This is a genomic window from Allostigmatella hybrida, from assembly GCF_020103775.1.
In the GTDB taxonomy this organism is placed as follows: Bacteria; Myxococcota; Myxococcia; order Myxococcales; family Myxococcaceae; genus Hyalangium; species Hyalangium aurantiaca.
In genome coordinates this window covers 57,672-105,446 of the sequence record NZ_JAHXBH010000030.1, presented here as the reverse complement: position 1 = coordinate 105,446, position 47,775 = coordinate 57,672, and the positions used below count along the sequence as shown (strand labels likewise).

The window sequence follows — 47,775 nt, the reverse complement described above, 5'->3', positions numbered from 1 at the left end:
CAGAAAGCCAGCGTGGCGGGGGCGGGGCCGTCGGCTCCCGCCTTGGTGGCCGTCTGGTAGGCCGCGTACCCATCCACCAAGACGAGCCCCTTGTAGTCTCCGAGCACCGTGCGGGCGGTGGCCCCGGAGCGGCTGGGCAGAATGCGGTGGTACACGGTGTCCGGCGAGGCCACCGTCCAGGCGTACCACTTGGTGCCTGGACCCTTGTCCAACAGAAACCAGTGCGTCTCGTCCGCGTGGATGAGAGGCGAGGTGAACACCTCGGCCAGCAGCGCCTCGTAGGACTTCTGGAGATGGCGCGCCAGCGCCTCCAACTGGTCCCAGAGTGTCTGCGCCTCCACGGCCAGGCCTTCCCGGGCATACAGCCTCTCTTGCCGGGCCAGAGGCAAGTGGAAGCCGTACTTCATGAGCGCCACGTGGATGGCAAACTCCACCGAGTAGCGGCCGCCGGGAATCAGGCGCGGCGGGGCGGGCGCCGTCACCGGGGCGCAGCCCTGGGTGCAGCGGTACTTCTGCCGCTTGAGCTGTCGCAGGACGAAGCAGCGCTCCACGACGGTGACTTCCTCGCAGTCCTCCGTCTGGTCCTCCCACGGGTGCAGGCCGTTGCCACACAGGCCGCACACCTGGTCCGCCTCCTCCAGCGGTAGCAACACCTCCTGCACCTTCAACTCGGGCTGGGCCCGTGGGCCATGGCCCCGCTGAGGCCGCACGCGCTCAACCTTCGGTGGCTTCTCACCCCTCTTCTCGCTGGAAGCGCCGAACAGCCTCTGCTGCATCAGCACCAGCTGTTCCTTGAGGTGCGTGAGCTCCAGGTGCAGCGTGTGCTGAGCATCCTGGCCCTTGAGCCGGGCATTCTCCTACACCAGCGCCAGAAGCCTCTGGTGCAGCCGCTCATTCTCCGCTTCCAGCAGCTGGGCCACCTGCTTGGCCGTCTCCAAGTCCTTCACCTGCTCAAGCCGTCTCATCCTACCCCATAGGTGCTATAGCCCAGCCCCTACGGCAAGGGTTTTCTCCTCGAAGGGCGGCGGCGATAACTTCCACCGCCCCGCAAGCTCACACCCCTCCAGAAACAGCGACAGCTCGCTGACCGTCAGCTCCACCGAAGCCTCTCCCGCCTCCGGCCACGGCCGGGCGAAGCGGCCCTGAAACAGCCGTTTGGTCAGCAGCACCAGCCCCGTCCCATCGAAGTACAGCACCTTGGCAAGCCTTCGGCTTCGGCCCACGAACAGGAACACATCGCCCTGCAGCACCTGTCCTCCCAACTGCTGCTCCACCACGGCACTCAGCCCGTCGAACCCCTGGCGCATGTCCACCGGCCCCGCGCACGCGAACACCCTCACCGCCCTCGTCAGCGTCTGCGTCAGCACGTCACCCTCCTGAGCACTTCCACCGCCTCGGCCACGCTCAGCCCCTCCACTCTCCACCCCCCAGGCGACACCAGCGCCACCGGCTTGGCTCCTGTTTCGGACGGCCTCCCAGCGCTCTTGCCCACCACCACCGGCACAAGCTCTTGCTTGGGCCCGGGCCCCTTGGCTCGTCGATGCGCCGCGCGCTCCCCCTTCTTCCAGGCATACAACGTCGGCTCCGACACCCCCAGGCTCTTGGCCGCCTGGCTCATCCTCCCTCCTGTCCCCACCGTATGCTCCACGTAGCGCACCGCGAAGGCTCTCAGCGCCTCGGGGTACGGCAACGCTCCTTTCTTTCTCCCGGCCTTCAATCGCTCCACTTCCTGCCGGAACTGCTCCAACTCCTTCTCCATCGCCTCCTCCTTGGGGGGAGCCGATGAGGTCTCACGCCAGGGGGCTTCTCGTCATGACGGGGCACGGCGAGCTGATACAGAGGAAGGCGGCAACTCACGCGACGGGGCGAGCATGAATCGGCGAGTGATCGGGCCCACAAGCGAGCATGAGTTACCCCCCGACATGGTGACAACGGAGGACATCACCACCGAGCCGGGCGGGGCCACGTAGCCAGCCGCCGCGCTCCGTTCTCACGCTCCCCGCAGGCCCCACTTCGGCGCGGCGCCGAGGGCGGGAGCGGCTTGTGTCCGACGGCGACGGCAGACGCGCCACGTCCCGCGCTGGCTGCCGTGCGCCGCTACAACTGGCGCTGTGACCAGCGCTCCCCTCGACTCCTCAACCCGTCCGACAGGACCCCCCCGGAGGTTTCCTCATGGCCAAAGCCCCCTCGAAGACTCCCGCCGCTGCACGTTCCAGGCGCCCCACGGCGCGAGGTCGCAAGCGGCCCGCTCTGCCTCACCACATCGAGATCCGCCAGCGGGGACTGGCTGCCACCATCGGCACAGTGGCCAAGCAGGCGCGAACGCGCGCCGGACTCACCCAGGCAGACGTCGCCGCAGCCCTCGGCACTCACCCCGAGGTGTACGGGCGCATGGAACGGGGGGAGGTGATGCCGAGTGTCCCAACGCTGATGCGAATGTGTCTGACGCTGGGCTGCGGGCCGGATGAGCTGATGGGGTTCTCCCCGGTGGAGCCACCGCAGAACTCCCCCGGGGCAAGCATGCTGCCACCCGGCGTCAACGACACGCCCGAGAAGCGGCGTCTGTTGCGCGGCCTCGCTCACCTGGAGAGTCCGCAGGTCAAGACCCTCTCGCGCTTGGTGGCATTCCTCCTGCCAGCAAGGAGCGCCCGGAAATGAGCCCCGCAGGGTGCAGGCTGCCTCTACGGTCCACGGTGACGGGTGCCGCCATGTTGCACGTATGTCGCAGGAACGTGCGGAACGGGCTGGAACAGGACGGGACGAGACGGGACGCGGCGGGATACCGACTCCAAATCATTCCGGGCGGTTACGCGGTAAGGGCGCGATTCTGCTGAGGTTTTCGCACCGCCCGGCGTGGGTTCGATTCCCGCCGCCTCCACCTTCAGGTCTGTCGTCTCTTACTCGATGGACTCTTGCGCGATGGACGCTGCTCCCTCTCGATCTCCCGATCAATCTGCCGTTCGATCCTCGATTGTGCCGTTGGAGACAAGAAGGCGGGATAAACCTTGGGGAACCCAAGATCCGAATCTCCACACCACGTCAACCCGCGCCCCTCTTCCCGGAGGAGTTCTCCCGCAGCACGTATCGCAAGTTGAAGCGCCTGAAGCGAGTCGACCCCCCAGACCTTGAAACCCCGCGCCCCTCCCTCGCCGGACACCTCGAAGGAGCACCAATGGTCTCGCGTCTTCGGGTCGCGCCGAGGCTTCCTGATCCTCACTCGAACTGCCTTCGCTCGCCCCTCGGATTCAAAGAACCGCTCGGCCACGATAGGACCGGAAGCCTTGGTGCTGCGCTCCAAGCGATCCGCAAAAGACTCGCGGGCCATGCATTCACTCCCTAGAAGAAGTTGTTACAGAACCCACTCCGCCGCTGCTCGCTTTCCAAGCCAACCTCGAAGCATCTCTTGCGCACACTGGCGTCCTTGATGTCTCTACAGAATGCGGTCCACACTACACTTCCAGCAGCAGCCGAATCCAGGCAGCGTCCCTTGTTTACGGGCCGGATTCTCGGCTCAGGAGGCTTTTTTGGGTTGCCTCCCCGACGAGCTCCCCGAGAGCCCGCCTTCTCGTCGGCGGTGTCACAGCCGGTTGACGGCACGGCCCCATCCATCCTCCAAACATCACGTTCTCGCAGGCCGGAGGCTTCCGAGACACAAGCGAAGAGCAGGATGAGGAAGAGGCACTTCAGCCATGAGAGCATGTTCATAGAGGGCTCGCATTCCAGGGGGATACCCATCTACTACGGGGCCGGATGTACCCGGGATGGCGCAAGAGGGGCATTCGAGAGGGGACAGGGGCCGCATGTGCCCCAGTGTGCCCCTCCAGCGGGGAGTGGAATGGGACGAAATGAGATGGGGCGGCAGAACGAACCAACGTGAGATCAAGGCGTTAGCCGGTAACAGCGTGACCTGCTTGGGGTTTTGCTTCTGCCTTGCCGCGGGTTCGAAACCCGCCGCCTCCACAGAGCAGTAAGGGATGTCGCAAAGCCCCGGCCGTCAGCAAGGCGAGCCGGGGTTTTCTTTTTCCCTTGAGGCCACGCAGGGGCAGTTGGCCGCGCTCGTGGCGCTTCACCTGGAGCTTGGCCACCTCGGAGCAGAAGGCTTCCCATGGGAACGTGGTGTAGAGGCCGATGGTGTTGCCGCTCTTGCGTGGGGATGGGTGCAGAGTTCGAGCATGTCCTTCTGGGCGCCGTCCGTGCGGGCCAGGGAAATCATGGTGCGGCGCAGGTCGTGGCCTCCGCAGTCACGCAGGCGGCCGAGGCCGTACGTGCGAGGGTGAGCAGCGGCGGCCGGATCGTGCCGTTCACTTCCTCCGCCGGGAAGAGCCCGGTCACGCCGAACGCCTCAAGATAGGCCTGGATGTGCTGGTAGAGGATTTCTTTCTCCAGCAGCGTTCCGCTGGTGATCTGCCCGGCTTGACGCGCTCCGGTGAAGAAAGGGTTGTTGTTCAGCGAGACATAGGGGTTGCCTCTCCCATCCGGGTAGGATGCCAGCGATTGCGTCATGGTGCGCAGTGCCGCCACCACGAGCATGAAGAGCGGGTTCGTGTAGAACATGGCTTCCGTGGGGCTCTGCGTGCTCGCGGTGATCTGCGCGAGGCCAGGCGCGGTTTTCCCGGGAGCCCAGGCATTGGGCACGACGTCGTGCAGGTTGTACTGGTTGGCGTTCCACACCGCATAGGGCTCCTGACCGGCGGCCGTCGCGGGGAATGCCTTGTTGAATGCCGCCGCGAAGGTGGAGTCCGCCGTCGCCGGCCCCGCGCTGCCATAGGTGTAGACGTTCTTCCACCCGCTCGACGCGGTGCCCGTGGGATAGAGCGACGCGGCGGCCAGCGGCGCGAGCCCGCCGCCCAGGCTGTGCCCGCAGAAGACGAGGGTTGCATCGGCCGAAGCCACCCCCTTCAAGAAAGGACCCAGCGGCTGACCCGCGCTCATCATCTGCGTGAGGATCGCCTGGAGCGCCACCCAGTTGCCCGCGGTCGTGCTGCCGCCCGGCGGGTTGGCGAGCGGCTGCATGTGGAGAGGGGAGGCCGCGAGATCCTCGAAGCCATCGAAGAGTGAGTTGGGATTGGTCGCCGCGATCGCCACGACATAGAATTTCTGCGTCTCATTGAAACAGACGGCCACCGCTTGGTCGGCGACGTTGCTGAACGGCGCCTGCCACACCACCGGGCCCCAGGAGGTGCTCCAGCGGTCGCCGTTGGCGAAGTCCGCATTGGCATAGAGGGTCTCCAGGTTGCTCTTGAGCGTCGCCGCGAGCGATTCTGCCGAGCCCCTGCCCTTGGCGGCGGAACAAATTTTCGTTGAGAGGCAGAAAACCTGCTGAAAGATGTTCTGGCAAATCGACATGTTTACTTCTCCTGATGGAAGGCCGTCGATGCGCGGGACGCGCTCACCAAGAGTTTCCTGTTGTGGCACTTGGTGGAAACCAAGGTGCCACCCGAACCTTCTCCGCGCTGTGACGCTCCTCATGCGTCATGGGTGAACTGGCTCACAGCGCAGCCGATGTGGAGAGAGGGGGGGAACGGAGCATCACATGCCGCGAAGCGCCCGGGCGGTGGCACTCGTGGCGGCTATCGGCGGTGACAGGTGGCGCCCCATGAGCGAGGCCTCCTGGTACAGGGTTGGACGCGCGCCACCAGATGATCCGAAATCCTGCAGTCGATGCGCAGGTCCATGGACACTTGCTGCAGCGCCTCCATGTGGGCGCGGGAGAGGCGATGACGGGGCTGCTCCGGCGCACCCTCGGGACGGTGCAGTTGCCGCATGTGTGTCTGCTGGGCTGGGCGGTGGGGGTGAATCGGGGGGGCACAAGGTGGGAGCATCAAAGGTGCCGGCGCAGGAAGAGGTCCACGCATCGCTCAAGGTGTCCCCGTCGTTGGCGGTGGCGGCCACGGCGGTGGGCGAGGCAGCACGTTGGTCACCTGCTGCTCCTCCTCATGTACACCCCTTAGAACACACGCCACGGCACGCCTCCCACGGGCCCCCGTGGAGTCCTTGCGACAGGCTTTCCTACACTTGCTCCTCGTTGGAGAGACCTCAACGCGGCTCGGCATGGAGCAAGGGTCGTGTAAGGTTTCGAAATTACTAAGAAAAGTGCCCTCGAACGCGCTGGGATGCGCTCGCGGTATGCCTCCGGCGGCGGGGGCGGCTCCCGCCGCCGCCACACCAGGTTTTCTTTTGGGGTCAAGCCAGCCCCCCTTCTCCCCCCCCGCCCCCGCCCTCCACCCGGCCTCCCATTCCTGGGGGGCGATCAGAGAAGGCTCCCAGCTTGCGCTGAAATCCCGTATAGGCCCTCCGTACAAATTTTCGCGGTACGCGGGTGGCCCAGAGGGGGAAGTCAGGCTCCTGGGTCTGCTCTGGAGGAACGGATGGAGTGGTCGAGCCTTGAGTCAAATTTTTGGGCAGTCGCACCGGGCGCCATCGGCGCCGTAGGGCTGCTCTTCGCTGCGTTCTTCTACTTCCGCGTGAAGTCGCTCCCGGACGGTGACGCGACGATGAACCGCATCGCGGGCTACATCCGCGAAGGCGCGATGGCGTTCCTCGTCCGCGAGTACAAGGTGCTCGCGGTCTACTGCGTGGTCATCGCGGTGCTCATCGGCCTGGCGCTGGGGTGGCTGGCGAGCGCGTGCTTCGTGCTGGGCGCGTTCCTCTCGCTGCTCGCGGGCTACATCGGCATGAAGGCCGCGACCTTCGCGAACGTGCGCACCGCGCAGGCCGCGCGCACCGGCTCGAAGCCAAACGCGCTCCTGGTTGCCCTCGACGGCGGCGCCGTGATGGGGCTCGCCGTCGCCGGTCTGGGCCTGGTCGGGATGGGCGGCGTCTACTTCGTGTTCCGGGGGAGCGAGCAGCTCTCTCCCATCCTTCACTCCTTTGCCGTGGGGGCGAGCTCCATCGCGCTCTTCGCGCGCGTGGGCGGCGGCATCTACACCAAGGCGGCCGACGTCGGCTCCGACATCGCCGGCAAGGTCATCGAGAACATCCCCGAGGACGACCCGCGCAACCCCGGCGTCATCGCCGACAACGTGGGTGACAACGTGGGCGACGTGGCCGGAATGGGCGCCGACATCTACGAGTCCATGGTGGCCGCCATCGTCGCCGCCATGGCGATGGCGCTGACCGCCAACTCCACGGAGCTTGCTCGCCTCGTGGTGGATCCCTCGGCGACGGGGAGCGCGAAGGTGGCGGGCGTGGTGCTCCCGCTGGTGCTGTCCGCGGTGGGTCTGGTGGTCAGCGTGCTGAGCATCTTCATCGCGCGCGCCCTCAAGCACCTGAACCCCGCGCAGGTGCTGCGCAGCGCCCTCATCATGCCCCCCGTCATCCTGGTGGGGCTGTCGTTCGTGATGATGAACGTGTTCGGCCTCTCCCAGGCGATCACGGTGGCGCTGGCCGCGGGCGCCTTCGGCGGTGCCATCATCGGCCTCGTCACGGACTACTACACCTCGTCCACGCCGGTGCAGCGCATCGCGGAGGCGTCCATCACGGGCGCGGGCACCAACCTCATCCGAGGCCTCGCCGTCGGTATGGAGAGCGTGGGCATCTCGATGGCTACCATCGCCCTGGTGGCCTACATCGCGGACCAGGCGCTCGGCCTGTACGGCATCGCGCTGTCGGCGGTGGGCATGCTGGGCGGCACGGCCGTCGTGATGACGGTGGACGCCTACGGCCCCATTTCGGACAACGCGGGCGGCATCTCCGAGATGTCGGGACTCGGCCCCGAAGTGCGCGCCATCACCGACGAGCTGGACGCGGTGGGCAACACCACGGCGGCCATCGGCAAGGGCTTCGCCATCGGCTCGGCGACGCTCACCGTCATCGCGCTCTTCTCGGCGTTCAACCTCGAGGTCAACCACACGCGCCTCGCGGCCGGTCTGCAGGAGATGAGCCTGATGCTGACCGACCCGCAGGTCATCGTCGGCATGCTGCTGGGCTCCATCCTCCCGTTCCTGGTGGGCGCCTCGACGATGCTCGCCGTGGGCCGCGCCGCGGGCGCCATCGTCGAGGAGATTGGCCGCCAGTTCCGCGAGATTCCGGGGCTGATGGAGCTCAAGGCTGATCCGGATCCCAAGAAGATCGTCGACATCGCGACCAAGAGCGCCCTGCGCGAGATGATCTTCCCGGGCGTCATCGCCGTCGCCGCCCCGCCGCTGGTGGGCTACCTGCTGGGGCCCGAGGCGCTGGCAGGCCTTCTGGCCGGCGCGCTCGTCGTCGGCGCCACGATGGCCCTCTACATGGCCAACGCGGGCGGTGCGTGGGACAACGCCAAGAAGTACATCGAGAAGGGCAAGCTGCCGGGCCACGCGAAGGGCTCGCCCGTCCACAAGGCCGCCGTCGTCGGCGACATGGTGGGTGATCCGTTCAAGGACACCTCGGGCCCTGGCGTTGCCATCCTCATCAAGGTCATGAGCGTCGTGTCGCTGCTCGTGGCCTCGCTCATCGCGCTCCGGTAGTCAGCGCTTGTGGGTGCGGCGCCTGGAGTCCGGGGCGCCGCACCGCAAGTCCTCCGGCCCTCTGCTCCATCAGAGGGCTTGCTTCATTTCAGGTCTGTCTGAGCCGTGCGCGCTTCCGGAAACAGGCGGACCCACAAGGCGGCCATCGCCGAGGCGGTTGCCAGCAGCGTCACCGCCACCCATCCCCACCGGGCCAGCACGAGGCTGCCGCTCGCCGCGCCGATGGACATGCCGATGAACACGCAGACGAACAGCACTGCGTTGAGCCGGCTGCGTGCAGCGGGATCGATGCCGAAGACAATCGTCTGGTGCGCCACGAGCGTGATCTGAACGCCGAGGTCGAAGCCGATCGCACTGGCGGCAATCAGCCACAGCCGGGTGTTCGGCTCAAGCCACGGCGACACAAGCATCGTGGCGAACGAGAGGGCCGCCAGTCCGGCACCCAGGCGCGTCACCACCTTGGGGCCGAAGCGATCCGCGATGCGGCCCGCCATCGGCGCGCCCAACGCCCCCGCCGCACCGGCCAGGCCAAAGGCTCCGGCGGCCGCGCTGCCCAAGTGAAACGGTGCGCCATGCAGCATCACGGCGAGGGTGGACCAGAACGCGCTGAAGCCGATGGAGAGCAGGCCCTGCGCCAGCGCCGCCCGGCGCAGCGCGCCGTGCTTGCGCCACAGGCTGGCGAGCGAACGGAGCAGGGCGCCATAGGAGAGCGCACTGGCCGGCTGGAAGCGGGGGAGGCCGCGCCAGGCCGCCACGCCCAGCAGGGCCACGCTGGCGGCGGCGAGCAGGTACATGGCGCGCCAGCCGAGGTGCTCGGCGACCACGCCGCTGATGACGCGGGACAGCAGGATGCCGAGCAGCAGGCCGGTCATCACCGAGCCGACCCCCTTTCCTCGCTCGTGCTCGGAGGCCAGGGCCGCGGCGGCCGGCACGATGTCCTGCGCCAGGGTCGCCGTCAGGCCCACCGCGAAGCTCACCGCCAACAGCAGGCCAATATCCGGGGCAATGCTGCCCAGCAGCAGCGCCACGCTCAACAGGGTGGCTTTGATGAGGATGATGCGGCGCCGGTCGAAGCGATCGCCGAGCGGCGTCAGCAGCAGGATGCCCAGCGCGTACCCCAGGAGGGTGAGCGTGGGCACGAGGCCCACCGCGGCATCCGAGGCGCCGAGGGTCGCCTTCATCACCCCCAGCATCGGCTGGCTGTAATAGAGCGATGCCACCGACAGCCCGGCGCCTGCGGCCAGCAGCCAGCGGAGGCCGCGCGACAAGGACTCGCTGCCGCCGTGGCTGGTGGTCACGGGCTGAGCCGGACGGACGGGGGCGGTGGGGACCGCCGCGGCCATGGTGCCGTTTCCTGCGGTTCCATGTACGATGCGAATGAAGGACATGTGTTCTCCCTGGGCGCTGCGAGTCGAAGAGAGAATGCGCCGGAGGGAGAGGGCTCGGTAGTAGCGTGCTCCGCACAGCGGATATACGCTTCACGTATAAAGCGACGGAAAGTGTGCCCTCATGCCCAACCCCTCCAAGCCGGTGCGAACACGGGCTCCCCCAATGCGGAGTTCCCCAGCCTCCGTACCGGCCACCGCCGACCGGTTGGAGCTGATGCAGACCTTCATCCGCATCGTCGAGGCCGGGAGCCTGTCCTCCGCTGCCGCGCAGATGGGCACCACGCAGCCGACGGTGAGCCGCCGGCTCCAGTCGCTGGAGCGCTCGCTGGGGCTGAGGCTGCTTCAGCGCTCCACCCATGCGATGAAGCTCACCGAAGACGGCGCGCGCTGCTACGAGCGCGCGAAGGAGCTCCTGGCCAACTGGGACATGTTCGAGGCCGACCTGCGGGGCGCGAGCGACGAACCGGAGGGCACGCTGCGCGTCGTGGTGCCCCATGCCTTCGGGCAACAGTTGCTGGTGGATCCGTTGACGGACTACCTGAACCGCCACGCGCGGGTGTCAGTCGAGTGGCTCCTGCATGACCGGGCGGTGGATTTCGTCGCGGACGGTATCGATTGCGCGATCCACGTCGGTGAGGTGCATGACCCCAGCGTGGTGGCGCTCCGCGTGGCCGAGGTGCCGCGCATCGTCGTGGCCGCGCCGCAGGTGCTAGCGGGCCTGCCCGTGCCGGCCCATCCCGATGAGCTCGCGCGGCTGCCCTGGCTGTCGCTGCGCACGTTCTATCGCAACGAGATCTCGCTGACCCACGTGGGCACCGGCGAGGTCCAGCCCATCGTCTTTCATCCGCGCTTGAGCACGGACAGCCTCTACGCCCTCCGGAGCGCTGCGGTGAAAGGCCTCGGCGTCTGTGTGGCCTCGGCCTGGGTGCTCCGCGAAGAGCTCGAGCAGGGCCGGCTGCTGCACTTGGTGCCGGGCTGGCGGGCCGCGCCCTTGCCGATGTACCTGCTCTATCCGTATGCGCGGTTCCATCCGGCGAGGCTGCGCAGGTTCGTGGAGTGGATGCGGGAGACGATTCCGGCCGCCTTGGCGGTGGCAAGGCACGGGGATGATGCTGCTTCCTGAACTCGAACTCAGTGATTTCATGCGGCGGTTTCGCCGGGACTTCTCCGCATGGAGGCCCGCGCTCGAGGCCATTTGCCGGGAACACGCGATGGGGACAGATGAGCTCCATCCGTTCATCGAGGGCTCGAATCTGATCGCAAGGGTGGCGAATGACCGGGTCGTGAAGATTTTCCCGGAGTTCCATCGGCATCAATGGGAGAGCGAATGGCGAACGCTTCATCACCTGCAATCCGCCGCGTTGTCCATCCGCATTCCAAAGCTGATCGCCCACGGGCAGCGTCCCGATGGTTGGACGTACGTCATCGTGGAGTGTCTGCCGGGCGTTCTCCTGGAAGAAATATGGGGGGGATTGACCGATCCGGAGAAGTCCTCGCTCTTTTACCAGATTGGACAGGCCATGGCGTCGGTTCACCGCATCGGGATTGGCGCGTTGAAGGCGCTTCCGCCCGAGTGGACTTCATTCCTTGAAAAACAAGCCGGTGGCGCGTTTCAACGGCATCAAGCCAAGGCGATGCCAGATTGGTTCTTGCGAGGCCTGAATGATTTCGTCTCCGGCCATCGCGCCTGGTTTCAAGCTCCCCGCTCCGTCATCCTGACCGGTGAGTACACCCCGTTCAATCTTCTTGCGGAAAAGAGGATGAACCAATGGGAACTCACCGGAATGATTGATTTCGGCGACGCCATGATCGGAGCGCCGGAGTATGACTTTTTAGGTCCGCTCCTGTTTCTCGCCGAAGGAAAGCCTGCGCTGAGCGAGCGGTTTTTCGAGGGCTACGGAGAGCGCGCCCCTGCGGCATCCTGGCTGATGTGTCTCGCGATCCTTCACCGGTACAGTGACCTGAAACAACAAGTGCGAATTCCCGCTTGGGAGACGCGTGTCCAAAGCGTGCAAGCGCTGATGGACTTGATCTTTCCAAGCGGGAGACATGTGCATGGGTTCAGGGCTCGAAGCGAGCGAGGAAGACCTTGAACTGCAGCGAGATGAAGATCGGACGTGGCGTCACCAGTCCAGCCCGGGCGAGCATCGCGAACAGGGCGGCATCGGACTCGATGGGCTGGATCTTCGCGAAGAGCTGACGCCGGTGCTCCAGCGCGTCCGGGGGAACGCCATACGCCCGCAGCCGCCGCAGCTCCACGTTCATCAGCTCGGGGTCCTTGCCGACGCGGCAGCCCAGGACGAGGGGGGCCCCGGGCTTGAGCCGCCGGGTCACCTCTCGCAGCAGCCCAAGGCGGGCCTCCTCGCCCTCCACATGGTGAAGGACTCCCATCATCTGCGCGCCATCGAACGGGGGGCCAGGAGGCAGGGTGTGCAGCTCGCCGGTATGCAGGTGCGTGCGCGAGAGCATTCCCTCGGCCTCCAGGCGCTCGCGGGCGACGGCGAGCATGGCGCCGGAGGGATCCACGCCCGTGAAGCGCCAGCCCGGCACGTCGAAGCGGAGGTAGGGCATCAACTCCATGCCCGTGCCCAGTCCGACGAAGAGCAGGGACGCCGAGTCCTGGCCATCGAGCTGAGCCGTCAGCGCGCTGACGCCGAGCTCGTACATCGCTTGGGTGCCAGCGAGGTTGATGGAGGCTTGGGCGTCGTAGTGGGCGGCGCGGTCGGCGCCAAATCCCGGAACGATGTGGTGGACGGAGGCGTGGGGGTGTTCGTGGGTCATGACATGTCCTCGGGAGGCCTGCGGGAGGCGGGCGATGGAATCCAAGGATGCGTCATGCCCCCCACGCAGGGGAGGGCGGGGATTCAGGGAGGATCGGCGGAAATTCCGGTGCCTCGGCTCAGGCGGGGTGTCCTGCTTCCTCGTTCCGCAAGGCCTCCACCATGGCCCGGACTTCTGTCTCATCCGCGAGGTACACGTTGCCGTAATCGCTCACCGCGGGATTGATGTAGGTCACCGGATTGGGCGCAACAATTCTCGCCGAGGAATGGAACTCCCTGGCGCCCGACTCCCTCTTCAGCTTCGCGATATTGGATGACTTCACGCCTGCCCCTGGCATGACGGTGATGCGGCTACCGGCCTGCTCGACCAGCCTGCCCAGGAGTTCTCCCGCATCAGGCGCAGCGCGCTTCTGTCCGGAGGTGAGGATGCGCTCACAGCCACAGAGGATGACATCCTCCAGGGCCTTGAACGGATCCGGCGCACAGTCAAAGACACGGTTGCAGGTGACGCCCATGGGGCCCGCCCACTCCACGATGCGTTTCAGCCGCTCCGTGTCGATTTCCGAGTGGCGTGTCTGAACGCCCACGGAAATGCCATCGCAGCCGAGCTGTTGACACATCTCGATGTCGGCTTTGAGGATGGCGAACTCCTCGTCGCTGTAGAAGTAGTTCCCAGAGCGGGGGCGGAGAATCGGGTAGAGCGGGATGGAGATCCTCTCCCGGGCCCGCTTGAGGGTGCCATAGCTGGGGGTGGTGCCGCCTTCGATGGGGTTGTCGCAGAGCTCCACCCGGGCCGCGCCGGCCCTCTCCGCGATGATGCAGGAGTCGATGTGGAAGGCGCAGACCTCGAGGATTGATTTCGCGGGCATGGCAGGCAGGGGCTGTTTCAGAGCAGGCTCTTGCGGTATCAATTTATTTTTTCAAGAACAACGGCGCCGAGGCGTGAGATCCTCGGGGTAGGTATGGACGCTCAGCCATGTTGAACATCCCAGGATACAGGCTTCTTGGAACCATTCGAGCCACGGGCTCGAACGTCTTGTTCCAGGCGGTTCGCGAGGCCGATGGCCTGCCCGTCATCATCAAGACGCCCATGGCGGCCTCCCCCAGTCCCAGCGAGCTCGAACGGTACCGGCGGGAGTTTGCCATCCTGCAGCGGCTGCGAGACGTGCGGGGGGTCGCTCGGCCCTATGCCTTCGAGCGGCTCCACGAGCGGCCCCTGCTGCTGCTGGAGCGGGTGCAGGGCCAGGCCCTGTCCGAGTCCACCGGCCATCCCCTGGGGCTCTCCCGGTTCTTGAGCCTGGCCCTCTCGCTGGCGTCCACCCTGGGCGAGGTCCACTGCCGCAACGTCATCCACAAGGACATCAAGCCCTCCAACATCATCGTGGAGCCCTCGGGGGAAGCACGGCTCATCGACTTCGGGGTGGCCACGCTCCAGCAGGTCGAGCACCTGGACGCGGCCCCCGCACACCTGATTGAGGGGACGCTGGCGTACATGTCGCCCGAGCAGACGGGGCGGATGAACCGGGTGGTGGACTACCGCACGGACTTCTACTCGCTGGGGGTGACCTTCTACGAGCTGCTCACGGGGCGCCGCCCCTTCCAGGGCAAGGATGCACTCGAGTGGTTCCACGCTCACATGGCGCAGAGGCCGAGGCCTCCGCATGAGCTGAACCCGCTGGTGCCCCCGGCGGTGTCCGCCATCGTCCTCAAGCTGCTGGCGAAGGTGGCCGAGGAGCGCTACCAGAGCGCCGAGGGCCTCCAGGCCGACCTGGAGCGCTGCCGCCTGGCGCAGGGCCAGGGCGCGCAGGAGGTCTTCCCCCTGGGGACGCAGGACACGCCCACCCGGTTCCAGCTGCCGCAGCGGCTCTACGGGCGCGAGGCGCAGGTGGCCACCCTGCTCGAGGGCTTCGAGCAGGTGGCCCGCACAGGCAAGCCGGAGCTGTACCTCATCAGCGGGTACTCGGGCATTGGCAAGTCCTCGTTGGTGAACGAGCTGCACAAGCCCGTGGTGCAGCGCCGCGGCTTCTTCCTGAGCAGCAAGTTCGACCAGTTCCAGCGGGACATTCCGTACGCCACCCTGGCCCAGTTCCTCCGCCGGCTGGTGCAGCAGTTGCTCGCGGGGAGCGATGAGGAGATTGCTGGCTGGCGCCAGCAGGTGAACCAGGCCTGGGAGGGCCAGGGCCAGCTGCTCCTGGAGCTGGTGCCTCAGCTGGAGGTGCTGGTGGGGCCGCAGCCTCCGCTCCCGGAGGCGCCCTCGGGCGAGGCCCAGCGCCGCTTCTACCGGGTGGTCCGCCAGTTCCTCGCGGTGTTCGCCACCCCGGAGCACCCCATGGTGGTGTTCCTGGATGACCTGCAGTGGGCGGACCTCGCCAGCCTCCAGCTGCTCGCCCAATTGCTATCCCCGCAGGAGAGCCTGCCGGTGCTGTGGATCAGCGCCTACCGGGACAACGAGGTGGGGGCCTCACACCCGCTCGTGCACGTGCTGGAGGAGGTGCGCAAGACAGGGGCCCGGGTGACGGACATCCGCTTGGGGCCGCTGAGCGTGAATCAGGTGGAGCACCTGGTGGCCGAGGCGCTGCCGGGGGCGGGGAGGGAGCTCATTGCTCCCTTCTCGGCGCTCGTCCACCAGAAGACGGGAGGCAACCCCTTCTTCCTGCTGCAGTTGCTGGTGGCACTCCACCAGGATGGCCTGCTGGTGCGTGCGCCCGGAGGCGGCTGGCAATGGGAGGCCGAAGGGGTTCAGGCCCGGGGATACTCAGAGAACATTGTCGGCTTCATGGTGGGCAAGCTGCGCCAGTTCCCCCCTGGCACCCAGCACCTGCTGCGGCTGGCCGCGTGCGTGGGCAACGTCTTCTCCCTCCCGTTGTTGGGGACCCTCTCCGGTCTGAGCGCCGAGGGGGAGGTCGAGCAGGGCATCGAGCCCGCGCTCCAGGAGGGCATGCTGGTGCGCGCGGGGCCGGAGCAGTACCGCTTCCTGCATGACCGCATCCAACAGGCCGCCCATTCCCTCCTCTCCGAGGAGGAGCGCAAGGCCATCCACCTGCGCATTGGCCGGATGATGCTCAAGCGCCTCACCCAGGAGGAAGTGCGCGAGTCGCTCTTCGACGTGGTCAGCCAGCTCAACGCGGGCGTGGACCTGATCGAGCACCCTGAGGAGCGCCACCATCTCGCGCGGCTGAACGCCGAGGCGGGCTACAAGGCCAAGGCCTCGGTCGCGCTCCGCCCCGCCATCACCTACCTGGAGAACGCCTTCTCACTCATTCCGGGGGACCCCTGGGAGACGGACCCCACGCTGGCCTTCACGCTGAGACTCGAACAGGCGCGCTGCGAGCTCATGAACGGCAACAGCTCCGGGGCGCTCCGCCTGGCCGGTGAGCTCCGCCTCCGGGCGCGCACCCGCTCGGAGGCCGTCGCCGTCTACATGTTGAGGCAGGATGCCCACTTCAGCGTGAGCGAGTACCAGCAGGGCCAGGCCTGTATCTTGGAGTGCCTGGCGCTGCTGGGCATGCCGCTGCCGGAGAACCCCACCTGGGAGGAGGCGGTGGCCGCCCATGAGGAGGCCTGGACCTTGTTGGGGACAAGGCCCATCGAGAGCCTCATCGAGCTGCCCCTCATGACCAGCCCGGACATGAAGCTGGTCGTCAACGCCCTGTTCAAGCTCAGCAGCACCGCGTACCCCACCCATCACCCCCTGCTCATCGTCCTCCTGAGCCGGGTGGTCTCCCTCACCCTCCGCCACGGTTTCGTGGATGCCTCCGCGCCCGGGTTTGCCTGGTTTGGCATCGTCACCGGCTCGTACTTCAAACGGTACTGGGAAGGCCTTGCCTTCGCGAGGCTCGCCCTCGCGCTCGTCGAGCGGCACAACCTGCCCGGCCACCGGGGCGCCGTGGTGATGGGCCTGGAGTTCGTCAGCTATTGGACCCAGCCCCTGCCCAAGGTGCACGAACTCGCCCTCGACGGCTTCCAGCAGGCGCTTCAAGTGGGGGACGTCGTGGCGCCTCCCTTCTTGAGCGTCTACTTCGTGACCAATCGCCTTGGCATGGGGCACAACCTGGACGAGGTCTACCAGGAGTCGCTCGTGCGCGGCGAGTTCTTGAGCAAGACAGGGTTCCTGGAGCCCCAGGAATTGCTCTTCGTGGCGCAGCGCTACATCCAGCAGATGCGCGGGCACTCCCTCTCGTTCGGCACGCTGAACGGGGAGGGCTTCGAGGAGCAGTCCTTCGAGGCAGGGCTGCCCGGGCGCATCACGGGCTCGCGCAGCGCCTATTGGATCATCAAACTCCAGTCGAGGTTCATGTGCGGCGCCTACGCGGAGGCGCGGCATGCGGCGGACAAGGCCCGCGAGTTCCTGTGGACCACCGCCGGCAGCCTCCCCCTCCGCGAATACCATGTCTACCGCGCCCTGACCCTGGCCGCGTGCTTCGAGGACGCCCCGCCGGAGGAGCAGCGCCAGTTCCTGGAGGACATCCAGCGGCACCAGGAGCAGCTCGCGGAGTGGGCGCACCATTGCCCCGAGAACTTCCTTGCCCTCGAGCGGATGGTGTCCGCGGAGCGGGCCCGCATCGAGGGCCGGCCGGATGCCGCGGCACGCGGCTTTGAAGAGGCCATCCGCTCGGCGAGAGAGAATGGAGCCACCCAGTACGTGGGACTGGCCAGCGAGCTCGCCGCGAACTTCTGGCGGACGCGGCAGGCGCCCGTCGCCGCCCAGTCCTTCGCACTGGAAGCCCGGGCGGCCTACCGACAGTGGGGCGCGGTGGGCAAGGTCCAGCACCTGGAGTCCTTGTGGCCCGCTCCCCCCGCCTTGGCGGAGACCCAGACGGCGCTGTCCACCCACAGCACGGACTCGGCCCGCATTGACGCGCTCACGGTCGTCAAAGCGCAGCAGGCCGTCTCCAGTGAAATCGTCCTGGAGCGTCTGGTGACGACGCTGCTGCACGCGGCCATCGAGAACGCTGGAGCCCAGAAGGGCGCCCTGCTGCTTCTCAACGGAGACACGCTCACGGTGGCGGCCCTCTCCGATGCCTCGCCCGAGGGCGAAAACCCCGGGCTTCCCTGGTCGCTGCTCTCCTACGTGCGGCGCACGCGCGAGCATGTGCTCATTGGCGATGCCTCCAAGCCCCATTCCTTCTCGTCCGATACCTACCTGGCCCAGAGCGGGGCGCGGTCGGTGTTGTGCCTGCCCCTGTTGCGGCAGGAGCAGTTCTCCGGGGCGCTCTACCTGGAGAACAACCTGGCCACCAACGCCTTCAGCCCGGCCCGCCTGACGCTCCTGGGCCATCTGGCCTCCCAGGCCGCCATCTCCATCGAGAACGCCCGGCTTTACGAGGACGTCCAGCGCGCCAAGGCGGAGCTCCGCCAGGCCAATGAAGCGCTGGAGCAGCGCGTGGAGGAGCGCACGCGCGAGCTCAAGCAGGCCCAGGTCCGGCTGGTGGACACCGCGCGCGAGGTGGGCATGTCCGAGGTGGCCTCCAACGTGCTGCACAACGTGGGCAATGTGCTCACCAGTGCCGTCGTCAACCTGGAGATGATGCGCCGGGCCCTGGGCGCCTCGCGCGTGGGCCGGTTGAAGCGGGCCACGGCCCTGCTGCGGGAGAACCGGGCGGGCCTGGCCCAATTCCTCGCCGTGGGCGCTCGCGGCGGCCGGCTGCCGGAATATTTGTCGGCGCTGGCGGACGAGCTGGTGCACGAGCAGACGCGCCTCATGGAGGACATGGATGCCATGGGCCGTCACATCGAGCACATCCGCGCCATCGTCCAGGTTCAGCAGACGTATGCCAGGACCACGTTGATCACGGAGGAGTGCGACCTGGCCCAGCTCATCGAGGACGCCCTGCGGATCCAACTGCCCGCGCTCCAGCGGCACGGGGTGTCCGTCCAGCGGGAGCTGTCCTCCGTGCCCAAGGTGAAGGTGGACAAGCACAAGGTGTTGCAGGTCCTCATCAACCTGCTCAACAACGCCAAGTATGCGGTGGACTCCATCCCCGAGGGGGCGCGCACCCTGGGGGTGAAGTTGTGGGCGGAGGGACAGGCCGTGTTCATCCAGGTGGTGGACAACGGGGTGGGAATCACCGCCGAAGTGAAAGACAAGCTGTTCTCTCACGGCTTCACCACCCGCAAGGACGGCCACGGCTTCGGGTTGCACTCCAGCGCCTTGGCGGCCCAGCTCCTCAATGGCCGGCTCACGCTCGAGAGCGAGGGCCCCGGCCTGGGCGCCGTGGCCACCCTGGAGCTTCCACTCAGCGGGACCGCCAAGACCGGAGCCGGGGCACCCTTTGCGTAAGGGCGTGAAAATCGGGCGATTTTTCCAATCGCTGGATTGACGGCGAAAACTTGGATGGCAGATATTCCAGGGATGCGGAAGCGATTGCGCTTCCGCATCCTGAGGAGTCATGCATGACCAAGCGTTGCATTCTGTCGCTGGCGATCGCCGGCGTATCGCTCGCCGCGGCCTCGACCGAGGCTCAGACCGTTGGGAATTCGCGCAACCCGATCTTCCGCAACATCTACACCGCGGATCCCTCGGCGCACGTCTGGGCCGACGGGCGGCTTTACGTCTATCCGTCGCACGACATCGCCCCGCCGCGCGGTGCGGACCTCATGGACCAGTACCACGTCTATTCGACCCACGACATGGTCAACTGGGTGGACCACGGAGAGATCCTGCGTGCGTCCAATGTGCCCTGGGGCCGGCCCGAGGGGGGCTTCATGTGGGCGCCCGACGTGGCCTACAAGAACGGCGTGTATTACTTCTACTTTCCGCACCCGAGTGGGACGGAGTGGAACACCACCTGGAAGATCGGCGTGGCGACGAGCACGCAGCCGGCCGCGAACTTCACCGTGCAGGGTTACATTCCAGGACTGGAATCCCTGATCGACCCCGCGGTGTTCGTCGATGACGATGGCCAGGCGTATCTGTATTACGGCGGTGGTGGCATCGCCAAGGGTGGCAAGCTCAAGGCCAACATGGTGGAGATCGACGGCCCGATGCAAACCATGCAGGGCCTGGTCGATTTTCATGAGGCCTCGTGGGTGCACAAGCGCAACGGGCTCTATTACCTGTCGTACTCGGACAACCACGACCAGAACGGTGAGCACAACCGCATGCGCTATGCCACGAGCACGAGCCCGCTCGGTCCCTGGACGCATCGAGGCATCTACATCGACTCCACCGACAGCTCGACGAACCACGGCTCGATCGTGCAATACAAGGGGCAGTGGTATGCCTTTTATCATACGAGCATGCTGTCCGGGAACGACTGGCTCCGCTCGGTCAGCGTTGACAAGCTGTACTACAACGCCGACGGCACGATTCAGCTGGTCAAGCAGACGAAGCAGCACGGCACGCCGTATTTTGGTTCACCCCGCGCGATTCCCGGCGTCATTCAAGCCGAGGACTACGACCAAGGCGGGCAGGGCGTCGCGTACAGCGACGGCAGTACCCAGAACGAAGGCGGCGCGTACCGGTTTGGCGAAGGAGTGGATGTCGGCGCGATTCCGGGGGGCGGCTACCACGTCGGGTGGGTGAGCTCCTCGGAGTGGCTGGAGTACACCGTGAATGTGGCGTCGAGTGGGACGTACACCGTGTCCGCGAGGGTCGCCACGCAGACGGCCAATGGCAGCTCACTGCGCCTCGCGGTGGATGGACAGAAGGTGGGGACCCTCGCCGTGCCGAACACCGGAGAATGGCAGACGTATACGACGGTGAGCACGCAGGTGCGTCTGGAAGCCGGGACGCACGTCCTGCAGGTGCGGTTGGGGGATGCCTTCAATCTCGACCACTTGACGTTCACGAAGCAGGGCTGAGGCGGGGGGCTGGGATTTCATGGGGCCCTGAGGCGTGCTCAGGCTGCCTGGTGCGAGTCCTTGGGGCGCTCCTGGTGCGGCTGGGCGCGGTGCGCTTCCATGGCCCTGTGGCGTCCCAGGTAGTGCCCAAAGGCCTGGAGCAGTCCGTCCCCGTCCTGCAGCTTGCTCAAGCAGATGGAGCGCTTGCCCTTGAACAGGCCGCCCTCCTTGAGCTGCAGGTGCAGGTATTTCTTGAACATGCTTCCCTGGGTGCTGGCGGATTTCACCTGCTCGAGGCGGACAGGCCCGGCCCACTCCGAGCAGCTCACCTGCGCGAAGTCCAAGCGGACCTCCAGCCCTGCCTTCTTGCCCTCGAAGGTGAGGGGCGGGAAGTGCTTCTCCACGTGCTGCCGCTCCGTCCCGGTGGCGGGCTCGTAACGGTAGGCCAGTGACAGGTCATGCGCCTGAGAGAAGCGTGCCTCGTACACGCCCCACAGCCGCGCCTCGACGGTGTCCGCCTCCAGAATGGCGCTCGCCCACGAGGCGTCCGTGGGCTCCAGCAGCACCTTCGCCACATCGGCCGGCTCGAGCCGCTGTCCCACGTTCTCCAGGCGCACGGCGAGGGGCGGGTGAGAGTCGAACGGATGCGGCGTGACGACGCCATGCAGGTCGCGGTGCACGTCCTCGGAGAGCGCGTACTCGGTGAAACCGAGCGCGACCCGCTGCGCGATGGCCACGGTCTGCTGTTGCTCGCTGAGCGCGAACAGCTGGGCCTCCGTGTGGTCGCGGAAGCTCGAGTACGCACCGACCTTCACGAGCGAGTGGGCGATGTCCTGGCCCGACGTGACGCTCGCCGCGAGCCGGTCCGCGGCGAGCTCGCTTTCCCGCCGGCTGCGGCCGAGCGAAAGCTCGAACAGTCCCCGGTAGGCCATCATGAAGTGGAAGATGGGCAGCGTGAGCCCACCGGCCCGGAGCGCCTGAAGGTAGTCGCCGAAGTGCGCGAGCATGGGCGCGAGCCGCTTGCCGTGGCCCGTATCCCCGCCCAGCAGGTGCCCCATCTCGTGGGCAAGCACGGCCTCCGCCTCGGACCGCTTGAGCAGGCGCAGCAGGGGCAGGCTGACGTAGAGCGTCCGGCCGGTGAGCGTCTGCCCGTGGACGTGCACATCGCTCTCGGTGACGAAGAAGTTGGCGTCAATGCCGACGAGGATGTGGTCCGGCGGCGGGGTCTGGAGCGACGCGCACAGCCGGCGGACATGGGCCCACAGCTCCGGCGCGTGCGCCTCTTCCAGCCGTTCCGCCTCCACGTCGAAGTCCATGGCGGGGCGGCGGAAGATGGCGGTCACCACGTGGAAGAGCGCAAAGGCCGCCAGGATGCCGGCCATGACGATGAGCTTCGGGTAGTAGCGCTCGAACCACACCGCGGTGATCCAGTAGGACAGCCAGACGGCCAGCCCTCCCTGGGCGAGCGTCTGCAGGGCCCCGGTGATTCGGAGCACGTTCCAGCCCACGGCGAAGCTGCCGTACTGGAAGGGCCGGGACACAAACGCCATCAGGGCACACAGGAGGGCCACCACGGCGGAGAGCAGCCCCAGCGCCACCGAGGCGAGCGCCAGGCGGTGCATCCACTGGTACTGCCGCACGTCCGAGCACGCCTCGCCCAGGGTTCCGCGGAACCCCTCCAGTTCCTCCCCCGGGGAGAGGCACGCCACCGACGCCGGGGTGGCGCGCAAGAAGCCCAGCAGTTCCTGCCGCCGCGCCTCCTCCAGCTCCGCATCCTGGGAAATCTGGCGCTCGAGGGTGTCGAGCACGTCCCGGTCGAAGCGGGACGTGGCGTGGCCGGTGAACCACAGGCCGAAGAGCGGAAGCGCGAACAGCCAGAGGGCGGGCAGCGCGTAGACGCGGAAGAAGCTGGAGACGGTCAGGGAATGGCGCATGGGAGGCAGAGGGCCGTTGATCAGAGGACGTTATCACGTCCGGCCCTCGGGGCCTCTCACGCGGGTTGCAGGAAGCGCCCGTCCACGAGGTGGTCGATGACTTCGCGCGCCGAGCCCGGATCGAGCCTTGCCTTCGCGCTCAGTTGCGCCACCGCGCTGGCGACCGTCGTCGGTTGCTCGAAGGCCGCCAGGGTGGTCAGGAGGATCTTCCCCTCCTCGCCTTGATCCAGCGTCGGGTCCGTGAACTTTCGTGGGCTGACGGAGGGGGCGCAGGCCATGCCTGTCCCGTCGATCGACCGCACGACGGTCACCTGTTCCTGCGCGACCTTCGCGGGAACCCGGTGAAACCCCAGCCAATCCCCGAGCTTGAACTGAAGCGTCGAGGGCGCGGTATTCCGCAGGCGCGTGCGGCCGTTGATTGGAACCTTTCGCTTCGCGTCCCGGTGCTTCCAGGCGAGCGCATCCACATGCTCCGAGGTGCGCTGCACCGCCTCTTCGAGCGCCGTGTCGCGGAAGCGCAGCATGGGCACCGTCACCTCGCCGGGCTCGCGCTGCTCGAAGTACTCGAGGAACTCCGCGAAGGTCCGCGCTTCCGTCTCCATGTCGAACCGCGCGGGGTGCTCGGTGACGAGTGCCCCCGGCTGCGCCTCGAGCCGTTGGTAGCCCACCACGCAGTCGAGGCTGATGACGCGCTCCACCAGCCGGACTTCCTCCTTGAGCGTGGCCTCGCTGGCGAACGGGAGGCCCGCGATTCCAGAGATCTCGACGTCCAGGTTCGGGTGGCGGCGGCAGTTGTCGATGAGCTCGAGGAGCTCCCGGTCCGAGGCACAGGGCTTGAGCAGGCCGCGGCGCATCTGCTCGTGCCGTTGCTGTTCCGAGAAGCACCCGATGTCGAGCACCATGTGGACACGCTCGAAGGTCCGGGCCAGCGCGTCGATGAGCTCCATCCGGGCCACCCCCCACAGGAAGTAGGTGCAGGCGTGGCGGGAGAGATCGACGCCCGCCCAGGTGTTTTGCAGGAACTCCGCCGAGCTTCCCGAGAAGTCGTAGCGGAACTGCCAGGTCTTCTGGGAGATCTCCTGGTGGTCGCGGCGCACGCTGTCCTCGGACCGCAGGAACGGCTTCGCGCGGCCGAAAGCGGCTTTCTGGTTGCCGCGGGCCCCACCGCAATAGAGGCAGTTCTCGCCGCAGCCCTTGCCGGGCGCGACCCATCCCGAGAAGGCGTGAAGGTCCTGGCGGCTCAGGAAGATGTCGCTGAAATGCGAGTAGTAGACGTCCTCGCTGTTGGTGGCCCCTTGCACGTACTCCAGGGGCCGCCGCTGCGCGGTTCCCTCCGGAGTCTGGGTCACGCAATTGGGAGGAGCGGGGTCCCCCTCGCAGAGCGCGAGCAGGGGCCGTTCGCCGTCGCCCAGGACGATGTGATCGATGCAATCGAACGCGTGCAGCTCCCGCCACCAGTACGACGCGGTGTTCCCGCCCACGACGACCCGGATTCCAGGGTCGATCTGGCGCAGCGTCCGGGCCAGGAGCAACGCGCGGTGGACGTGGTGGAACCACTTGAGGCTGATCCCGACGAGCCGGGGCCGTACGCGGGCCACCAGGGCTTCGAGCGAGCGCACGACTTCTTCCTCGGTCTCGTCCGCGTCGTAGAGCCGGACGAAGGCCTCGATGCCGTTCCGGCGCAGGTAGCCCGCCAGGTAGAGGATTCCGCAGGTGGCCTCGCCGGTTCCTGCGCCAAGAAGGAGGACTGGAGAGAGGACGCGACGGCCATGCATGAGGGGAAAACCGGCCTTCCAAAGCGGTGAGCCTGGATGATCCCGCGTCAGCAGGCGTTCGGCAACCCACAAGCCATGGCTCGATGGTAAGGAGGGCGCGCATGCGTGAGGCCCCCCCGGTCCGCCCTTCCTGGCACCTTCCCCCCATCCCCGCGGTGCTCCTGTCCATCGTGAGCGTGCAGGGGGGCGCCGCCTTCGCCAAGGAACTGTTCCCGGCCCTGGGGGCGGCGGGCACGGCCGGGATGCGCATTGGCTTGTCCGCCCTCCTGCTGTTCGCGGCGTTCCGGCCGCCGCTCACGCGGCTGACGCGCGCGCAGTGGGGCGTGGTCATCCCGTACGGGGTGGTGCTCGGCGTGATGAACCTGAGCTTCTACATGGCGCTCGAGCGCATTCCGCTGGGACTGGCCGTCACCCTGGAGTTCGCGGGCCCCCTGGCGGTCGCGGTGTCGGGTTCACGGCGCGCCTCGGACTTCCTGTGGGTGGTGCTCGCCGCGGCGGGCATCGTCCTCATCGCCCCGTGGCCGGGGGGCTCCGGTGCGGTGGATCCCCTGGGGGTTCTGCTGGCGCTCTTCGCGGGTGGATGCTGGGCTGCCTACATCGTGCTCGGTGGGCGCGTGTCCCGGGTCCTCCCGGGAGGGCAGGGCGTGGCGGCCGGCATGCTGTTCGCGGCCCTGACGGTCCTGCCCTTCTCGCTCTCTCAGGGGCTCACGGCACAGCTGACGCCTCCGCTGTTCGCGGCCTCCCTGGCCGTGGCGCTCCTCTCCAGTGCGGTGCCCTATACCTTGGAGATGACGGCGCTGAGGGTGCTCTCAAGCCGCACCTTTGGCATTCTGATGAGCCTGGAGCCCGCGGTGGCGGCCCTGGCGGGCCTGGTCTTCCTGAGAGAGCAGCTCACCGGGATGCAGTGGCTTGCACTGGGTTTCGTGAGTGCTGCGTCCGCGGGGGCTGCCCTCACCGCGCGCCGGGTGCCTCCGCCCGTGGAGGCCTGAGGAGCCCATCGATGTATGTCCAACGCCCTCTGAGCCGCGGCTACGCCAGCCAGTTCATCTCGTGCAGCTTGTCGAAGATGAGCTGGCTGACGGCGGAGACACGGGCCCGGTCGGCATAGGTCAGCCAGACCAGCTCGGCGATTTCGGAGGCGGGGCTCAACTCGCCTTCGAAATCCGCCAGGTAACACGTCATCTTGACCTGCACGCCCTCTGACTTGCCGTGGGCCTGGGCTTCGAAGGTTCCGAAGTGCGAGACCGTGTCGCGCTTGATGCGAACCGAGAGCTCCTCTTCGACTTCCCGTGCCAGCGTGTCGATATCCGTTTCACCGGGATCTCTTTTGCCCCCGGGCAGATAGTAGATGTCCTTGCCTTGGGAGCGGGCACTCAAGACGCGGCCGTCGACAACGTGCAGCCAGGCGATCTTGTCAATCGTTGGGGTCATTCACTCTTTCTCCTCAGGCCCATCTCCCGCAGCGTCCGGCGGATTCCCTCATCGTAGGGGGTCTTGTGCACCGTGCCGAGCAGTTCCCGCAGCGCCGAGTCGTCCATGAGCACCGGGTTCGTGAGCAGGTAGTGCATCTCCACGAGCTCCCGCATGAACGGATTGCCCAGGCCGATCAACCGCAGCATCAGCTTGGAGGCTACCCGGAAGCGGGGAGGGCGGCCGGCTTCCTGGAAGATCTGCTCCACCAGGGCACGCTGGGTGGCCGCCCCCGCGCCGGCCAGGTTCCAGAAGCGCCCGTAGGCCCTGGGCTCGTTCGCGAGGGCAAGCACCACCGGCCCGACGTCGGGGACGAAGACGAACTCGTGGGGCACATCCACGGGGCCCACCAGGTTCGCGGTCCCTCCCTGGAGGGCTGCCTGGAAGGCCGAGTGGAGGAAGCTCTTGTCCACCCCGGGGCCGTAGAAGTCCGGTAGGCGCAAAATGGTGCCCCGGATGCGGCCCGCGGCATCCGCGGCCAGCACCAGGTCCTCCTGCTCCTTGCGCATCCGGCCTTTGAAGGTGTGCGGCTCGCGGGGATGGTCTTCCCGGAGGGGCGTCGTCCGGGGCTGGCCGTAGGGGTACACCGTGCCGACGAGCACCAACCGTTCCACTCCCTCCGCGATGGCCGCTTCGAGCGTGCGCTGCATCAGAAGGGGGTGGAGGCGGAAGTCCGGATACGGCACCCCGACGAGGTAGACGAGCGTGTCGACGCCCCGGGCCGCGGCGCGAATGGAGGCGGGGTCCTCCGGGTTCCAGGCCGCGGCCTCCGCCAGGGGATCCCCCCCGAAGGTGGCCTTCAGCCCTTCCAGCGAGCGGCCCACCACCCGGTAGGGCTTTCCCTGGGCACGCAAGGCGTCCGCGATGCTCCGGCCCACCGCTCCCGCGGCTCCCCACAGCGCCAACTTTCCCATGGTCGCTCTCCTGTATTCCGGCCGTTCAGGTTGTGAACGGTGTTTAATGAACGCCGTTCAGATATTGTGGGCCGTTCATTAAGTCAAGAGAGGAGCCTGGCTCATGGGGACCGTGGAGCGCCGGGAGCGGCAGAAGGCGGAGGTTCGCACCACCATCCTGCGGGTAGCGCGCGAGCTGGTCGTGCGCGAGGGCTTCGAGGGCCTGACGATGCGCAAGCTCGCCGAGGCCATCGAATACTCGCCGGCGGCCATCTACCTGCACTTCAAGAACCGGGACGACATTGCCCGGGCGCTCTGTCTGCAGGGCTTCGAGGAGCTCCTCGCGCGGCTGGAGCCCGCGGCCCGCGAGCCCGTGGCGGTGCGCCGGCTCCGGGCGCTGGCCGAGGCATATGTCGGCTTTGGCCTCGAGCACCCGGAGACCTACCGGCTGCTCTTCATGACGGACCCGGAGTACACCACCGACATCTTTCGCAGCCCCGGGGACTCGGGGGGCCGTGCCTTTCAGGTGTTGACCGGGCTCGTGGAGGCCTTGAAGCACCAGGGGGAGGTGGCGGACACGGTGGGCACCGTCCCGTTGGCGGAGGTCTTGTGGGGGGCGCTTCATGGGCTGGTGAGCCTCAAGCTCACGTGTCCCATCTTTCCCACGTCCTCCGTGGAGCAGTTGCTGGAGACCCTCACGGGCCTGTGCACGCTGGGAAGCGCGAAGCGGGCCTCTTGAGCCCACAGGAGCAGCACATGCGCCTGGAGCCCCTCCCACCGCCTATGCTTGAGTTGGCCCCCTATGCCAGAGCACGTGAGCAAGATTGCCATCATCGGGGCGGGAGCGGTCGGGGCCACCGTTGCCTACGCGGCCATGATCCGGGGGGTGGCCAAGCACATCGCCATCTACGACATCAACCGGGCCAAGGTGGACGCCGAGGTGCTCGACCTCAACCACGGGCTCCAGTTCGTGCCCATGGCCACCCTGGAGGGCTCTGACGACATCCAGGTGTGCGCCGGGGCCGATGTGGTCGTCATCACGGCGGGGGCCAAGCAGAAGCCGGGACAGACCCGCATGGAGCTGGCGGGCTCCAACGTGGCGCTGTGCCGCACGCTCGTCCCTCAGCTGTTGAAGGTGGCGCCAGACGCCCTGCTGCTCCTGGTGACGAACCCCGTGGATGTGCTGACGTACGTGGTTCAGCAGCTCAGCGGGCTTCCTGCCCGGCGGGTGCTGGGCAGCGGGACGGTGCTGGACTCGTCGCGCTTCCGCTTCCTGCTGGCGCGCCACCTGAACGTGGCGGTGCAGAACGTGCACGCCGTCATCGCCGGTGAGCACGGGGACTCGGAGATTCCCCTGTGGAGCTCCGCCTCGGTGGGCGGCTTGCCGCTGATGCAGTGGTCGGTGCCCGGACGCGCGCAGCTGTCCGAGGCGGACCGCACGCACATCTTCGACAACGTGCGCAACGCCGCCTACCACGTCATTCGCGGCAAGGGCGCCACCAACTACGCCATCGGCCTGGCCACGGCGCAGATCCTCGAGGCGCTGCTTCACAACGAGCAGCGGGTGCTGCCGGTGAGCTCACGCCTGGAGGGCTACCTGGGCATCCGCGATGTGTGCATGAGCGTGCCGAGCATCGTCAACCGGGGCGGCGTGGAGGCCGTGCTGGAGCTGCCCTTGAGTGAGTCCGAGCGCGAGGGGTTGAAGCGCAGCGCGGACACGATCCGCCAGGCCATCCGCACCCTGGGCTTCTGAGGGGGGGGCCCGGTCAAGGGCCCTGGGGCTCCATGTTGAGGGCGTGGTTCATCATGTACCCCGCCATGGCGCCCGCGGCCGCGGCGATGAGGGCGCCCTGAAGGGGCGTCGTGAGGTCTCCCGCGGCGTGGATTCCCTGGACCGAGGTGGCTTTGTGGTCGTCCACCTTCACGAACCCCTGCTCATCCAGGGCCAGCCCGAGCTGCTGCACGAGCGGGGTCTGGTGCTGCGGCGGCCGGGCGAAGAGCACCTGCCGGGGGACCTGGGTTCCGTCCTCCAGCTCCACCGCGGCGAGGGCTCCCTCCCGTGCGAGGAGCCTTTGGATGCGGCGCTCCTCCAGACGTACCCCCGCGTGCTGGAGGTTGCGCCGCTGTTCGCTGGGCACCTCGAAGCCGCCATTCGTGAAGGCCACCAGGTCCTTCGACCAGCCCCTCAGGAACAGGGCGAAGTCCAGAAAGGGCGCTGCCGGGACGAGGAACCCGAACGCCTGATCCTTCACCTCCCAGCCGTGGCAATAGGGGCACTGGAAGATGCTCTTGCCCCACAGCTCCCGGTAGCCCGGCAGCTCCGGCACCTCGTCCACCATTCCCGTGGCCAGCAGCACCCGCCGGGTCTCCAGCGTGCGGCCTCCCTCCAGGCTGACCCGGAAGCCCGAGGCGAGGCGGTCCACGGCGAGGAGCTTCACGTTCTGGTACTCGACGTCATAAGGCTGGAGCTGCTCGCGGCCGATTTGGAATCCATCGTTCTCCTCCTGTCCTCCAGGAGTACGCAGGGGCGTGGCCCTGACGTAGAGCGGGGGCTTCGCCGCAATCGGCGGATCCGAGGAGGGGCCGGTTTTCCTTCCCGGCTCCCCGGCAGGCGGGCAGGTTGCTCCCAGGAGGCTCAGAAGGGCCCTTCTTGTCCGGGCGGCGCGGTTAGAGTCGGTGCCCCATGTCGTTACCCGTGTTGCTCACCTCCGAGAACCTCCGTACGGCCGCAGGAGGCGCCTTCGCGCGTGGCGAGGCCTACTGGCGGGAGGGACGCGTTCTGTCCTGTGTCCTCGACAAGGACGCCCTCGATGGCCTCGTGAGGGGGACGGAGGAGTACCGCGTCCGGGTCACGGCCCTCAGCGGGACGCTCGTCGCCCACTGTACGTGCCCCGTGCGCGAGGCGGTGTGCAAGCACGCCGTCGCGCTGAGCCTCTCCTTCCTCGCCCAGCGTGGGGCTGTGCTCGCGCCCTTGCGCGAGGAGGGGGTGTCCAGCGCCTCCGAAGGGATGTTCGCGACGCGGGCAGAGCTCGACCGGTGGGCAGAAGCCCACCACGTCCAACATGCGCTCGCGGTCTCTGCGGGAGGGCTCCTGCAGGACCTGGCCATCCATGAAGCGCAGCGCAATGGGCTCCGCCATGTCCTGGGGGGACTGGCGCTCCGGGACGTCGGCTCGAGAGAAGGGGCGTTCCGTCATGTCGGGGCGCGTGGCCGGGGGCTGGAGACGGCGCTGGCCGAGGCGGCGGCGGCCTACCTGCGGCAGGAGGCGGACGCGGTGCGGCTGGCGCTCACCGAGGAGGCCGTGCGCCGGGAGCACCATGGGGATGCGTTGCTGGCTCCGCTGTGGGGCCGCTTGCTCGAGGCCCGCCGGGCGCTGCGGCTTCATGCGGTTCCCCGCTCCCGCGAGCGGCGTGCGCTGGAGTCCTGGAGCTTCGAGGCGGCGGCCTGCGCGCTCACCTGGAAGGAGCGGGACCGTGTCGTCCGGGGGGGACCGGATTACGGCACCGTGTCCGTGTCGGCCCGGATGACCTTCCCAGGCGGGGGCGAGGGCCGGTGGGAGTGCAACTGCGCGGTCCGGCAACGGGGCTGTGTCCACGTGCTCGCGCTCGTCGACACGGTCCTGGATCTGCTCTCCGACACCGCCCGGCTCGCCGATGCGCGGCGGCTCGCCGAGGAGCTGCTGCGTCCAGGCTGGGCGCGTGCCTTGAAGGAGCTGGAGCTGTTCGAGGAGGAGGCGGCGAAGCCCCGCGCCACCGTCGAGGTGTGGTGGTACATCGAGCATGAGCTCGGAACCCTGACGGTGTCGCCGCTCGTGAAGAAGCAGACCCGCCGGGGCACGTTGAGCGCGGGCGCGCGGATGACCGCGGCCCGGCTCCTCGAAGAGCATCGCGAGTCGCTCTCCGACGCGGACCTCCGGATTGCCGAGCACCTCGTGTCGTGGGCGCCGACGTCGTCCCGTGCGGCGGGGACGTACCCCTCGCGGGCGTTCCTCTCGCTCGCGGGGCATCCCCGCGTGGCGCTCGAGCTTCGCCCGGAGGTGCCGCTCGAGATGAAGCGCGTGCAACTGGGCTTCACGGCGCTCGCGGCAGATGGCCACATCCGCCTGGAGCCTTCTATCGAAGGCGAGCGCTTCAACCCCAAGCTGCTGAGCGCGCTGCTGCGCACCTTCTCCCTGGGGGAGCCGCTGTTCACCGTCGAGGACCAGCGGGGCCGGTGTCTGCTCATCGACGTGAGCGAGGAGGCCCGGCGGATCTGGACCGTGCTCGAGAAGCACGGCGACCAGTTTCCTCCCGAGAGCCACGGGCAACTGCTCGAACGGCTGTCGCGCCTGGAGGCACGTCTTCCGCTCGTCGTCCCCCAGGCGCTGAAGGGGCGTGAGCTCCAGAGCGAGCTGTCCACCGTGGTCCGGTTGCGCCTGCTGCCCGATGTGTCCCTGGAGCTGGAGTTGCTCGTGCGGCCAGGGCCGGGCGCGCCGCTGTATCACCCGGGGGTGGGCCCTCGCGACGTCCTGCTCTCCCGGGGCGGGGAGCGGGGCTACGTGCGCCGCCAGCTCCTGCGGGAGGAAGAGCACGCCCGCGCGGCCATCGCCCCGCTGCCGCTCTCGGCCGCCGAGGAGGGGCCTCCCTTCTGTTTCCGCATGGGCGAGACGGAGGCCGCGCTGGAGCTCGTGGCCGCGTTGCAGTCACCCCCGGCGGGAGTCGATGTGGAGTGGGTGGACGAGAAGCCGGTCATTGCCGCGTCCGCCGGTCCGGAAGCCCTGCGGGTGCAGGTCGAGCGCAAGCGGGACTGGTTCGGCCTCTCGGGTGAGCTGAAAGTCGAGGCCGGTAGGCTCGAGCTGGCGGTCCTCCTGGACGCGGCCCGGCGGCAGAAGCGCTTCGTGCGCGTCGATGCCCACCGGTGGGTCGAGCTCAGCGAGACGCTGCGGCAGCGGTTGCTGGCGGTGGCTGACCACGCCTTCGTGGGAAAGAACCGGATCGAACTCTCCCCAGGCGCGGTTCCCGCGATCAGCGCATTGCGCGAGGCGGGGGCTGAGGTTGATGCCGCACCCTCCTGGCAGCTCTTGACGGAGCGCCTCGCCGCGTCGCTCTCGCTCAAGCCCAAGCCTCCCGCCTCGCTGGGAACCACGCTGCGCGATTATCAGGTGGAAGGCCACGCGTGGCTCAGCCGGGTCGCGGCCTGGGGGGCGGGGGCGTGCCTCGCGGATGACATGGGGCTTGGGAAGACCGTGCAGGCGCTCGCGGTGCTTCTCGACCGTGCACGTCTTGGCCCCGCGCTGGTGCTCGCGCCTACCTCCGTTGCCTTCAACTGGGTCCAGGAACTCCAACGCTTCGCTCCGGGCCTCCGGCCGGTGCTTTACGCCGAGCAGGCGGAGCGGATGGCGTGCCTCACGAAGCTCAAGAAGAATGATGTGCTCATCGTGAGCTACGGCCTGCTGGTGCGCGACGCGGCGAGCCTTGGCGAGGTGCAGTTCGCCACCCTGGTCGTGGATGAAGCCCAGGCGCTGAAGAACCCCAGCACCCGGAGGGCCCGGGCCGCCCGCCAGTTGAAGGCGGGCTTCCGCATCGCGCTGTCGGGCACCCCCCTCGAAAACCACCTGGGCGAGCTGTGGAGCCTCTTCGCCATTGTCTTCCCCGGGCTGCTCGGGAGCTGGGAGCAGTTCCGGGAGCGCTTCGCCGCGCCCATCGAGCGAGGCAAGGAGCCGGAGGCCAACGCCGCCCTGGCCCGGGTGCTCCGTCCTTTCCTGCTCCGGCGTACGAAGCAGGAAGTCGCTCGCGAGCTGCCCTCGCGGACGGAGATCCAGGTGCCCGTGGCGCTCTCCGAAGAGGAGTGGACGCTGTACGAAGATGCGCGGCTGGCGGCCGTCGCGGAGGTCAGCTCGCAGGGCAAGGGGCTCCGTGACGAGCAGCAGCGCTTCCAGGTGCTGGCGGCGCTCACGCGGCTGCGGCTGCTGGCGTCCCACCCACGGCTCTACGACGCCCAGTCCTCGGTCTCGTCGTCCAAGATGAGGCGGCTCCTCGAACTGCTGGAGGAGCTCAAGAGCGAGGGCCACCGCGCCCTGGTGTTCAGCCAGTTCACGTCGCACCTCGGGCTTGTCCGGGAAGAGCTGGAGCGCGCCGGCTTCACCTACCAGTACCTCGATGGTGCGACGCCTGCCCCGGTGCGCGCGAAGCGAATCCAGGCGTTCCAGGAGGGGCAGGGGGACGTGTTTCTCATCTCGCTCAAGGCGGGTGGGACGGGCATCAACCTCACCGCCGCCGACTATGTCATCCACCTGGATCCGTGGTGGAACCCCGCCGTCGAGGACCAGGCGACGGACCGTGCCCACCGCATTGGCCAGACGCGGCCGGTGACGGTGTACCGGCTGATTGCCCGTGGAACCATCGAGGAGCAGATCCTCTCGCTGCATTCAGACAAGCGTGCCCTCGTGGCCGGAGTGCTCGAAGGGACGAACGCCGCGGCGCGGCTCACCACGAAGGATCTGCTGACCCTGCTGGCGGGAGGAGACTCCGTTCGAGACATGCGGGGCGATGAGGAGGAGCCGGGCCCCCGGACCGTTCACTGACGTGAGCGCCGGCAGGAGCGAGGGCATGTGGCAACCCGCTCCTGGGGCCTCGGCGCGCATGACGCGCTCGACACTCGCGCCTTCGAAGCCATGCTGGCGGAACAGGGACTCCGCTGCGGCGAGGATGCGCCAGTGTGAAAGGACGTTCATCCTCATCAACGCAGGGACAGCACCGCGAGGGCCTGGGTGACAAGGCCATCATGGTCGAAGGCCAGGGGCGGCCGGCGGGTGACGGAAACGAACAGCGCCGCCGCGGCGTCCGAGCCGCCCAGGACGAGGTTGCTGGAGGTGCCTTGGGGCGGGGTGTCTTCGTCGTCAACGAGGGCCGCGAAGACGTGGCTGCGCACCCACCGCTCGGCGGTGTCGCGCGGGTCGCGGCCTCCGCCTGCCACCGTGGTGACGGGGACCAGGGACTCGGGGGGAATCCGGAAGCCTGTCTCCTCCAGGAGTTCGCGGACGGCGGCATCGCGTGGCGATTCGCCGGGACGAACGAAGCCTCCGGGCAGGGACATGCGTCCCGCGGCGGCGCCGCTGTCGTCGTGCCGCTGAATCAGGAGCAGCTCGGCATCGTCCAGGGCCCCCCGCCGGATGAGGACGACGTCCGCGGCGTCATTGGGCCCCAGGTAGCGGAGCTGGCCCCACGGACGTGGGTCATCGAGCGCGGCCAGGATGCTCGCCGCGCCGTCGACGAAGCGGGCGTGTTGGCTGGCGCGCGCGGCGTCCACGGCGGCCCCCCGCAGTCCTGACAACAGCACGTGCCGGGCACGGACGTTGAGGGCGGCTTGCTGCTCGTCCGCGACGATGAGGCCGCCGCCCAGGAAGAGCCCGAGCCCATGCGCGTCGCGCACCAGGCGGACCACGGGCGAGGCCTTCTCGTACAAGGAGCGTGCGCAGCGCCAGAAGGTCCGCACCCGGGCATCGAGATCATCCGCGAGCGTCTCCTCCACGATGGCGCCCAGGACATCGACGCCCGCCTCGGCGGCGAGGCCGTGGCTCAGTCCTTCCATTCCGTGGCACGTCCCTCCCGTCAACAGGAGCCCCCCTCGGGCGGCGAGGCCTCGCAGCACCTCGGCGAGGACGGTGGAGGCATGCTGGACCTCCTCCGGTGTCCAGTCCGCGAACGCGTGACGCCACGCCCCCGCGAGCCACAGCAGCGGGCGGCCCGCCAGCACGGGCACCTCCTGGCTCACCGTGGCTCCCAACTGGTGCAGCCGCTGCTCCTGGGCCGCACGCACCGCGCCGCGCCGCGCCGTGAGTTCCGCCGCGCGGGCTGGGGTGAAGTGTCTTCGCGGGGCGGGGGGAGGCGGGCTCCAGTCCCGCAAGGGGGGCCTGTCCCGCTCGTTCTCCTGGCGCCGCTTCAGGAGCGCGTCTTCCGTGTCGCGGATCCGTGCGAGCCTCGGCTCGTCGAGACCGCAGGCCAGGGCCGCGCGTGCCTCGTCGGGGGCGGAGGTGCCGTAAAGGCCGGCGCCATCGGTGCCGAGGACGGCCGAGACGCCCGCATCCACGTACCGCCGCAAGGGGACTTGCATCGTGGTCTGGATGTTGTTGAGCGCGAGGTTGGAGGTGAGGTTGAACTCCACGAGGACCCGGTCCGCGTGGCGGGCCATGGAGGCCAGCGTCTCGCCGTCGACGCCATAGAGCCCATGGCCAATGCGGATCTCCACCCCGGGGAAGGGCAACAGCACGCGAATGGCCTCGCGGACGTTCTCGGGAAAGGCCGGGTTCTCGCCCGCGTGGACGCGGACCACGAAGCCTGGCCGGGCCTCACCGAGCGCGGCGGCGCGCTCGAGCACGGGCACGAAGGCCCGGGTGGAGCACGTCTCATGTCCCATGATGTCCACGCCCGCGATGGCCCGGCTGGGCAGGCACTGCTCCACGCGGTCAAGAACGTCGAGATCCCACTCGAGATCATCGTGGCGGGACAGGGCCACGAGGAACCGGAGGCGAACCCCGCTCTCGTCTTCGATGGAATCGAGCGATGCGTGGAGCGCCGCGAGCACTTCTGGCTCCACGGCGGTGGACAGGGACAGCTCGGCATAGCGCACGCCCGTGGCGGCGAACTGCCGTGCGATGGCCCGAAGCTGGGGAACGAAGAGGAGGGGATGCTTGGTGAGGGGGCTGCGCCGCGCGTAGAGGCGCTCCATGTCCTGGAATGTGATTTGCCGGTCCAGGGGAACATCGAGGCTGCGCGCGAGCCGCTCGCGGGCCAGGGGGGTGAGGGCCGGGGCGGGCACATCCTGACGGGCGTCGATGCCTATCTCGGAGAGCAGGCCGCGCGGCACGAGGACGCCTTCGGTGGAGGTGGCCAGCTCCACGAGCGTCTTGCCGGGCAAGGCCCCCGCGAAGTGGGTGTGGAGGTCCGTGCGCGGCGAGAGCGCGGGCGTGCCCGTGGGGAGCGACAGCGGCACGTTGTTGTCGGCCAGGAAGCGCGCCTCGACCGCCGAGAGGGGGTGGACCTGGAGGTGGGTATGGAGCGAGGCGCGGATCTGACTGCCGAGGATGAGCGTGTGGCCCTCGTCACCCACCATGAGGTGGCGCTCCAGCGCGGCGCGGAGGCGGCTGCGGTCTTCGTCGGCCTCGATGGCGAGCCGCCCATCGAGCCACTTCACGCGGTGGCCGGGAGCAATCACCAGGCCGGGCGGTATCGTCATGCCCGCGCAGTGTAGCGCCGCTGCCCTCCGGTCCGCGACCGCTGCCCAGGCGTGCGCCTCCCGTGCGCTTGCCCCGCCGCCTGCACGCACACTGGGTGCAGGCGGGACAGGGCTTCCGGGGCAGCCTGTTACTCGCCCACGTAGATGCCGATGCCGCCTTCGTGGCCGTACTCGTCGCGCCCGAAGGCCACGAGCAACCGGCGCTGGCCGTCGCGGACCGGAGACTGAAGGTCCCAGATGGGGCGGGAGGTGAGGGAGCCGAGCGCCGAGGCATAGCGCGTCACCTGGGGGCCGTGAACCCGGAGGAGGCCTCCGCCCCAGCGCAGCCCCACCCAGAGGCTGTTGTCGGTGGGGTCCCTCACCAGCGAGGTGATGAAGCGATCCGGCCCCGTGTTGAGGGCATACCGGTTCACCGTGCCCGTGGGGTTCAACAGGGCCAGGCCCCAGGCGTAGGAGCTCACCCACACCGAGCCATCCGGCATCAGCGCCATGCCGGACACATTGTCATCCACGCGGTCCGTGGGCCCGGGGATGCCCACCTCGTCCACCCGGTCTGGCCAGATGTCGATGCGGTTGGCGATGGCGGAGGCATTCTCGGACTTCTTGCGCGCGCTCTCGAAGTCGCGGGGGGGCTTCACGGTCATGAACTTGAAGCGCGTGGTGCGGTTGGCGCCGCCGAACCACACGTCCCCGCCGGGCAGCACCGCGATGCCATGGTACGCGTCGGTGAGGCGGAAGACATGGCCCGAGGTGTCCTTGGCGTTGATGTGCGGGTGCGTGTGCTCCAGCACCCCGGAGCATTGGCGATGGCCATTGCAGGTGGGGGCATTCTGGTGGTCCGGGTCCCCCCAGGCGAAGGCATGGTTGGCGCCAAACCAGAGGTGCCCATGCTTCCGGTCCCACACGATGCGCCGCACGGAGCAGATCTTCTCCCGGTCTCCGCCCTCTCCGTGCTCTCCGCCTTCTCCCCCCGGCCCGGAGGAGATGTCGTAGTGGACGGTCTGGATGCCCGAGTCCGTCAAGGTGACCTTGTCCGCGTCACCGCTCTTGTAGATGTTCGGATCCCGCTCCCGGCCGGGCCCGTAGAAATTGCTCTCACACGGGCCCTGGCCCTCGTAGCCCACGAACACCGTTCCGGGCGGGCCGCCCGCCACGGAGATGACCTTGAGGTATTTCGGGCCCACGGGGGCACTGCCGTCCTCGAGAAAGCCATAAGGGCGCAGGCCATCGTCCATCGTGAACCGCTCGAACTGGCGGGCCCCCTTGCGCAGCAGGAAGAGGCCTTCTTCTCCCCCGGCGACCCAGACGTTCCCGCCCTCGTCCTCCGTGATTCCCCAGGCATCCTGGGGGGCTCCCTGCGAGGGCGCGTAGAACGTCCACTCCGCCCAGCAAACCTCCCCGTACGTCAGTCCCATGGCGAGGACTCCCGCCATCCCCGTGCGCCACCAGCTTCCGTTCATTCGCAGGCATGCCTCCTCTTGCGTTTTCCACGCAGTTCCCAGAATGCATGGAAAGGCGAGGGCTGCCGGCTCGCCTGCCCCAGGTGCCATTCTGCAGGAGACGCGGACCTGCCCCCCGGTCCGTGAAACGCGGGGAGAAACGTCCGTGAGCGGCAGTCACCCGTGGCGGCTGTTCACCCGCTGGAGTTTCAGGCGGTGGAGAAGTGCTGCGCGTAGACCTCGGGCTTGAAGCCGACGAGCACCGTGTTGCCCCGGACGAGCACGGGCCGCTTGACGAGCTTCCCGTCCGCCGCGAGCCATTGGCGCAGCTGCGCATCGCTGGCGGCGTCCACCTTCTCCTTGCCGAGGGCGCGGTAGCTCTGCCCGCTGGTGTTGAGCCACTTGCGCACGGAGACGCCGCTCTGGGGCACCCACCGCGCCAGCTCCTCGGGCGTGGGGGGCGCCTCCACGATGGCGCGGAGGCGGTAGGCCACCCCGTGCTGGTTCAACCACTGGAGGGCCTTCTTGCAGGTTCCACACCCTGCGTACGAGAGCACCAGGATTTCATCCGTCATGAGGCTCCGGGGGGTTCAGCGCGCGCGGTTGGACAGGGAGTAGGGCCGGTGTTCCGCCCGGGTGGCCCAGGTCTTGTTCGGCCGGGCCTGCATCACGAAGCGAAGCTCACCGCCCGCGAGCAACTCCTCGTGGCGCACGAAGCCGCGCTCCAGCGGCTTTCCATTGAGTGTGACTTTGCCGACGTACGGACGGTCATCGCTCAGGTTCTCGGCCATCACGGTGAAGCGCTTGCCGTTGGGCAGGGTCAACGCGGCGCGCTCGACGAAAGGACGGCCGAGCACGTACTCGTTGCTGCCCGGCGTCACCGGGTAGAACCCGAGCGCGGTGAACACCAGCCAGGCCGACATCTGGCCGCAGTCGTCATTGCCGGCCAGTCCGTCCACCGCCGCCTTGTACTGGGTGTCGATGATCTGCTTCAGCCGCTCCTGCGTGCGCCAGGGTTGTCCCGCGTAGCCATAGAGGTACGCGACGTGGTGGCTCGGTTCGTTGCCGTGCGCGTAGTGGCCGATCAGCCCCGAGATGTCCTCGACGTGTGCGAACGACTCGGCGGAGACCTTGGCGTCGAAGACGGCGTCCAGCTTCGCGATCAGCTTCGCATCGCCGCCGAGCAGGGAAATCAATCCGGCGGTGTCCTGCGGTACGTACCACGAATACTGCCAGGCATTGCCTTCCGTGTAGTCGCTGCCATAGCCCACCGCGGCCGGATCAAAGGGCTCGCGGAAGCGGCCATCGGAGTGGCGCGCCCGGACGAAGCCGGTCTTGGCATCGAACACGTTGCGGTAGTTCTTCGCGCGCGCCTCGAACTGCGCGGCCACGGACTCGCGCCCCATGGCGCGCGCCATCCGCGACAGGGCCCAGTCGTCGTAGGCGTACTCCAGCGTCTTGGAGGCCGCCTCGGGTTCCTTGTCGATGGGGACATACCCGAGGGACATGTAGTGCTCGAGGCCCCCGTAAGGTTTGTACGTGGCGCTGGCCACCATCGCGTCGAGCGCCTGATCCGCGGGGTACCCGCGGATGCCCTTGAGGTACGCATCGGCGATGACCGGCACCGCGTGGTAGCCGATCATGCACCACGTCTCCAACCCGTGGAATTGCCAGACCGGCAGGATGCCGTAGGGGCTCACCTTCTGGGAGGCGATCAGCGAATGGATGAAGTCGTTGTTGCGCTGCTCCGGCTGGATCAGGGTCAGCAGCGGATGCTCGGCCCGGTAGGTGTCCCACAGGGAGAACGTCGAGTAGAACGTGAACCCCTCCGCCTGATGGACCTGGTTGTCGGGCCCCCGGAAGCGGCCATCGGCGTCGGTGAAGAGGCTGGGGGCGATCATCGCGTGGTAGAGCGCCGTGTAGAGCATCTTGCGCATGGGCGCGGGCGCGTCGATGTCCGCCACGGAGAGGGCTTTCTTCCACTCCTCGCGGGCTGCGGTCCGGGTGGCCTCGAAGTCCCATCCCGGCAGGTCCTCGTCCAGGTTGCGCAGGGCGTTCTCCTCGCTGACCGGAGAGATGGCCACCTTCACCAGCAGCTCTTGCGCCTTCAGCTCGCCGAAGTCGAAGACGCCGACCAGCTCCCGGCCTTCGAGCTGCGCCCGCTGGGCGGTTCCCCGTCCGGGGGGAGAAAAGCCTTTGTACTCGATCTTCTCCTCCCGGTTGTGCAGGGCATGCCCGGTCATCGGCTGGGAAAACCGCATGGCGAAGTACAGGGGACGGCCGGGCGCCCAGCCCCGAAGCTCGCGGAAGCCGGTGACCGCGCCGTCCGGGTGCACGCGCAGGCGCGACCACTGCACCTTGCCGGGGTAGTTGTAGATGCTCGTGCGCTGGTCCACGAGCACGTGGGCGGGAGCGCCCTTCGGGAACCGGTACCGGTGCAGGCCTGCCCGGCGGCTCACCGTCAGCTCCGCGCGGATGCCCGGATCCGTCAGCGTCACCGCGTAGTAGCCGGGCTCGGCCTTCTCGTCCTCATGGCTGAAGCGGGAGCGGTAGCCGCTGCCGGGCTTGTCGATGTCACCCGGCTCCAGCCGGACTTCGCCCGCGATGGGCATCACCAGCACGTCCCCGAGATCCGAATGCCCGGTGCCGGAGAAGTGCGTATGGGAAAAGCCCTGGATGGTGGTGTCGTCGTGCCGGTAGCCCGCCGCCCACTTGTAGCTCTCGCGGAAGTGGCGGATCTGCGTGTCGGGGCTGAGCTGAATCATTCCGAAGGGCAGGGCGGCGCCCGGGAAGGTGTGGCCATCTCCGCCGGTGCCGATGAAGGGGTCCACTGCGGCATAGGCGGTGTCTGGGGTTCCCGCGGCGGCCAGAGGGGCACTCAGGCCTCCCAGGATGGCGATGAACACCAGCAAGCCCTGGCGGCCCGCGCCAGACTTACGTGGAAGATGCTCGGTCCGCATGGTTCTCTCCCTCGGCATGGGCCGGAAATTAGCCTCCGGGCCTACGCAGAGGGAAAGAATCCTCAGGAGCTCAGGGCTTGGGCTCACCGGCTCGGTGTCAGGACGCCGGAGGCAGAGGCGGAAGCGCCGCCGTGAGCGCCTCGGCCAGCAGGTTCAGCTGGTCCAGCGGGATGCCCTTGAAGTCCATCACCGCCTTGCCCTTCTCGTTGCGCACCACCGCCTTCACGCGCGTGCCCTTGCCCTGGGGGAAGCGCAGGGCCACTGCCTCGGAGCACTGCTCGGCGCGCGCCTCCACCTCCGGCGGCAGCGGCTTGCTGGAGGCCGGCATGCGCTTGCGCCGCAGCGCCCGGCGCATCTCCTCCACACTGCATTGCGCGAAGGGCTTGGCGGTGACATGCCCCTTGTCGTCCGGTACCTCAATCACCGTGGGGCCTGGCTCGTCGCGGTTCACCTCCACGTCCGCCGCCCCCTTGTAGACCAGCAGCAGGTTCAGGCACGTGACGCCGAAGCGGCGGGCCACCGGCTCGCTGAACTCCGCGGCCACCGCCCCGTACATCGTCAGCGATGACTGGGACAGGTCCACCAGGTGCTGGCTGAAGTAGGCCCGCGCGTCCGTGAACCCGGCCTTCTCCGCCAGCTTCTTGGCCACGATGTGGTTGTAGATTTCCCCCATGCGGTGGTGGTTGATGTTCTCCTGGCCCATCAGCTCCAGCAGCTCGGCGCGCAGCTGCTCCAGCGTGGTGCCCTCCGGGATGGCGGTGCGCCGGACAACGGTGTTCTCCGAGACGGCAGGAGTGCCTTCCTTGGACCTCAGCAGACTGAACATGAGAGGTTTCTCTCTGGATGGGAGCGCACGATTGCGGTCCCCGCCGCGAACGTTGGGGCGTTGCGGTTGCGCACCCCCATGGCACTTTCCGTACCCAACCCTGTCCTTCAGTGGAAACAGGCACTTGAACGCGCAGGCGCTCTGAACACAGTCCACGATCTCGGACGGGGCGTCCGCGTTGTGAGACGGTCCTCCCCAAAGCGCTGGAATGTCCAAGGCTTGCGCGGAGGATGGCGGATCCGGGCGTCTCGGCGCGTTTGGCCAACCCGTTGAATTCACGGGGGAGGTTCAGGTCTGCCGCACGGAGGAGGGACCGTCCGAGATCGTGGACTGTGTCCGTCGGCGGTACCAACCAGTTGGCAGCAGCCGTCGCGCGGTACCAACCAGTCGGTAGTAGCCGCTGCGCGGTACCAACCAGTCGGCAGCAGCCGTCGCGCGGTACCAACCAGTCGGTAGTAGCCGCTGCGCGGTACCAACCAGTCGGCAGCAACCGTTGCGCGGTACCAACCAGTCGGTAGCAGCCGCTGCGCGGTACCAACCAGTCGGCAGCAGCCGCTGCGCGGTACCAACCAGTCGGCAGCAGCCGTTGCGCGGTACCAACCAGTCGGTAGCAGCCGCTGGCTCTCTCGCCGCGCCGCCCGCAGGGAGCCGCTTCCTTCCACCCGAGAGGCTCCCGGCTGGCCGCGGGGCCAGCCCACTGCGGTATGTTTCGGCATATCGCCGCCGACAGCTGCTCATGGGGCGAGGCTGCCTAAAACAAGCGGAGCCTTCTTCGCCCAGGAGGGCTCGAAGTGAAGTTCGAGCGCATCCAGGCGCAGAAGGCTCCCTCCCCAGTCGAGCTCCTATGAGCGCAGCTGGGTTCGCTCAACCCACGCCTACGCCGGCAGGGTGCCGTTGCCGGTGGCGATGATCTCCGAGAACTTCTGCACCTTCTCGACGTAGGTGGCGTCCCCCGTGCCCGCCGGGATGGCGTTCGGGTTGCTGCGGTCCACGCCGTTGGGGCCGGAGTTGTAGGCGCGCAGGGCGAGATCCCAGCTGCCGAACTGCTCCTTCATGTCCTTCATGTAGAAGGCGCCGGCCAGGATGTTCGTCTCCGGGTCCGCCAGGTTCTTGCCCTGCAGCTCGGGGTGCTTGCTCTGCAGCTCCTGGAAGGTGTTGGGGTTGACCTGCATCAGGCCGGTGTCCGTCAGGCCGTTGCCACCGTTGGTGGTGGCGGCGCCCAGGTCGCCGCGGGACTCCTGCCAGATCTGCGCGGCCAGCATGGAGGCCGGCACACCCGCCTTGGCCGCCGCCGACTCGATGGCGCCCTTGTACTTGTTCAGGGCCGGGGGGAACCCGCCGCCCAGCGCGCCCTCACCCGAGGCCGAGGAGGCTCCCGCCGAGCCCGTCGCCGAGGGCGCAGCCGCCGACGGGGCGGGCGAGGCCGTTGCCGACGGGGCGACCCCCGTGGACGGACCGGCGGAGGACTCGGGCGCGAAGCTGTCCTCGAAGGGCGACGCCAGGGACGAGGCGCCGTCGGTGCCGCAGCCCGCGGACAGGTCCCCACCGAGCTCGGGAGACTGCAGCAGGTTCACCAGCTGGGCCGCCGCATCCAGGAGGCTCGCGGCGCCTTCCATGAACTTCGACCAGTCCCCGGCCAGCCCCGGCCCGGACTGGAAGCTGTCCTGCTGCAGCGCCTTCATGCCCTGGGAGGCCGTGCCCGTCCGGGCAAAGCCAGCGGCCGGCATCGGGCCCAGGGCACTGCCACGGTTCACGGACAGGTCGTTCGAGGAGCTGAAGGCCGGGGCGTTGCGGGAGACGGGAGCGAGGCTCATGGCGGGAGGTCCTGAGGAAGGGAAGCGGTGGATGCGCCTTCCCAAAGCAGGAGGTATGCCAGCCGCGCACAATCACCCAGGTGTTGCGCAAACGCCTGATTTCCTTGGCCAGGGGCCGAGGGGCCGAGCCCCGCCGGGAAGTTCTGGCCCGGCCCGGAACGTGAGAGCCTGATGACCGCTGTCTCCCGTGGTGACTCCGGTCACCACGCGAGGCGGCGTTCTCGGGACTTCCCTGTAGAACGCGCAACCCTCCGAGGATTCCGTATAGAATTTCCGGAGGGCGTGTGGGCAAAAGGGGGAGGTCCAGAACGTGCTAGGCGTGGTTCGTCCGGCCGGTGTCGCGGTCAGCAGGGTGCATCGTCATGAATTCGAGAAACACTCGGAGCGAGCGCAAGGGTGCATCCAACGCCGTGCCGAATACGGCCCGCTCCGGGCCGGCCCTGACGCCCGACGATGCGCCGCCCGTGTCCCAGGTGGGGCGCTACATCCTGCTCAAGCAGCTGGGCAAGGGCGGGATGGGGGTGGTGTATTCCGCCTATGATCCGGACCTGGACCGCAAGGTGGCGCTCAAGCTGCTGCGGCCGGACGGCGGGACGGATTCGGAGGAGGCCCGGGCGCGGCTGCTGCGCGAGGCGCAGGCCATGGCGCGCGTCTCCCACCCCAACGTCATCCCCATCTTCGATGTGGGCGTCTGGGGTGACCAGGTTTTTCTGGCCATGGAGATCGTGGACGGCGGGACGCTGGCCTCCTGGCTGAAGGCCAAGCCCCGGTCCTGGCGGGAGGTGCTGGAGCGGTTCCTGGCGGCGGGCCAGGGGTTGCAGGCGGCCCACGCGGCGGGGCTGGTCCACCGGGACTTCAAGCCGGCCAACGTCCTGGTGAGCCAGGCGGGCCGCGTGTTCGTCACCGACTTCGGCCTCGCGCGGAAGGTGGGCGAGGACACGGAGGAGCCGCTTCCGGAGCAGGCGCAGCTGATGCTGCCCCCGGAGAACCGCATGCTGGAGACGACCCTCACCGAGACGGGCCTGGTGATGGGGACGCCCAACTACATGTCCCCGGAGCAGTTCCGGGACGCCGAGCTCGATGCGCGCTCGGATCAGTTCAGCTTCTGTGTGGCGCTCTATTGGGGGCTCTACCGCCAGCGGGCCTTCGAGCCCGAGAGCATGCGGTCCTACGCCTCGGCGACCTCGGGCTCTCAGCCGCCAGCGCCCGATCAGACCGAGCCGATGCGGCCGACGAATACCCCGTGGCTGGCCAAGTCCTCCCAGGTGCCCTCGGACATCATCCGGGAGCCTCCCCGCGATGTGAAGGTCCCCGCGTGGGTGCGGGACGTGGTGATGCGCGGCCTGTCGCTCGAGCCCGGGGCGCGCTTCCCGTCGATGCAGCAGTTGCTGGAGGCGCTCTCCCAGGAGCGGCGCCAGCTCCAGCGGCGCAAGTGGGCCGTGGCGGCGTGCACGGCGGGCGTGGGCCTGGCGGTGGTGGCGGGGGGCGTGTACCAGCAGTCCCAGGTCTGCTCGGGCGCCGGGGCGTTGGTGGGGCAGGTGTGGGGCGCGGCCCAGCGGCAGGCGATGGAGGCGGCATTCGTGGCCACCGGACGGCCCCTGGCGCGGGAGACCGCCCTGCATGTCGCCCAGGTGCTGGATGGCTACGCCCGGGATTGGGCGCACCAGAGCACCGCGGCGTGCGAGGCCACGCGCGTGGAGGGCACCCAGCCCGAGGAGCTGTTGGCCCGGCGGGTGGTCTGCCTGGAGCGGCGGCGCAAGGACATGCGGGCCACGGTGGGGCTGCTGGAGCAGGCGGATGCCACCCTGGTGGAGAAGGCGGTGGAGGCGGCCTACGCGCTGCCGTCCTTGCAGGAGTGTGAGGACGCCGAGTCCCTGGCGGATCAGCAGCGGCTGCCGTCGGATCCGGTGCGGCGCGCGGACATCGAGCGGCTCGAGGGCAGGCTCGCGGAGGTGAAGGCCCTGGTGACCGCGGGCCGCTACCCGGCCGCGCTGGAGGCCGCGCAGCAGATCGATGCGCCGGTGAAGGCCACCGGCCACCTGCCCCTCATCGCGGAGCTGCGCCTGCAAATGGGTGTGGCCCAGGACCGGCTGGGGGAGCTTCCCGAGGCGGCGCGCAACCTGTCCCAGGCCGTCTACGACGCCGAGGCGGGGCGCGCGGACCGGTTGAAGGTCTCCATCCTCAACCGGCTCATCTTCGTGGAGGACGGGCAGCGGCACTTCCCGCAGGCGGCGAGCTGGGGCGGCCTCGCGGAGGCCACGCTCCAGCGGCTGGGGGGCGAGCCGGAGCTGGAGTCCGAGCTGCGCGTCGTCCAGGCCAACCTGGCGATCTCCCAGGAGCGCTTCCAGGAGGCCCAGGCGCTGCTGATGCAGTCCCGCCAGTTGCTGGAGCGAGTCCTGGAGCCGGGCCATCCGAAGCTGGCCCGGAACACCTTCCTGTTGGGCCGGACGCTGATGGACCTGGGCGAGCCCCAGCGGGCGCAGGAGATGCTGGAGCTGGCCCTGAAGCAGACCGAGGCCGCGGTGGGGCCCATGCATCCGGACATGGCCCACCGCCATGGCCTGCTCGCCGTGCTCCTGCGGGAGCAGGGGGACTACGCCCGGGCGCTGGTGCACGCGCAGGCGGCGGCGGAGATCCGCAAGGCCTTGATTGGCGAGCGGAGCGTGGCGTTCGCGGATGCCCTGGACGAGGTGAGCATGTCCTTGATGGGGCTGGGCCGCCACGAGGAGGCCCTCCGCGCGTCCGAGGAGGCCTTGAAGGTGAAGCAGGAGGCGCTCCCGGCGGATGACGAGGGGCTCCAGTATTCGTATGACGGCGTGGGGCAGGCGCTGCTGCTCATGGGCAAGGCGCGCGAGTCGATCGAGCCCCTGAAGCGGGCCGTCTCCTTTGCCTCGGCGCCCGCCGATGTGCTGGCGGAGTCGGGCTTTGCCCTGGCCCGGGCGCTCTGGCTGTCCGGCAACCCGCCCGAGGCCGCGCGCGGCGAAGCCGTCCATGCCCGCGAGCGCTTCGCCGAGGCCGGGCTGAAGGCCCGCGTGGCCGAGGTGGACTCCTGGCTGAAGTCGGTTCCCCCACAGACCGCCCGCCGCCCTGCCCACCCTCCGCGCAAGCCCCGCAGGTAAACGCGGAGCCCGGGAACTTTCCCGCGCGTCCTCATGCTGGCAGGTGCCCCCGGGGCGGGAGCGTGTTAGCGTCCCGAAGCGTGCCGGAGTTTCAAGACGACGAGCAGGAATCTTTGGATCCCACCGCAACCCTTCGCCGGGCCAAGCCAGGCCGGGTGCGGTTGAAGCTGTTGGTGCTCTCGGGCCAAGAGGCGGGCAGCAGCCATGCCCTCACGCGCCCCGAGTATCTGGTGGGCAAGGCGCCCACCTGCGACATCGTCTTGAGTGACAAGACCATCTCGCGCCAGCACCTGAAGCTGGAGGTCCGCGAGGAGCACGTGCTGGCGATCGATCTGGAGTCGCGCAACGGCTCCTTCTGCGAGGGGCTGCGCTTCTCCCAGCTGGAGCTGCGCCCGGGCAGTGTCATCACCCTGGGCACCACGGAGCTCAAGCTGGTGCCGGAGGACACCCGGGAGCGCTCGCTGCTCCTCTCGAAGAAGAACAACTTCGGGGGGCTGGTGGGCAACAGCCGCAAGATGCGCGAGGCCTTCACCCTGCTGGAGCGCATGGCCCCCGGGGGCGCGGATGTGCTCATCCAGGGCGAGACGGGCACGGGCAAGGATGTGTGCGCCGAGACGCTGCACCAGCAGAGCCAGCGCAGCCAGGGCCCCTTCGTCATCGTGGACATGGCGGGCGTGGCCCCCACGCTCATCGAGTCGGAGCTGTTTGGCCACGTGAAGGGCGCCTTCACGGGGGCCCAGGCCGACCGGGCCGGGGCCTTCGAGCGCGCCAACGGCGGCACCGTCTTCCTGGATGAAGTGGGGGAGCTGCCCCTGGAGCTTCAGCCCCGGCTGCTGCGCGTGCTGGAGCGCCGCCAGGTCAAGCGCGTGGGCTCCAACGACTACCGCACCGTGAGCACCCGGGTCATCACCGCGACGCACGTGGACCTGGAGGAGGCGGTGAAGGCGGGCAAGTTCCGCAGGGACTTGTTCCACCGGCTCGCGGTGCTCCGCGTCACGCTGCCGCCCCTGCGCGAGCGGCCCGACGACATCCCCCTGCTCATCGACACCATGCTGGAGCGGATGGGCAAGCCCCCCAGCGCCCTGTCGGACCAGACGCGGGCGCTGCTGGCCCAGTACCCGTGGCCGGGCAATGTGCGCGAGCTGCGCAACGTGGTGGAGCAGGTGGTGAGCCTGGGCGAGGACGCGCTGCCGGAGATGGAGGCGCTCTCGGGCGAAACCCCGCTGCCCAAGGCGGGGGCCGCCACCGAGATGGACCTTCCCTTCAAGGAGGCCAAGGAGCGCCTCATCGAAGGGTTCGAGCGCGACTACCTCCGGGGCCTGATCGAGCGGTGTGAAGGCAACATCTCCCGCGCCTCCCGGGAGGCGGGCATCGACCGGGTCTACTTGCGCAAGCTGCTGCGCAAGCACGGCCTGGAAGACAGGGCCGGGGCCTCGGCGGACGACAAGAGTCCCCGGGGATAATGAGAAATCGGAAAAGACCGAGGAAACTTTTCCGCAGCTTCCTCAGATAATGAGGAAGCAGTCCCTACATCCTCTGACTTTCCCTGACCTTAGGCGAGGAGTACCCCTGTGAGTGTGACCCTTCCCACCAACGTCTCGAGACCCCCTCTGGCCAAGCCGGAGACTTCCTCTCCTGCCGGGGCGGTTGGGACCCAGGTCCCCGCGCTGGTTCAGAACGCGGTGCAGCCCGCGGCCTCGTTGCCCAACAGGGCCCAGCTCGCGCACTTCCGGGATGCCTTCGAGCGGGCCCCTCAGGCCCTGGCCGAGTGGGCCTCCAAGTACGCGGGGGCCGCGTCCGAGCCCCTGGACACGTCGCTCGAGGCGCCCACGCTGGAGGCCACCGGGGAGCTGCCAGACCCGAACCTGGGCGTCAGCGCCTGGGAGGACTCGGGCGAGGTGGTGAAGCAGACCAAGGAGAACAACTGCGCGCCCG

The 47,775-nt window shown here is 68.2% G+C and carries 32 protein-coding genes and 1 pseudogene (1 of these 33 cut by a window edge); 14 read left to right on the top strand and 19 right to left on the bottom strand.

Features of this window, described 5'->3' with window-relative positions; translation table 11 throughout:
- The 3 genes from KY661_RS37635 to KY661_RS31245 form a co-directional block, all read right to left on the bottom strand.
- Nucleotides 1-710: IS66 family transposase (locus tag KY661_RS37635; protein WP_225413688.1), on the bottom strand; the 710-nt coding region annotated here is incomplete at its 3' end.
- Nucleotides 711-980: 270 nt separating this feature from the next.
- Nucleotides 981-1,367: an IS66 family insertion sequence element accessory protein TnpB gene (gene tnpB, locus KY661_RS31250; RefSeq protein ID WP_225413687.1), complete on the bottom strand. Its 387-nt coding sequence runs from the start codon at nt 1,365-1,367 to the stop codon at nt 981-983.
- A complete protein-coding gene (locus KY661_RS31245) occupies nt 1,361-1,759 on the bottom strand; it encodes a transposase (protein WP_225413686.1) in 399 nt (132 codons plus the stop codon). Before KY661_RS31245 ends, tnpB begins: the two co-directional genes overlap by 7 nt.
- Nucleotides 1,760-2,172: 413 nt before the next feature.
- Between KY661_RS31245 and KY661_RS31240 the strand changes: the two genes are divergently transcribed.
- Nucleotides 2,173-2,658, top strand: a complete 486-nt coding sequence (locus KY661_RS31240) for a helix-turn-helix domain-containing protein (protein WP_225413685.1) — start codon at nt 2,173-2,175, stop codon at nt 2,656-2,658.
- 223 nt (nt 2,659-2,881) lie between these two features.
- Here KY661_RS31240 and KY661_RS37825 read toward each other — a convergent pair whose 3' ends face one another.
- The gene (locus KY661_RS37825; protein ID WP_398577275.1) at nt 2,882-3,325 is read right to left on the bottom strand and encodes a DUF6968 family protein; all 444 of its coding nucleotides are present in this window, start codon (nt 3,323-3,325) and stop codon (nt 2,882-2,884) included.
- 884 nt (nt 3,326-4,209) lie between these two features.
- Complete coding sequence (locus KY661_RS31235) at nt 4,210-5,346, bottom strand: lipase family protein (RefSeq protein WP_225413684.1); 1,137 nt, start codon at nt 5,344-5,346, stop codon at nt 4,210-4,212.
- 1,022 nt (nt 5,347-6,368) lie between these two features.
- Between KY661_RS31235 and KY661_RS31230 the strand changes: the two genes are divergently transcribed.
- The gene (locus KY661_RS31230; RefSeq protein ID WP_225413683.1) at nt 6,369-8,447 is read left to right on the top strand and encodes a sodium-translocating pyrophosphatase; all 2,079 of its coding nucleotides are present in this window, start codon (nt 6,369-6,371) and stop codon (nt 8,445-8,447) included.
- Nucleotides 8,448-8,530: 83 nt separating this feature from the next.
- On the opposite strand, the gene KY661_RS31225 is transcribed toward KY661_RS31230, so the two are convergent.
- Nucleotides 8,531-9,835 (bottom strand): MFS transporter, encoded by a 1,305-nt coding sequence (locus KY661_RS31225; protein WP_225413682.1) that lies wholly within the window; start codon nt 9,833-9,835, stop codon nt 8,531-8,533.
- A 163-nt stretch (nt 9,836-9,998) separates the two neighbouring features.
- Here KY661_RS31225 and KY661_RS31220 point away from each other — a divergent pair, with 163 nt between their 5' ends.
- Nucleotides 9,999-10,958, top strand: coding sequence for a LysR family transcriptional regulator (locus KY661_RS31220; RefSeq protein WP_225413681.1), 960 nt, complete (start codon nt 9,999-10,001; stop codon nt 10,956-10,958).
- Nucleotides 10,942-11,928 (top strand): aminoglycoside phosphotransferase family protein, encoded by a 987-nt coding sequence (locus tag KY661_RS31215; protein WP_225413680.1) that lies wholly within the window; start codon nt 10,942-10,944, stop codon nt 11,926-11,928. Before KY661_RS31220 ends, KY661_RS31215 begins: the two co-directional genes overlap by 17 nt.
- On the opposite strand, the gene KY661_RS31210 is transcribed toward KY661_RS31215, so the two are convergent.
- Together KY661_RS31210 and KY661_RS31205 are read right to left on the bottom strand one after the other, a co-directional pair.
- Nucleotides 11,897-12,616, bottom strand: a complete 720-nt coding sequence (locus tag KY661_RS31210) for a class I SAM-dependent methyltransferase (protein ID WP_225413679.1) — start codon at nt 12,614-12,616, stop codon at nt 11,897-11,899. The two genes, KY661_RS31215 and KY661_RS31210, sit on opposite strands and share 32 nt — an antisense overlap.
- A 118-nt stretch (nt 12,617-12,734) precedes the next feature.
- Entirely contained in the window at nt 12,735-13,484 is a 750-nt protein-coding gene (locus KY661_RS31205) for a copper homeostasis protein CutC (protein ID WP_225413678.1), read from the bottom strand.
- A gap of 107 nt (nt 13,485-13,591) precedes the next feature.
- Here KY661_RS31205 and KY661_RS31200 point away from each other — a divergent pair, with 107 nt between their 5' ends.
- Both KY661_RS31200 and KY661_RS31195 read left to right on the top strand, forming a co-directional pair.
- Nucleotides 13,592-18,895: a trifunctional serine/threonine-protein kinase/ATP-binding protein/sensor histidine kinase gene (locus tag KY661_RS31200; protein ID WP_225413677.1), complete on the top strand. Its 5,304-nt coding sequence runs from the start codon at nt 13,592-13,594 to the stop codon at nt 18,893-18,895.
- A 113-nt stretch (nt 18,896-19,008) separates the two neighbouring features.
- Nucleotides 19,009-20,418 (top strand): family 43 glycosylhydrolase, encoded by a 1,410-nt coding sequence (locus KY661_RS31195; protein ID WP_225413676.1) that lies wholly within the window; start codon nt 19,009-19,011, stop codon nt 20,416-20,418.
- Nucleotides 20,419-20,456: 38 nt separating this feature from the next.
- Here the strand turns inward: KY661_RS31195 and KY661_RS31190 are convergent, their stop codons facing one another.
- On the bottom strand, nt 20,457-22,331 hold the full coding sequence (locus KY661_RS31190) for a M48 family metallopeptidase (RefSeq protein WP_225413675.1): 1,875 nt from the start codon (nt 22,329-22,331) through the stop codon (nt 20,457-20,459).
- Nucleotides 22,332-22,387: 56 nt separating this feature from the next.
- Nucleotides 22,388-24,106, bottom strand: a complete 1,719-nt coding sequence (locus KY661_RS31185; RefSeq protein WP_225413674.1) for a B12-binding domain-containing radical SAM protein — start codon at nt 24,104-24,106, stop codon at nt 22,388-22,390.
- A gap of 101 nt (nt 24,107-24,207) precedes the next feature.
- Between KY661_RS31185 and KY661_RS31180 the strand changes: the two genes are divergently transcribed.
- Entirely contained in the window at nt 24,208-25,095 is an 888-nt protein-coding gene (locus KY661_RS31180) for an EamA family transporter (RefSeq protein WP_225413673.1), read from the top strand.
- A 40-nt stretch (nt 25,096-25,135) separates the two neighbouring features.
- Here the strand turns inward: KY661_RS31180 and KY661_RS31175 are convergent, their stop codons facing one another.
- Nucleotides 25,136-25,537, bottom strand: a complete 402-nt coding sequence (locus KY661_RS31175) for an NUDIX hydrolase (protein WP_225413672.1) — start codon at nt 25,535-25,537, stop codon at nt 25,136-25,138.
- Nucleotides 25,534-26,490: an SDR family oxidoreductase gene (locus tag KY661_RS31170; RefSeq protein ID WP_225413671.1), complete on the bottom strand. Its 957-nt coding sequence runs from the start codon at nt 26,488-26,490 to the stop codon at nt 25,534-25,536. The genes KY661_RS31175 and KY661_RS31170 overlap by 4 nt, the downstream gene beginning before the upstream one ends.
- Before the next feature lie 103 nt (nt 26,491-26,593).
- Between KY661_RS31170 and KY661_RS31165 the strand changes: the two genes are divergently transcribed.
- The gene (locus KY661_RS31165; RefSeq protein WP_225413670.1) at nt 26,594-27,208 is read left to right on the top strand and encodes a TetR/AcrR family transcriptional regulator; all 615 of its coding nucleotides are present in this window, start codon (nt 26,594-26,596) and stop codon (nt 27,206-27,208) included.
- Between the two features lie 75 nt (nt 27,209-27,283).
- On the top strand, nt 27,284-28,222 hold the full coding sequence (locus KY661_RS31160) for an L-lactate dehydrogenase (protein WP_317987316.1): 939 nt from the start codon (nt 27,284-27,286) through the stop codon (nt 28,220-28,222).
- A 13-nt stretch (nt 28,223-28,235) separates the two neighbouring features.
- On the opposite strand, the gene KY661_RS31155 is transcribed toward KY661_RS31160, so the two are convergent.
- Nucleotides 28,236-28,907, bottom strand: coding sequence for an NAD(P)/FAD-dependent oxidoreductase (locus KY661_RS31155; RefSeq protein WP_225413668.1), 672 nt, complete (start codon nt 28,905-28,907; stop codon nt 28,236-28,238).
- 245 nt (nt 28,908-29,152) lie between these two features.
- On the opposite strand from KY661_RS31155, the gene KY661_RS31150 reads away from it, so the two are divergent.
- Nucleotides 29,153-33,031 carry a DEAD/DEAH box helicase gene (locus KY661_RS31150; protein WP_225413667.1) on the top strand — a complete coding sequence of 1,293 codons (3,879 nt, stop codon included), beginning with the start codon at nt 29,153-29,155 and terminating at the stop codon, nt 33,029-33,031.
- Nucleotides 33,032-33,186: 155 nt separating this feature from the next.
- On the opposite strand, the gene KY661_RS31145 is transcribed toward KY661_RS31150, so the two are convergent.
- The 5 genes from KY661_RS31145 to KY661_RS31125 form a co-directional block, all read right to left on the bottom strand.
- Nucleotides 33,187-35,682: an NUDIX domain-containing protein gene (locus tag KY661_RS31145; protein WP_225413666.1), complete on the bottom strand. Its 2,496-nt coding sequence runs from the start codon at nt 35,680-35,682 to the stop codon at nt 33,187-33,189.
- Between the two features lie 128 nt (nt 35,683-35,810).
- On the bottom strand, nt 35,811-37,142 hold the full coding sequence (locus KY661_RS31140) for a ligand-binding sensor domain-containing protein (RefSeq protein ID WP_225413665.1): 1,332 nt from the start codon (nt 37,140-37,142) through the stop codon (nt 35,811-35,813).
- 188 nt (nt 37,143-37,330) lie between these two features.
- The gene (locus KY661_RS31135; protein ID WP_075006792.1) at nt 37,331-37,696 is read right to left on the bottom strand and encodes an arsenate reductase family protein; all 366 of its coding nucleotides are present in this window, start codon (nt 37,694-37,696) and stop codon (nt 37,331-37,333) included.
- Nucleotides 37,697-37,711: 15 nt separating this feature from the next.
- The gene (locus KY661_RS31130) at nt 37,712-40,081 is read right to left on the bottom strand and encodes a GH92 family glycosyl hydrolase (RefSeq protein WP_225413664.1); all 2,370 of its coding nucleotides are present in this window, start codon (nt 40,079-40,081) and stop codon (nt 37,712-37,714) included.
- Nucleotides 40,082-40,178: 97 nt separating this feature from the next.
- Nucleotides 40,179-40,907, bottom strand: a complete 729-nt coding sequence (locus tag KY661_RS31125) for a hypothetical protein (protein ID WP_225413663.1) — start codon at nt 40,905-40,907, stop codon at nt 40,179-40,181.
- 724 nt (nt 40,908-41,631) lie between these two features.
- Between KY661_RS31125 and KY661_RS31120 the strand changes: the two are divergent.
- Nucleotides 41,632-41,752: pseudogene (locus KY661_RS31120) on the top strand (IS3 family transposase); the annotation flags it as partial.
- A 30-nt stretch (nt 41,753-41,782) separates the two neighbouring features.
- Here the strand turns inward: KY661_RS31120 and KY661_RS31115 are convergent.
- Nucleotides 41,783-42,721, bottom strand: coding sequence for a lytic transglycosylase domain-containing protein (locus KY661_RS31115; protein WP_225413662.1), 939 nt, complete (start codon nt 42,719-42,721; stop codon nt 41,783-41,785).
- A gap of 362 nt (nt 42,722-43,083) precedes the next feature.
- On the opposite strand from KY661_RS31115, the gene KY661_RS31110 reads away from it, so the two are divergent.
- The 3 genes from KY661_RS31110 to KY661_RS31100 form a co-directional block, all read left to right on the top strand.
- Nucleotides 43,084-45,840, top strand: a complete 2,757-nt coding sequence (locus KY661_RS31110; protein WP_225413661.1) for a serine/threonine-protein kinase — start codon at nt 43,084-43,086, stop codon at nt 45,838-45,840.
- 113 nt (nt 45,841-45,953) lie between these two features.
- The gene (locus KY661_RS31105) at nt 45,954-47,303 is read left to right on the top strand and encodes a sigma 54-interacting transcriptional regulator (RefSeq protein WP_225413660.1); all 1,350 of its coding nucleotides are present in this window, start codon (nt 45,954-45,956) and stop codon (nt 47,301-47,303) included.
- Nucleotides 47,304-47,411: 108 nt separating this feature from the next.
- Nucleotides 47,412-47,775: the start of a cysteine peptidase family C39 domain-containing protein gene (locus KY661_RS31100; RefSeq protein WP_225413659.1), read on the top strand. Its footprint extends 557 nt past the window's final position; the window shows 364 of its 921 coding nt (coding positions 1-364); its start codon is at nt 47,412-47,414; its stop codon lies beyond the right edge, outside the window.

Coding starts and splice junctions, on each gene's coding strand:
- KY661_RS31190 (WP_225413675.1), bottom strand. CDS start 22,331: ATGCGCCATTCCCTGACCGTCTCCAGCTTCTTCCGCGTCTACGCGCTG.
- KY661_RS31220 (WP_225413681.1), top strand. CDS start 9,999: ATGCGGAGTTCCCCAGCCTCCGTACCGGCCACCGCCGACCGGTTGGAG.
- KY661_RS31125 (WP_225413663.1), bottom strand. CDS start 40,907: ATGTTCAGTCTGCTGAGGTCCAAGGAAGGCACTCCTGCCGTCTCGGAG.
- KY661_RS31145 (WP_225413666.1), bottom strand. CDS start 35,682: ATGACGATACCGCCCGGCCTGGTGATTGCTCCCGGCCACCGCGTGAAG.
- KY661_RS31150 (WP_225413667.1), top strand. CDS start 29,153: ATGTCGTTACCCGTGTTGCTCACCTCCGAGAACCTCCGTACGGCCGCA.
- KY661_RS31130 (WP_225413664.1), bottom strand. CDS start 40,081: ATGCGGACCGAGCATCTTCCACGTAAGTCTGGCGCGGGCCGCCAGGGC.
- KY661_RS31205 (WP_225413678.1), bottom strand. CDS start 13,484: ATGCCCGCGAAATCAATCCTCGAGGTCTGCGCCTTCCACATCGACTCC.
- KY661_RS31115 (WP_225413662.1), bottom strand. CDS start 42,721: ATGAGCCTCGCTCCCGTCTCCCGCAACGCCCCGGCCTTCAGCTCCTCG.
- KY661_RS31140 (WP_225413665.1), bottom strand. CDS start 37,142: ATGAACGGAAGCTGGTGGCGCACGGGGATGGCGGGAGTCCTCGCCATG.
- KY661_RS31170 (WP_225413671.1), bottom strand. CDS start 26,490: ATGGGAAAGTTGGCGCTGTGGGGAGCCGCGGGAGCGGTGGGCCGGAGC.
- KY661_RS31135 (WP_075006792.1), bottom strand. CDS start 37,696: ATGACGGATGAAATCCTGGTGCTCTCGTACGCAGGGTGTGGAACCTGC.
- KY661_RS31215 (WP_225413680.1), top strand. CDS start 10,942: ATGATGCTGCTTCCTGAACTCGAACTCAGTGATTTCATGCGGCGGTTT.
- KY661_RS31235 (WP_225413684.1), bottom strand. CDS start 5,346: ATGTCGATTTGCCAGAACATCTTTCAGCAGGTTTTCTGCCTCTCAACG.
- KY661_RS31245 (WP_225413686.1), bottom strand. CDS start 1,759: ATGGAGAAGGAGTTGGAGCAGTTCCGGCAGGAAGTGGAGCGATTGAAG.
- KY661_RS37825 (WP_398577275.1), bottom strand. CDS start 3,325: ATGGCCCGCGAGTCTTTTGCGGATCGCTTGGAGCGCAGCACCAAGGCT.
- KY661_RS31180 (WP_225413673.1), top strand. CDS start 24,208: ATGCGTGAGGCCCCCCCGGTCCGCCCTTCCTGGCACCTTCCCCCCATC.
- KY661_RS31200 (WP_225413677.1), top strand. CDS start 13,592: ATGTTGAACATCCCAGGATACAGGCTTCTTGGAACCATTCGAGCCACG.
- KY661_RS31210 (WP_225413679.1), bottom strand. CDS start 12,616: ATGACCCACGAACACCCCCACGCCTCCGTCCACCACATCGTTCCGGGA.
- KY661_RS31185 (WP_225413674.1), bottom strand. CDS start 24,106: ATGCATGGCCGTCGCGTCCTCTCTCCAGTCCTCCTTCTTGGCGCAGGA.
- KY661_RS31225 (WP_225413682.1), bottom strand. CDS start 9,835: ATGTCCTTCATTCGCATCGTACATGGAACCGCAGGAAACGGCACCATG.
- KY661_RS31240 (WP_225413685.1), top strand. CDS start 2,173: ATGGCCAAAGCCCCCTCGAAGACTCCCGCCGCTGCACGTTCCAGGCGC.
- KY661_RS31165 (WP_225413670.1), top strand. CDS start 26,594: ATGGGGACCGTGGAGCGCCGGGAGCGGCAGAAGGCGGAGGTTCGCACC.
- KY661_RS31230 (WP_225413683.1), top strand. CDS start 6,369: ATGGAGTGGTCGAGCCTTGAGTCAAATTTTTGGGCAGTCGCACCGGGC.
- KY661_RS31110 (WP_225413661.1), top strand. CDS start 43,084: ATGAATTCGAGAAACACTCGGAGCGAGCGCAAGGGTGCATCCAACGCC.
- KY661_RS31175 (WP_225413672.1), bottom strand. CDS start 25,537: ATGACCCCAACGATTGACAAGATCGCCTGGCTGCACGTTGTCGACGGC.
- KY661_RS31195 (WP_225413676.1), top strand. CDS start 19,009: ATGACCAAGCGTTGCATTCTGTCGCTGGCGATCGCCGGCGTATCGCTC.